The following is a 55,526-nucleotide window of genomic DNA, read 5'->3' as shown; positions in this document are numbered from 1 at the left end:
GCCCCCGCCCACAGCGCCGGACCTGCGGCTCCGTCAACCGCGGGGGTCCGTAGCCCGGTTGGCCGACTCCGATTTGACACCGCCGACGGCCTCCCATCAACCTGTGCTCATGAAATCCATTTTCAACAACGGGGGTGGCTGATCATGCGCGTGGCCTTCGTCGGCAAGGGCGGCAGCGGCAAGACGACCCTGTCGGCCCTCTTCGCCCGTCATCTGGCGCGGTCCGGCGCGCCCGTCGTCGCGATCGACGGTGACATCAACCAGCATCTGGCCCAGGCCCTCGGCCTCGGCGAGGACGAGCCGTTCGCGGCGCCACCGCTGAGCGCGCGCACCGGTGAGATCAAGGACTACCTGCGCGGCGCCAACCCCCGGATCGCGTCCCGGGAGGCCATGGTCAAGACGACCCCGCCGGGGCAGGGCTCGCGGCTGCTGCGGCTGCTCGGCGACGACGAGGTGCACTCCCGTCACGTCCAGGAGGTCGGCGGGGTGCCGCTGATGGTCACCGGGGCGTTCGCCGGGAGCGACCTCGGGGTGGCCTGCTACCACTCCAAGCTCGGCGCGGTGGAGCTGTACCTCAACCATCTGGTGGACGGTCGCGGCGAGTACGTGGTCGTCGACATGACGGCGGGCGCCGACGCGTTCGCCTCCGGCCTGTTCACCCGTTTCGACATGACCTTCCTGGTGGTCGAACCGACCCGCAAGAGCCTGTCCGTGTACCACCAGTACCGGGACCACGCGGCCGAGTTCGGGATCCCGGTCGCCGTGGTCGGCAACAAGGTGACCGGTGCGGACGACCTCGCCTTCCTGCGCGAGCGGGTGGGCGAGGACCTGTTGGCCCACTGCGAGCTCTCGCGGTACGTCCGCGCCCAGGAGCAGGGGCGCGGCAGCGGTGCGCTGGAGCGGTCCAACTCCCGGGCGCTGGACCGGCTGCGGGCCGCCGTGGACGGCAGAGGCAAGGACTGGGACGCGTTCCAGCGGCACGCCGTGGAGTTCCACCTGCGCAACGCCGCCGCCTGGGCCGACGCGGCGACCGGCCGGGATCTGGCCGCCCAGATCGATCCGGACTTCCGGCACGGCCCGGCGGCACTGCCCGCCTTCGCCTGAGCTCCCGATTCCCCCACCCATCCGAAAGAACAGGACACTCAGACATGTCGCTCGACGTCTCCCCGCAGCTGCTCGCCGAAGCCGAGAACGGCGCGGTGCGGGAGGAGGACTTCATGGAGACCGTCCGTACCTCACTGCCCTACGCGTACGATCTCGTCGGCCGCCTGGCCGCCGAACTGCGCGGGGGCACCGCCGAGTTCGCCGACAACCAGACCCCGCCGCCCTCGGAGCGGGAGCGCGGCCAGCTGCTGCGGGCACTGTCCTCCGACGCGATCCGGGGCGGCCTGGAGCGGCACTTCGGGGTCGCCCTCGCCTTCCAGAACTGCCACCGGGTCGCGGTGTTCCCGCCCGGGGCGCGGGGCGGTGAGACGCACACCCGGTTCACCTCGGCGCGCGCGCAGATCCTCAACCAGTCGCCGGAGTTCCGCGACTGCTGAGCGCCGGCCGTCGGTCCGCGGGCTCCGGGAGACCGCGCCGGCCGCCGCCCGTCCGGGTTCAGCCGGCGACGAGCTCGGCGAACCGCTCCGCCCCCACGTTGCCGCCGGACAGGACGACCCCGATCCGGCGCGGCAGCGGTGCCACCCGGTGGGCGAGCAGCGCGGCCAGACCGCTGGCACCGCTCGGCTCCAGGACGGTCTTCAGCCGCTCGAAGGCGAACCGCATCGCATCCGCGATCTGTTCGTCGGTGACCAGCGAAACGCCGTCCACCAGCCGCTGGTTGAGGGAGAAGGTCAGCTCGCCCGGGATGTTCGCGGCCTGGCCGTCGGCGATGGTCCGGGGTACCGGGATCGACACCCGGTGCCCCGCCTCCAGGGACCTCATGGTGTCGTCACCGGCCGCCGGCTCGACCCCGACGACCCGGATCCCGGGCAGCAGCCCCTTGGCGGCGGTGGCGCTGCCCGCGATCAGCCCGCCGCCCCCGACGGGCACCACCAGGGCGTCCAGTTCGCCGACCTCCTCGACGAGTTCGAGGGCGGCCGTACCCTGCCCGGCGATGACGTGCGGGTGCTCGTACGGCGGGATGAGCGCGAGCCCGCGTTCGGCGGCGAGGGCCTCGCCGATCGCTTCCCGGTCACCGGTGTAGCGGTCGTACGTCACGATCTCCGCGCCGTAGCCCGCGGTGGCCGCCAGCTTGGCGCGCGGGGTGTCCTCGGGCATCACGATGACGGCGGTGGTGCCGAGTTCACGGGCGGCGAGGGCGACGGCCTGGGCGTGGTTGCCGGAGGAGTAGGCGGCGACGCCCTTGGCGAGCTGCGCGGCGGACAGCCGGGACACGGCGTTGTAGGCGCCCCGGAACTTGAACGCGCCGATCCGCTGGAGGTTCTCGCACTTCAGGAAGACCTCGGCACCGACCAGCTCGTCCAGGGTGCGCGAGCGCAGCACGGGGGTGCGGTGGGCGACCCCCTTGATCCGCGCCGCCGCGTCGTGCACGTCCTGGAGAGTCACGGGCGGGGTGTCGGGCATGTTCGTCCTCCGTTCAGGGCGCCGCCGGGCGCCGGATGGGCGTCTACCGCATGGACTTATTGTCTATCACTTGGACAGGAAGTCCAGACCCGGTCCCGGCCGGCCGGGCTAGCCGATCTCGACGACCCGAGCCCAGGCGGGCGGTGCGGCCGGTACGTAGTCGGGGTCGTCCTCGTCCCCTGACGTGTCGCCGTACTGCCGGGGGAACAGGCCCACCACCGTGCGGCAGGCCGGCCGTGTCCGCGGCCAGGGGGTCTGTCCGTCGGTGAGGGCCACCACGACGTCCGGGGCCGGCCGCGTCCGCAGCGCCCTGGTGAAGCCCGCGCGCAGGTCCGTACCGCCGCCGCCGACGAGCGCGATGCCCTCCGCGCGGCACAGCGGCTGCACGGTCCGGGCGGCCGCGTCGCAGGACAGTACGGAGACCAGGTCACGGCGGCCGCCGACGGCGCGGGCGATCGCGGCCACCTCCAGCAGGGCGCTGCCCAGTTCGGCGTCGCTGACCGAGGCGGAGGTGTCGATGACGACCGAGACCCGGGGCGGACGGCGGCGCAGGCTCGGAAGGACCACGCCGGGCAGACCGGCCGAGCGGCGCGACGGACGGCCGTAGCTGTAGTCCTCGCCGGCGCCCGCGGCCGAGGCGGCCGAGCGGACCGCGGCGCCCAGCAACTCCCGCCAGGGCTGCGGCCGGTGGAAGGCCTCCTCGGCCCAGCGCCGCCAGCCCTGCGGGGCGTCGCCCGGCCGGCCGGTGATGGCCTGCGCCACCCGGAACCGGACCCCGTCCCGTTCCTGGTCGCTGAGACCGTGCGCGCCGTCCGGCCCCAGGTCCCACTCCCGGTCCGCGCCGTCGGCGCCGCTGCCGCAGTCCAGCCAGCTGAGGTCCTCGGTCAGCGGCCCGAGCCGGAACCGGCGCAGGTAGTCCTCCATCAGCCCGCCCTCGTCCAGCCGCAGCATGAACGGCAGGACGGCACCCCGGGGCTGCACCAGCCCGTCGCCGTACGCGTCGTCGTTGATCTCCAGGTCCGCCGCGATGTTCATCCGCAGCCGCTCGCCGGCCCCGCTGAGCCCGCGTTCCCTGGCGACCCGGTCGCTGCGCGCGTGGTGCTCGCGCAGCAGGTGCGACACCTCGTGCACCCACACCGCGGCCAGGTCCTCCTCGGGCATCCGGTCCACGAAGGCGGGCGAGACATAGCACCGCCAGTGCTTGTCGACGGCCATGGTCGGCACCTGCCGGGACTCCACCACGTGCAGGGCGAACAGGGCCGTCGCGAGGTAGGGCCGGGCCCGGACGGCCTGCAACCGGGCGGCGTAGAGCTTGTCCAGGTCCAGTGCCCCGGCGGGTTCCGCCGTCATCGGCCCGCCTTCGCGGCGACGCGTTCGGCCGCCCGGTCGGCGCGCCGGGACACGGACACCGCCCCGGCGAGCCGTTCGATCGCCGCCGGGACGTCCCAGTCGTCCCGGCGCAGCGTGGCCAGGGTGGTGGCGGGGACGACCACCAGGTCGGGAGCTCCGGTGTCCAGTGCCCGCACCAACAGCGCCCAGGCCGCGTCCCAGCGGGCCCGGTCCGGCCGTTCGCGGACCGCCGCGACCACTCCGTCCAGCACGGCCTGGCGCAGGTCACCGCGCTCGGGCAGATCGGCCGCCGCCGGGTCGGCGAGCAGCGTCTCGGGGTCCGGGAGCTCCATCCGGTCGACGCTCGCCAGCAGTTCGAGCCCGGCGCCGTCCCCGACCGTTCCCCTGACCAGCAGGGAGAGCACGTCCCGGGAGGAGTCGGCGGCGTACGCGAAGGCGACCAGGCGCAGCGTCATGTCCCAGCTGCGGGGTGACGGCCAGGCACCGCCCCGGCGCGCCTCTCCGCTCGGCAGCCGGTGGACGAGCGTGGGGCGGGTGGCGAGCAGGCCGCACACCGCGCGGCGCGCGAAGTCCACGGCGGCGGGCAGCCGTTCCGGGTCGAGCCGGGGCAGGGTCGCCCGGGGCCAGGTGCCGCCGAGGCCGCGGACGACCACCTCGTGGTCGTGGGTCCACTGCAGATGCACGAACCGGTTGGCCAGCGGCGGGCTCAGCTCCCAGCCGTCGGCCGCCGAGGACCGCGGGTTGGCGGCGGCCACGATCCGTACGCCGGGCGGGAGCCGGAGCGCGCCCACGCGGCGTTCGAGCACCAGCCGGAGCAGGGCGGCCTGCACGGCGGGCGGAGCGGTGGACAGTTCGTCGAGGAACAGCAGGCCCCGGCCGGCCCGCACCAGCCGGACCGCCCAGTCCGGCGGGGCCATCGGGACGCCCTGGACGGCCGGGTCGTCGCCGACGACGGGCAGGCCGGAGAAGTCGGACGGCTCGTGGACGCTGGCGATCACCGTGGTCAGCGGCAGGTCGAGCGACTCGGCCAGCCGGTTCAGGGCGGCGGTCTTGCCGATGCCGGGCTCGCCCCACAGGAGGACGGGCAGGTCGGCGGCGACGGCCAGGGTGAGCGCCGCCAGCTGGCTGTCGGACCGGGGTTCGGTGGTGGAGTCGCCGAGCAGCCCCAGAAGGGTGTCCGAGACAGTGAGTCGGTCAAGGGCATGCGTGGTCATGAGTGATCACCTCGGGGTGTGAGAAGGCAGGTGGGTGGGGTCAGCGCCGGTCCGCGGGGCGTGGGCCCAGGCGCGGGTCGTGGACGGACCGGCGCCGCCGGGTGCGGACGGGTCCACGGCGGGATCCGGCGAGGCCCGCCCGGTAGAGGCCGTACGTGATCCGGCGCCGCGCGGCCGACTCCAGCTCGTCCCGCAACGGGCCGTCACGCAGGACGGCTTCGGGACCCAGCAGTTCCTCGACGACGGCGAGCGCTCCGGCGATGTCGCCGTGGTCCAGGCGTTCGCGGACGCCGGTGAGGCAGTCGGGGCGGCGGTGTGCCTCGTCGATGACCCGCAGGCAGGGCAGCGGCGGCCCGCCGAGCGCCACCAGCAGTTCCTCGCGCCGCAGTTCGTCCGGGGAGTGGTCCAGCGGTGACAGCACCCCGTCGACCATGCCGATCCGGTGCCGGGCACCCCGGCAGTCCACCGGACGTCCCTGCCGGGCCGGGTCCGGGTGCGGTGACCGGGGCACCGCCTCGCATCCGGGCACGAGCGCCGCGGCGACCAGCGGATGCAGCCGGCCCGCGTCGACCAACCCGGCGCGCAGCAGCGCCAGATCGGGGAGCGTCCAGGTCGCCGCGTCGGGCAGGACGAGCGGCCCGCCGGTGCCAGGCGCCCGGCCGCCGGTGTCCCGGCCAGCGGTGTCCCGGCCGGCGGTCACGGCCCCGTCGGCCGCGAGGTGCAGCGCGAGCCGCTGCCGGCCGTCCAGGCGTACGACGACGACCCCGCTGTCCAGCCCCTCCGCCCCCAGCACGATCCGCGCCTCGTCCGCCCAACGCTCCGTGGCACACGACGACCGCTCACCGAACCATGGCCGGTCGGCGAACGAGAGTGGTTCAGCGCCCGGGGTCCGGTCGCCGCGCTCGGACCGACCGGCGTGCAGGCGCCAGTCGGCACACGCGAACCGGTCGCCGCACGCGCACCGTTCACCACACGCCAACTCCACGCCACACGTGGATCGTTCACCACACGCCAACCGGTCGCCGCACGCAGACCGTTCACCACACGCCAACTCGTCGCCGCACCCGAGCCGTTCACCACACGCCAACTCATCCCAGCAGCCGAGCCGTTCACCACACGCCAGCTGGTCACCACCCGTGGGCCGTTCACCGCCCACGAACCGCTCCCCGCCCACGGCGCGTTCACCGTCCACGGGCCTGTCGGCGCCCGAGCGGGTGCGGAGTTCGTCGGCGGCGTCCGCGTCCCACAGGTGGCGGTGCAGGTCGAAGCGGAAACGCCGGCTGGGGTGCGGATGCGGGTGCCCGCGGGCGACGGGCTCGCTCAGGGTGCCGTCCCACACGGCGAGGCTGACCCGCTGCCCGGCGTCCGCCCAGGCCGGCGGGGTCCGGGCCACCAGGCACAGGAGGCCGTCCCCGGCGTCGTAGCGGGCCAGCGGCATGGTCAGCCCCGGCCGCAGCAACCCGTCGGGCGCGATCCTGGGCAGATGCCAGCGCAGCAGGTCGGGCGCCAGCCTGCGCAGGTCGGCACGGATCCGGTCCCGGACGTCCCGACCCCGTGAACGGGCCAGTGCGCGCAGGTCGAGGTCGACGTCGAAACCGGCGGCGGCACAGGCCCCCGCCCAGTCCCCGGAGTTCCGGCGGGCGGTCGCGGTCTCGATCATGGCGGGCGGCACGGCGAACTCGCGCACGCGCCGCCACAGGGCGAGGCGGGTGTCCCCGATCGCGGGGTGAGTGGCCATCAGCACTCACCTGACGCGGACGGGACCCCCAATCTGACAGCAGAGTGAGTGGTCATCGCGGGGAGCATACGGCGGTCTCGTCCCGGTCGGCCACGCAATTACGCGGCGGGCCCGCACGTGACGCGGATCACCCCGGCCGAGTGCAGCGTTCCGCCGCCCCCAGGGCCTTTTCCCAGGTGTAGGCAGCCGGGGAGAGCGGGGACCGTGGGAATGGAGCAGGCTCGGGCCGGTGAGTACGACGAGTTCGTGGCGGCCCGCTGGTCGGGGTTGTGCCATCTGGCCCGTCTGCTCACCGGTGGCGACCGGCATCGGGCCGAGGATCTGTTGCAGGAGTCCTTGGTCCGGTTGTGGTTCGTCTGGCCGAAGATCGCCGACGAGGCGCCGGAGGCGTACGTCCGCAAGGTCCTGGCGCGCGCGGCGGCCCGCTCGGCGCGGCGCCGCTGGTGGGGCGAGCGCCCGGTCGAGGAGCTGCCGGAGGTGGCGGCGGCCGGTGACATGTCGGCGATCGTCGCCGAGCGTTCCCGGCTGGAGGCGGCGCTGGCGCTGCTGACCCCGCGCCAGCGGGCCGCGGTCGTCCTGCGCTACTACCAGGACCTGCCCGACCGGCAGGTCGCCGAGGTGCTGGGGTGCCCGGTGGGCACCGCCCGGTCGCACGCGGCACGCGGGGTGGCCCGGCTGCGGGAGCTGCTGGCGGACGTCATCGAGCCGGTGGGGTGAGGAAGAGGCCATGGATCACTTCGAGCGGCAGTTGACGCAGTTGATGCACGGCGACCGGGAACCGGCGGCGTTCGAGCCCCGGCACCGGGAGCGGCTGCGGGCCGGTGTCCGGGCTCGGCGGCGGGTCCGGGCCGCGCGGCGGGCGGCCGGCAGTGTCCTCGCGGCCGCGGGACTCGGCCTCGGCCTGTTCCTGTGGCCGCACTCCGGCGTCCGTGACGAACCCAGCGCGCCGCACCCGTGGCCCGCGACCAGCCCCACCGGCCCCGCGGCACCGACGCCGGGCGTCTCCCCGAGCGTACCGGCCGCCGGCGTCACGACCTCGGCACCGCCGCCCACGGACACCACCGCGCCCACGGACACCCCGTCGGCCACCGACGGAAGCACCGCCCCGAGCTCACCGACCCCGACCGGCACGGCGACCGCCACCCCGGACGCGGGCACGACCCGGAGCGCGACCCACGGCTCGTCCGGGGATTCGACCGCCACCACGTCGCCTCCGTCCACGCCCGCGACCGGGGGTACCGACCCGTCTGACGGCTCCTCGGCCGGCTCGTCGGCCGCGGCCGGTTCGGCCGGATAGCGGACGACGCCACCCCCTCGCCCACCCCACCACCACCGGGTGTGTCTTCGGCACGCCCCGAGAACGAGTACGGATGACTGAAAACGCCATGAATCACCCTCGGGTCGCCCTGCCCGTCCCGGCGCCGCCGCCTCCCCCGCACCACGACGAGCCGGTCCTCGACCTGGCCGTACCGGTGTTCAACGAGGAGAAGGACCTGGAGCCGAGCGTGCGACGGCTCCACGCCCATCTGCGGGAGACGTTCCCGTACCCCTTCCGGATCGTCGTGGCCGACAACGCCAGCACCGACGCCACCCCGCTCATCGCCGCCCGGCTCGCCGCCGAGCTGCCCGAGGTGGAGTGGACACGGCTGGCGGAGAAGGGCCGCGGCCGCGCGCTGCGGGCCGTCTGGTCGGCGTCGTCGGCGCCCGTCGTGGGCTATCTGGACGTGGACCTGTCGACCGGGCTGGCGGCGCTGCTGCCGCTCGTCGCCCCGCTGCTGTCGGGCCACTCCGACCTGGCCATCGGCACCCGGCTGGCGCCCGGCGCACGGGTGGTGCGCGGCCCGAAACGGGAGGCCGTCTCCCGCTGCTACAACGTCCTGCTGCGCTGCACGCTGTCGGTGGGGTTCTCGGACGCGCAGTGCGGGTTCAAGGCCGTACGACGGGACGCCGCCGCGCAGTTGCTGCCGCTGGTGCGGGACTCCGCGTGGTTCTTCGACACCGAGCTGCTGGTGGTCGCGGAGCGGGCCGGGCTGCGGATCCACGAGGTGCCGGTCGACTGGGTGGACGACCCCGACAGCCGGGTCGCGCTGCTGTCCACGGCGCTGGCGGATCTGCGCGGCATCGCGAGGGTCGGCCTGGCCACGGCCCGCGGCGCGCTGCCGTCCGGGCGGCCACCACGGCCGTTCGCCGTCCCCGTGGCCGTCGTCGCGCTCGCGCACCTGCTCCTGTACGCGGCACTGCGCCCGGCCGCCACCGGGCAGATGGCCAACGCGCTGTCCCTGCTGGCCTGTTGGACGGTCGCCCAGCCCGTCCTGCGGCCCCTTGAGCGGTCCGCCCGGCCGACTCTGGCCGCCCGGCTGGCGCTCACCGCCGGTTCGCTCGCCGTGCTGCGGCACACGGCCCCCGCGGCCGGGCTCCGCACGGAACTGGCCGTACTCGCCGCCGCCCATCTGTCCCTCCTCCTCGCGCGGTCGGCCTTCGGTGGGCGGCGCGGTCGCCGGACGGGGTCGGCGGTCTCATGACCACGCCCCTGAAGCGCACGGCGCCGGCCGTGCCCGCCGTCCCCGGGGCCGCCGCGCCCGTACCCGGACGGCGCCTGCGCGACACGGCCCGACGCCACGGCCCGGTCCTCGCGCTGTACGGCGTCCTGAAGCTCGCCGGCTTCGGCTCCTTCATGTACCTCCTGGACTCGGCCGGGGACTTCCGCAAGAAGCATCCGCGGTTCGGCGGCGGGGCGCACACCTGGGACGTGCTGGGCACCTGGGACGGCTGGTGGTACCAGCAGATCGCCCTGCACGGCTACCACCCCGCGCTGGTGCCGGTCCCCGGTGCCACCGGCCTGATCACCCTCCAGGGCAACTCGGCCGCGTTCTTCCCGCTCTACCCGGCGCTGATGCGGGTGGCGATGGAGGTCACCGGTCTCGGTCCGTTCGGGGCCGGGCTGCTGGTGTCGGTCCTGGCGTCGTTCGCGGCGGCGCTCGGGATCTCCGCCGTCGCCGCGTGGTTCGGTGGCCGGCGGGCGGGCCTGGCCGCGGCCGGGCTGTGGGCCGTGTGGCCGGGCTCCGGCGTGGAGTGGGCGGTCTACTCCGACTCGCTGTACGTGGCCCTGGCCGCCTGGGCCCTGTACGCCGTGCTGACCCGGCGCTGGCTGACGGCGGGGGTGCTGACCTTCGCGGCCGGCCTCAACCGGCCCACCGCCGCCGCCCTGGTCGCCGCGCTCGCCGTGGCCGGGCTCCTCGCGCTGCGCCGCCGCACGGACGGCGTGGCCCGTCCGCTGACCGCGATGCTCGTGGCCCCGCTGGGGCTGCTCGGCTACCTGGGCTGGGTGGGCCACCGCATGGGTGACTACGGCGGCTACTTCGAGCTCCAGTCAGGGGCGTGGGGGCACGAGTTCGACTACGGCCGGCAGACCCTGGACGTCCTGACCTCCGTCCCCGTGGGCCACTTCGGGTATCTCTTCGCGCTCCCCTTCGCGGACGTCATCGGGGTCGGGGTGGTCCTGCTGGACCTGGCGCTGCTGCCGCTGCTGTTCCGGCTGCGGCCGCCCGCCGTGCTCGTCGTGCACACGGTACTGACCCTTGCCCTGGTGCTCGGCAGTCAGCAGTACTTCGCGAACGTGTCGCGCTACCTGCTGCCCGCCTTCCCGCTGTTCGTCCCCCCGGCGGTCGCGCTGCGCCGGGTCGGCCTGCCCTGCCTCTGCGTGCTGCTGGGCATCGCGGCGCTGGCCTCCGGCTCGTACGCGGGCTACGCCCTGTTCGAGCTCGGAGTGCCCTGACGGCCGCGCGGTGCCCGACGGCGCCTCAGTCCTTCCTGACCGCCACCGCGCCGTAGAAGCCGATCTCCTCGGAGCCGGCCGGCGGGGTGGCGTCCGGGCGCCAGAACGGGACCTGTGTCACGCCGGGTTCGACCAGCTCGAACCCGTCGAAGAACGCCTCGACCCGGGCCCGCGGGCGCAGGTTCATGGAGGCGGTCGCGTTGTTGTAGACGGCCTGGGCCTCGCTGCGGTCGTCGGCGAAGTCGTCGGTGGCGTGCGAGAGCACCAGGATGCTGCCGGCCGGGAGCGCGTCGCGCAGGGTGGCCACGATCCGCTCCGGCTCCTCCTCGTCGCGGATGAAGTGCAGGATGGCGACGAGGAACAGCGCCACCGGCTCGCCGAAGTCGATGACCCGGCGCACCTCGGGGTGGTCGATCACGGACAGCGGGTCGCGCAGGTCGGCGAGGACGATGCTGGTGGAGCCGGCCCGGCTGAGCAGCGCGTCGCCGTGGGCCTTCACGATCGGGTCGTTGTCGACGTAGGCGACACGGACGTCCGGCGCCAGTTCCTGGGCTATCTCGTGCACGTTCGGCGACGTGGGCAGCCCGGTGCCGATGTCGAGGATCTGGCGGACCCCGCTCTCGATGACGTACCGGACCGCGCGCTGGAGGAAGCCGCGGTTGGCCCGTACCGAGATCCACACCTCGGGCGCGACGGAGGCGAGCTGGTCACCGGCCTTCCGGTCCACCTCGTAGTTGTCCTTGCCACCCAGCAGGTAGTCGTAGATCCGGGCCGGATGCGGCTTGCTGGTGTCGATCTCCATGGCCCCGATGCCGTCCTGCGTCACGTGCACTCCTCTCAACGACCGTCCCGGCTCCCCATGGCCCACCGACGGCTGGCGACAGCTTTCCACATCAACTTCTGTGTCAGCGCACCGAGTTCCCTCGCCGTCGCAACGTCCCGCGGTGGGCCCGGTCGACCGACCGGGCCGGTCTTGACTACCATCGGACCCAGGTGTCCGGGCAGGTGGCCCGGTTTGGTTGGGGGTTTCTCATGGTTTCTGGTCGTGTGGTGCGGTTCGACAGCTCGCGCGGGTACGGGTTCATCGCTCCGGACGGTGGCGGAGAGGACGTCTTCCTGCATGTGAACGACATGCAGATGGCCGAGTCCTACGTCCGTCCCGGCGTGGCCGTGGAGTTCGACATCGAGGCCGGCGAGCGTGGTCCGAAGGCGTCCGGCGTCCGGCTCGCCCGCGGCGCCGACGTCAGGACGCTCGGGCCGGACGACGACTCGCTGTGCGATCTGCTCAGCGCGGAGGAGTTCACCCGCGAGGTCACCGAGACGCTGCTGGCGTCGGCGCCCACGCTCACCGCCGAGGAGATCGTGCGGGTCCGGGGCGCGCTGGCCCAGTTCGCGAAGAACCACGGCTGGATCGAGGGCTGACCTGCCCACGGTGGGCGGCCGGCTCACGCGTCGCACGAGCGAAGCAGCCGACCGCCCACCGCCGGGGACCGACGGGCAGCCCTCCGCTGTCGCCGACCGGCGACAGGGCCGCGCAGCCGTGTCCCCGGGTGCGGCCCCGGCCGGGCTCGACCGGACGTCCGACCGGCAGCGGGCCGAGCCCCGACACGGTCGTCGGCCGCCCGGGTCACGCCGACGACCACCACGGCGACGGCCCCGCCCATCCCAAGCGCCTCGACCGGTCGGCATGACCGAGGCGCGCCGGTCCTCCGCGCATCGTCATGACGAGGGTCACGCTCTTGCTGTCCGACTGTGACGCTCGCCCCGCGTCCGGTTCATCGCCGTCGTCCTGGCCGTCGGCAACGCGGTGGACGCGCCCCGTCCTGGGTGGGCATCACCGCCCAGGTCATCGGTCCGGCCGCCCCGATCGTCTGCACGAAGGTCCCTCCCGAGCGGGCCCAGCGGCGCGTGCTGGAGTCGCGGGGGCTGACTGCACCCCGGTGACCCGTCACGTCGGCTCCGAACGAGGTTCGGGAGCCCGACCGCCGTCCGGCACGCCCTTCCTCCTCGGTGACGCACGGGTGCGACCGCATGACCGGCCCGTGCCATCGCTCCTGACGCGGCGTCGGGCGCGCCCCGGGTGGCCGGTGCTCCGAGCGGGTTCGAGACGACAGGTCATGCCCGGTGCGGTCCCTGCGCGGTCGTCCGCAGTCGCGGGCCCCTGACGGACAGCCGGCCGCCGAACTGGGTGATCTGGGAGGCGGTCGCCGCGGCGAACGTGATGGTGCGGGTGGTGGCGGGACCGGCCGGGTGCGAGAGCCAGCGGGGTACGGCGTCGGGGGTGACGGCGACGGAGCGGTGTGCCGGGAGCGGGCCGCCGCCGAGGCCGGTGACCCTGCCGGTCAGTCTGCGGACGTAGAGGGTCGCCACCCCGCCCGCCCCCTGCCCCTTGAGCGTCGAGGTGCTCGCCGGCCTCGCCCACAGACGCATCGCCGCGCGGCCCCGGCCCGCGGTCAGGTCGAGGCTGACGGCGTCCAGCGACCGTACGGTGAACTTCAGGGCCCGGACGGTCCCGGCTCCGGTGCGCACCGAGACCACCCCGCGGAACCGCGCGCCGCGCAGTACGAGCCGGTCCGCACGGAGCACGCAGAAGCCCTTCGCGACGCGCACCGGGGGCGACGCGTCGAGCCGGGCGCCGGAAGCGCTGCCCACGCCGCCCGGACCGCCGACCGCCCGCTCCACGTGGACGTGCAGGAGCACGGCCACGCCGACCACGGCCAGCGCCGCCGCGAGCGGCCGGACCGCGCCCCCGAACCGGTCAGGTGCCACCGCACCCCGCTTCCGCCGCCGACGGCTCGTCGGCCGGGGGCGGCAGCCAGGCACAGGCCAGCGAGCCGCCGGTCAGACCGCAGGCCACGCCGAGGAAGAGGCCGCCGAAGTTGGCGACGGGGAAGGAGACCAGGGCGAGCAGCAGGGTGGCGATCCCGGCGAACACCCGCAGGTGGGGGCGGCAGCAGAGCGCGATACCCAGGGCCAGGAGCAGGGTTCCGATCAGCAGCGACCCGGCGCCCGACGTGGTCGACAGGGCGAGCGGAATCCCGCCCAGGGTCAGGTTCGCGTAGGGCCAGTAGAGGATGGGCAGGCCGGCGGCGAAGGTGAACAGCCCTGCCCAGAAGGGCCGTTCGCCCCGCCAGCTGCGAAACCTGCTTCGGAACTCCGGCGCCCTCGCGAGCAGTTCACGTCTCCTGTCGGCGGCGGTCCGCCGGATCAGAAGCATGCGTGGTCGCCCTGCTGGAGCCGGACCCGCAGGCCCGGGATGTTGAACGTGCCGGCCGAGACCGCGACCGCGCTCACCCGCACGTCGGTCAGGGTGGTCGACAGCGCCTGCTGGGCGACGCCGTCGGGGTCGAAGAACCGCGAGTTCCGGTCTGCGGACCTGACCGGGCCCTTGGTGAGGGCTCCCTGCGCGACGCCGATGTCGAGGCCGTCGAAGTTCGCCTGACCGACCGACTCGGTCGTCGCGTCGATGAAGAGGTTCGAGGCCTCGACCGGCCGGCCGTCGCCACCGGTGAGCCGCAGCGTCTGGGTGCCCAGCACCGGGACGTCGACGACGACGGACTGGCACAGTCCGCTGACGGTCGCGTGCCGGAATCCGGAGACGGCGACGGGGACGAGTTCGTGTTTCCTGGTCACGTCGATCATGCCGTAGAGGCTGAAGCCGCGGGCGGTCAGGGAGTCGGCGGCGACCTGGAACTTCTGGCCGGAGATGAAGAACGAGGCGGCGAGCACACCCTGCGCCATGGCGACACCGACGGCGGCGCAGGCGGCGACACCGGGCACCAGGATCACCGCGAACCGTCTCCAACGGGTTCTTCCCGCACGGCGCGACATCCCGTCTCCTTCGGTCGTGAGGTAGACCCACCCAAGCCGACAAGGCAGCGGATGCCCCTTTTGTCCGGTGATGGATCCTAGGCTCCCGGCCGCGCGAACCGACTGCACGCCAGGCCCGCCGGACGAGTGACGCAACTTCTGCTGCTCCCTTCGGGCGAACGGGCCCAAGGCCTCAGGACGCGCACGGCACCTGCGCCGTCGGCGCTTCGCCCTTGCCTCCGGGATGCCGCCACACGCCCTGGGCGGCCAGCCGGGGCAGCACCCCTTCCCCGAACCAGTACGCCTCCTCCAGATGCGGGTACCCGGAAAGCACGAACTCCTCGATACCGAGGGCCGCGTACTCCTTGATCCGCTCGGCGACCTCGTCGTGGGAGCCGACCAGGGCGGTCCCTGCGCCGCCGCGTACCAGCCCGATGCCCGCCCACAGGTTGGGGTGGATCTCCAGGGCGTCCCGCCGTCCGCCGTGCAGCGCCAGCATCCGCCGCTGCCCCTCCGACTCGCTGCGGGCGAGCCCCGACTGCACCGACCGCACGGTGTCCGGGTCGAACCCGTCCAGCAGCCGCCCCGCCTCGGCCCACGCCTGCTCGGAGGTGTCCCGGGTGATGACATGCAGCCGGATCCCGAACCGCGGGGTGCGTCCCCGGGCCGCCGCGAGCCCCCGGATCCAGGCGATCTTCTCGGCGACCTGGGCCGGCGGCTCCCCCCAGGTCAGGTACACGTCCACGGAGCGGGCCGCGATCTCGCCCGCGACCGGCGAGGACCCCCCGAAGTACACCTCGGGAACCGGCTCCGGCACCCGGGCCAGTCTGGCGTCCTCGACCCGGAGGTGCTCCCCGTCCAGGTCGACCGCCTTGCCCTCCCAGAGAGCCCGTACGACCTCCAGGAACTCACCGGTGCGGCGATAACGGGCGTCCTTGTCGAGGAAGTCACCGTAGGCCCGCTGTTCGTTGCTCTCGCCGCCGGTCACCACGTTGAGCAGCAGCCGTCCGCCGGTCTGCCGCTGGAAGGTGGAGGCCATCTGCGCGGCGAGCGTCGGCGAGACGAATCCCGGCCGGAAGGCGACCAGGAACTTCAGCCGCTCGGTGTGCTGGCTGACCATCGCCGTGGTCAGCCACGCGTCCTCGCACCAGGCGCCGGTCGGGGTGAGCGCCCCCACGAAGCCGAGGTCCTCGGCGGCCCTGGCGATCTGGCTCAGATAGGCCACCGTCGGCGGCCGGTCCCGTCCGGAGGCCGTCGCGGGCGTGCCGTGGCCGCCGCCGACGACGTGCCGGCTGTCCCCGTTGGTGGGCAGGAACCAGTGGAAGGCGAGCGACACGGGGGTCTCCGATCGAAGGGCAGGGCGGGAGGTCGCAGCAGGCCGTGGCGGGGCGGCCGGGTGTCGTTGAGGACGTACCGGCCGCCGCGCTGGATCTTCCAGCGGGTCGGGTCGTGCAGGGTGTGGGGCCGGGCGTCCCGCCAGTGCCGGTGCGGACATGTCCTGGACGTGTTTCGTTCCGGCCTCGGACTGGGCGTTGCCGAAGCGGCGGCCGACGAGCAGTGCGGCGAAGAAGAACTTGCGCTGCTTCTCGGTGCCCTGACGGCTGGTCACATTGACGTACGCGAAGTGGCTCTGCGGGATCCGGGCGAGGCTGCCGTCGGCGGACCCCAGGCGCCGGAAGATCTCCGCGAGGATCTGGGCGCCGACGTCGGCGCCGCCGTGCTCGGCAGGCGCGGTGACGCCCTGCGGGCCGGAGGCCGACAGACGGTCCAACTCGGCTCGGGGCAGCCTGCGTTCGGAGTCCCGGCCGGCTGCCCCGGAGCGGAACTCGTCGGCCAGGACTCTCGCCACGGCGAGTGCCTCGGTGTCGTCGGCGATGACGTGGGCGGTCATCGGGTCAGCTCGCCGCGGCCAGGGCGGGCAGCCGGCCGAGGAGCGCGACCGAGAACTGGTCCACGGCCGGGGTGAGAGCCTCGGCGGCGGCCGGCGCGAGGACCAGGGTGCAGTCCTCGCTCACGGTGATGTCCTTGTCGAGGAGCGCCTTGAGGACTCCTGAGTACGACGCCTTGTAGGCCGGGGTGCCGATCACGACCCCGTCCGCGCGGGCGAACAGCTCGGTCGCCTCGACGATCGCCGGGTGCCGGACGTCGGCGCCGAGCAGGGCCTCGGCGGGGATGGTGCGGACGTCGAGCGGGACGACCTCGTGGCCCTGGGCGGCCAGTCGCCGGTCGAGGTGGCGCAGCAGGCGGCCGGTGCGGGAGGCGGCGGAGGGGCTGCCGGAGACGGAGAGGACGGTGGCCATGGAGCTGCCTCCTTCGTGGCGTCGCGGCGTCGCGGCGGAGCGAGGGTCAGGCGCGGGCCTGGGCGGGTTCGGGCTCGCTGTCGGGGAGCCGGGCCTCCAGTTGCGCTCAGCCAGGTCCGCTACATGGCCGGCCACGGCACCGAGTACCAGCACGAGTCGACCAGCTTCAGCCTCGCCCTGCTGCTCGCCACCGAGCGCCTCAAGATGATCGCCGCGGTCCACCCCGCCCTCCGGCACCCCGGTGTCCGGGCCAGCTCGGCGCCACCGCCGACGGCGAATTTCACGGGCGCGGCGGGCACGCGGAACTCCTGTCACGAGTTTTCAGGCACGCCGGAATTCGGCGGCGCCCGGTGCGGTGCACACGCGGGCCCGCTGAATTCGGGCGGGGAAGGGGGAGGTGAAGAGGGCGGAGAAGAGCGCGGCGGATCTTGGTGGGTGCCGATCAGGCCGCGGCGCAACAGGAGGCGCTGGAGACGCGCGCGAGGTCGACGTGGCGTCGCCGCGTGAGGTCCAGTCGCATCTTCATGCCGTCGATGCTCGCAGTCGGCGCCGACGGACGTCAAGGAAAACCCGACCGTTCTCGTATCGCGGACCATTGAATTTCACGAACGCGTGACAGGGAAACCCTTGAACCCGCTCCGAATGGCGGCGCATTCCGCCGGGTGCGGACCGAACAGCTGGAATACACAGCGGCCGTGACCCGGCTCGGCTCCCTGCGCCGGCGGCCGATGAACTGCGCCTGTCCCAGCCCGCGTTGAGCGAGACCGTGCGGAGCCTGGGCGGGAGCTGGGCATCGATCTGCCGGAGCGCGGGCGCACCGGCGCATGCCACGAGGACGGCGTGCGCACCTCACCCCGATCGTGTGGTGCGGCGTGATTCGTCCGCTTCGCCACGGATCGTTCGGTACGGTGGGGGCCGCTCCGCGGGCGGGACTCCCGGTCCTGTTCCCCGGGCGCCGACACGGCATTCAGGCCCGGGCAAGGAGACGGCATGCTCTCGGACTCGATCGTCTTCGGCGCCGGGGGCTTCATCGGCCGCTCCCTGGTGGCCGAACTCCTGCGCGGCGGCCGGGGGGTGGTGGCAGCCGTGCGCGGTTCCGGGGACGGGCTGACGGCGTGGCTCGACGGGCAGGGGGTGGACCGTACCGCTCTGGCGGTGGTCCGGGCCGACATCACCGCTCCCGGTCTCGGTCTTCCCGACGAGGGGCTGTCCGGGATCCGCGACGTCTACAACACCGCGGCCCGTTTCGCGTTCGGCATCGCGGCGGCCGAGGCGCGGGCGGTCAACGTGACGGGCGCCGTGCATGTGGTCGAGTGGGCGGCGGGCCTGCCGAGGCTGCGCCGGGTGGTCCACATCAGCGGCTACCGCATGGCCGCCGCACACCGGCGGCCGCCGGACTACCGCCGGCAGGGTGCCTACGAGGCCTCGAAGCAGGAGGGCGACGCGGCGGTGCGGGCCGCCGCCCGCGCACTGGGGGTGCCGCTGAGCATCGCCAATCCCAGCACGGTGATCGGGCCGGGACAGTACCTCGGGCTGGCCGAGGTGGTCGCCGGTCTGTGGCGGGGCCGGCTGCCGGCCCTGCCCGGCGGTCCCGGCATCTTCCTTCCGGTGGTGACCCTGGACCACTTCGTCGGGTTCCTGGCCGCGCTTCCGCAGGACCCCGGGAGCGCGGGCCGCGCCTACTGGGTGCTGGACGACGCGACCCCCGAACTGCCGGCGCTGGTCGGCCTGCTCGCGGAGCACATGGGGGTACGCGCACCGCGCCGCTCGGTCCCGGTGGGGGTGCTGCGCAGACTGCCCCGTGCGATCACCCGGGCGGATCCCGAGACCCTGTCGTTCCTGTCGGCCGACCGCTACGACACGGCCCCCGCCCGTGCCCTGTCCGCGGCGCACGGACTGTCCATGGCGCCGGTGCGGGAGGCGCTGCGCGCCTGGGCGGACGACCTGGTCGCCACCCGCTTCGGCCGCTCCGGCCGGTGCCCCCGTCCGTACGGCTTCCACGGCGTGGCGGGCACCCGGACCTGGGTGACGGGAGAGCGACGGCGCCCCGGATACGTGCTGTTGCACGGGCTCCTGCTGAGCGCCGACGCCTGGGCGGGGACGGCGGACCGCCTGGACGCGCCCGTGCTCGCTCCCGACCTTCCCGGCTTCGGCAGGTCGGGAGCGAGCACCGGAACTCTCGACGACTGGCTCGCCGACCTGCTGCGCCCGGTGGAGACCCGGCCGGTGCTCGTGGCGCACTCGCTCGCGTGCGGCCCCGCCCTGCGCTACGCCGCGGCCCACCCCGACCGTCTCGCCGCACTCGTGCTGATCGCACCGGCCTTCCTGCAGCGGCCGTCCGCCGCGTTGCTGCGCTCGCCGCTGGCCGTACCGCTGTTGCGCGCGGCCCCCGCCGCCCGGCTGGCCCGTTCGCTCGGCCTGCCCGAGGGCCCCGGTCCGGACGCTCTCACGCTGGACCTGCGGCGTGCGGGGGCCGCCCGCCGGGTGGTCGCCGCCGTGCGCGACGCCCACCGCCGGCGTGCGGAACTGCGCCGGGTGCTGCGGGAGTTGCGGCTGCCCGTGGAGATCGTCGTCGGGTCGGCGGACGCGCCGGCCGAGCCCGTGGACAGGCCGGTCACGGTGATCGAGGCCGCGGGGCACTGCCCCCAGGTCACCCACCCGGCGGCCGTCGCACGCCTTCTGACGGCCTGTCGGGACCGGGCCGCACCGCGTGCTGCCTCGTGAAGGCGAGCACCACGTTGTGGCCCCCGAACCCGAAGGACGTGGACAGCGCCGCCCGGGCGGGGACCCGCCGCGGCTCGCCGGACACCAGGTCGAGCTCGATCCCGTCCGACGCCTGGTCCAGGTTGCGGACCGGGGGGATCAGCCCGTGTTCCAGGCTGAGGACGGTGAAGACGGCCTCGACCGCGCCGGAGGCACCCAGCAGGTGGCCGGTGGCGGACTTGCAGGCGGTGACCGCCGGATGCGGGCCCACGGCCTCCCGTACCGCCCCTGCCTCGGTGACGTCGCCCACCGGGGTGCCGGTGGCATGCGCGTTCACATGGTCGATGTCGGCCCCGGTCAGGCCGGCGTCCCGTAACGCCGCCCTGATGGCCCGGGTCTGGCCCTCCGCGGCCGGGAGTGTCACGTCGTACGCGTCGGACGTGACCCCCGCGCCCGACAGGGCCGCGTGCACGCGCGCGCCGCGCGCCCGGGCGAAGTCGCCGCGCTCCAGGACGACCATGCCCGCGCCCTCGGACATGACGAACCCGTCGCGCTCCCGGTCGAACGGCCGGGACGCCCGGTCCGGGGCGTCGTTGCGCAGGGAGAGGGCCCGCATCCGGGCGAACGCGCCGAGTGCCAGCGGGTGCAGGCAGGCGTCCGTGCCGCCCGCGACGACCACGTCGGCGCGGCCCGAACGGATCAGCAGCGTGCCGACCGCCAGCGCCTCGGCGCCGGACGCACAGGCGCTGGTCGGCGCGTGCGTGCCCGCCCGGGCGCCCAGCAGCAGCCCGACCGCCGCGGCACTGCCGTTGGGCATCAGCATGGGCACCGTGTACGGGGAGATGGCGCGTGGGCCCCGTTCCTCCAGCCGGTCGTCCTGTTCGAGGAGGGTGAGCCCGCCGCCGATGCCGGTCCCCACGACCACCGCGAGCCGTTCGGCCTCGACCGGCGGCGCGCCGGCGTCCGTCCACGCCTCCCGGGCCGCCACCACCGCGGCAGCCTGACTGCGGTCCAGCCGCCGCCGCTGGATCCGGTCCAGCCGGTCGGCCGGGTCCTCGTACATGGCGCCCGCGATGCGGACGGGCAGCTGCTCGGCCCAGGGGGCGTCCAGCCGGGAGACGCCGGACCGTCCGGACAGCAGCGCCGCCCAGCTGGACGGAACGTCACCGCCGAGCGGGGTGGTCGCGCCGAGGCCCGTCACCAGCACCTCGGTGCTCGGGGGTGTACGCCGGCCGGCGCGGGGCCGGTTCGCTTCAGTGGTCGCGGGCAGCATGACGGGTTCCTTCCGCGTGGTGTTCCTGTCTCTTGCCTTGCGTCGCCGGCGGGAGGTTCCCCGGAGTCTCCCCCGAGGTCCGTGGGAGTCCGGCCCGCACGAGCGCCATAATGGCGATCAGTAATTCCCCGGTGGTGAGAATTTCTTCGGCCCTTTTCATGTGTTTCCCGGCGCCTTCGAATATCGACCGCTTCCTTCGATACATCCGCCCGGAGAAATCTACTCTCCCCGCACGGCCCGGCGCTTCACTCTTTTTCACGAGATACGGGCAGGTCCGGTGGGCCACACAAAGGACCATTAGAACTATTAGCAGTCCACCACCTGTCCTATTTTATGGAGATAACCGGACGGGGCCTCAATAATTCAGTTGTTGCAGCGACGCTTGGACACGCTGCATAGTGAGGTAGTAATGCAGCAGGGGGAGCACGACGAACGGCGCATCGCATATTTCTATCCATCCGAAAGGGGAAGCCAATTCGTGCCTCAATACAGTGAGGGGCAGTTATTCTCAGCCATCCAGGACGTGCGGGTCCTGCGCTGGCCGGTCGAGGTGCAGGAGCTGGAGCAGTTGCGGCGTCGGGGAATCCTCCGGCTCCTCGTGGTGGAGCACGGCGCGGTTCCGCCGGTTCCCAGCGACTCACGGGAGGACTGGATCCGGGCGCCGGTCAGCAGGGCCGACTTCGCCGCCCGGGTGGCGGCGCTCCGGGCCAGAGCCGGCACGCACCGGATCCCCGTCCTCGATCAGGACGGACTGCTGCGGTACGGCACCCGGATGGTGCCCGTGTCACCGACCCAGATGAACCTGCTGCAGCCGTTGGTCGAGCGCTACGGCACCCTCGTGGCCCGGCACGAGCTGATCGCCCTGCTCCGCGCGCGGCGCGGAACGGACAGCCAGAACGCCCTGGACCTGCACATCATGAGAATCCGGCGCAAGGTGGTCGCGCTCGGGCTGCGCATCAGGACCGCGAGCGGACGTGGATATCTCCTCGAATCCAGCGACTGATCTTCACAACAGGCAACGAAACGAGCCCTGTTGAGCGCCGTGCGCTCAACAGGGCTCGCGCGGAGTGTCACAGGCTCACTGAAGCGCCCCCGGAGCGTGGTCGCCGGTCCGCTGCCTGCCGGGCTCCGGGCAGAGCGGTGCCATCAGGCCCATCCGGTAGGCGTGGATGACCGCGTGCACCCGGTTGCGCAGGTGCAGTTTCTCCAGCAGCCGTTGCACATGGGATTTCACGGTGTTTTCGCTCAGCACCAGCACCGCGGAGATCTCCGTATTGCTCAGCCCCTGGGCCAGCAGCCGGAACACCTCCCGCTCGCGCCGGGTCAGCATCTCGAATCCCGCCGCCCCCGCAGCCGGGACGCCGGGGAATTCCGTAGCCCCGGGAAACCGGCCGCCGCCCGGCCGTGGGCCCTCCTCGTCGAAGAAGATCCGATAGCCGGCCGCCACGACGTGGATCGCGGACAGCAACTGCTCGGGAGTGACACGGTGGAGTACGACCCCGTGCACCCCGGCCCGCAGGGCGCGCCGCGCACCCGGACCCCCCTCGTGCGTGATCAGCAGGACACCGGGCCCGGCTCCGCCGCAGTACGCGGCCAGTTGGTCGACCAGTTCCACGGCGTCGCCGGGGTCCGGGAGGGCACCGGCGAGCAGCAGGTGCGGTCGGAGTTCACGGGCCTTGCCCACCGCGCTCGCACGGTCGGACACCTCGCCGACCACCTCGATTCCGCCGTCCTCGTCGAGGACGGACCGGATTCCGGTGCGGGCGATGGACCTGTCGTCCACCAGCAAAATCCTGATCGGTGAGCTCATCGCTGTCTCCTCCGCACCACGTCACACCACGTCACACCACGTCGCCCACGCACCCCGGCACCGCCGGTTCGGCGTCGGCGGAGCGGTTGTCCCGGGGGCGCCGCGGTACCAGCAGGACCGTCAGCGCTCCGCACGCGATCAGGGCGACGCCGGTCCACACCGCCGGAACCATGCCGTCCGTGAACCGGTCCGGGGTGGTGAGGTCGCCGTGCGCGGAGAACACCGAGGCGAGCACCGCGATACCGAGCACGCCGCCGAGTTCGCGCAACGCGCTGATCGCCCCGGAGGCCATGCCGCGGTCCCCGGCGCCGACCGCGCTCATCACCATGTTCGCGGTGGGCGTGAAGTAGAGGGTCATGCCCAGGCCGCACAGCACCAGCGCGGGCACCAGCGAGGGATAGGGCACCGTCGGCGAGACACGGGCGGCGATCCACCCCAGTCCGAGGGCCTGGAGGGCCAGGCCGAGCGCGACGACGGTCCGGCCGCCGACGCGGTCGGAGACCAGGCCCACCAGGGGCGCCACGACCACCGGCACGGCGGTCCACGGGAGGATCCGCAGGCCCGCCTCCAGCGGCGAGTAGCCGCGTGGCCCCTGGAGGAACTGGGTGAGCAGGAAGACCGACCCGAACATGCCGGCGAACATCAGCAGCCCGGCGACGTTCATCGCACTGAACGTCCGGTGGCGGAACAACTTCATCGGGAACATGGGGTGTTCGACCCGCAGCTCCCGGAGCACGAAAGCCGTCAGGACGGCCGCGCCGCCGGCCAGCGCCGGCAGGACCCGTGCGCCGGTCCAGTGGTCCGCGTGCCCGTTGATGATGCCGAAGACGATCCCGAAGAGTCCGGCGCTGGCCAGGACCGTGCCCACCAGGTCCAGACGGGGGCTGGGACCGTGGCTCTCGGTGAGCTTCCACCGGGCGGCCGGCAGCACCACCGCACCGATCGGCACGTTGATCCAGAAGATCCACTGCCAGCTCAGGTGCTCCACCACCGCGCCGCCCAGCAGCGGGCCCATGGCGATCGCGACGCCCTCCACGGCACTCATCGCGCCCAGCAGGGCACCGCGGCGCCGCTCGGGCGCCGCGTCCGTGAGGATGGTCAGGTTCAGCGGCATCAACAGCGCGGCGCCCAGGCCCTGTACGGCGCGTGCGGCGATCAGGGCGCCGATACCGGGGGCCAGCGCGGCCGCGGCCGACGCGACGACGAAGACGCCCATCCCGATGCCGAACATCCGGCGTCGGCCGAACCGGTCCCCGAGCGCCGCGCCGGTCAGCATGAGCACCGAGTAGGTGAGGGTGTACGCGTTGACGGTCCACTCCAGTTGCTGGATGCTCCCGCCGAGGTCCTCGCGGATCGACGGCAGGGCCGTGATGACGACGAGGTTGTCGAGCGACACCATGGCCACGCCCAGGCCACAGCAGAAGAACGTCCACAGCACGTTCCGTTGCCGAACACTCATGTCCACCTCCGTGGTCGCAATGGCTGCGCAGGCGCCGGCGCCGGACCCCGTCCGGGCCTGCGTCAGGGGGCCGCGCGTTCTCACCCGGTGCGTCGCCGGTGAACGCGCGGCCGGGGGGCCGGAGCCGCGGTGCCGGGGCTCAGGTCGCGTCGCGGTCCGCCGGGGCCAGCGGTGCCCGGCCCGCGCCGGACCGGCGGGCCAGCCGCAGGAGTTCCGGCAGCAGCGCCGCCAGTTCCACCGGCCACCGCGCCCGGCTGCGCCACCGCTCCCCCAGCGGCCTGGCCTTCTGGTGCACGTCGAGCCGGACCTCGGCCCGCACCCGCTGTCCGGCCAGCAGCCGCACCACCATGTGGGAGCTGAGCACACCGAACGCCATGGCCGTGTACGCGACCTGGGGGAAGCTGTAGTCGGTCCGGGCGTGGTTGGCCCGGATCTCGGCCAGCATGTCGGTCGGCACGTGCCGCAACGGCACGGCCCGGCGCAGCAGTTCCCACATGTCGTGCCGGTCCGCGTCGTACGGGCCGATGGCCCCCGCGAACGGTTCGCGGACGTGCCGGTAGTCGTAGCAGCGGACGTACTGGGTGCCCGCCATGTCCCAGCCCGTGATCAGGGGCAGCCGCCGCCGTACGGCGTGGCGGTGCAGCAGGAGTTTGGCCCGCCACCCCTCGGGGGTGGTGACGTCGACCCCGTCGATGATCACCTGGCAGGAGCCCGTCAGCCGCTGGACGGTCCGTGGGGTGACCCCCTCGGTGCAGACCTCGACCGAGGCGTGCGGGTTGATCGCCCGCACCCGGTCCCCGGCCAGCGAGGCCTTGTTCCGGCCGAGGTCGGCGGCGGTCGCCGACTGCCGGTTGAGATTGTTGAGTTCGTACGTCCCCGGGTCGGCGAGGACGAACTTCTGCAGGCCGAGCCGGGCCAGCGGTTCGACCGCGGCGCCCCCGATCGACCCGCAGCCGGCCACCAGGACGGTGGCCGTGCGCAGCGCCCACTGGTCGGCCTCCGGCACCACTCCGGCGTTACGGGTGGTCAGCTCGGCGTAGAACCCGGCCTTCGCCGTGGGGCCCGCGGCCGTCTCGGACATCGGTTCCCGCTCGCCGTCCGTCACCTGAGAGCCCCTCCTCGTGCGGGACCGGAACGGTGTCCCGGCTGCCTCCTGCGTGCGGCCAGCGTGGTGATCACGGCCTGCCACGAGGCCAGCTCGCTGGTCCCGTCGAGGTAGGAGCGGACCACGTCGCGGTACCAGCCGATGTCCGCGGGCACCGGGGCGGCGAACGGTTTGGCCACGACCGTCTGCCGGTAGATCGGCGCCATGGGATCCGATGCGGACAGGCGCGGCGACGTGCCGTCCACGACGTGCAGGTCGAAGCCGACCAGGCGCAGATGGCGCAGGGCGACATGCTCCTTGGCGTCGCCCAGTACGACCCGCACGCCGTCGCCCAGGCCGAGCAGCGCCTCGCCGACCCCGAGCATGAGGTGCCAGGGGACGCGGGTGTACTGCTCGTCCCGCGGCATCGTCTGGTCCCGCAGGAACCGCTTGAACTCGAAGGCCTGGTGGGTGCCCAGGCCGGGCCGTGCGTACCGGCCCAGCAGGTCGATGCCGTGGGCCGCCTCCGTCGGGAACGGGGTACGGCGGGCGGAGTCCAGGGGCAGGCTCTCGGTGTCCGCGGAGCAGGCCAGCCCGACGTAGCCGCGGATCTTCCCGGAGCGCGCGCACAGCGTCACGGTGTGGATGTTCTCCACGGGCGAGTGCGGCAGTGGTTCGTGGAAGGCGGCGGTGCGGTGGACCGCGTCGGCGGAGATCCAGTTCAGCCGGAGGTACTGGGCCAGGCGGAACCCCAGCAGCCCCTTGAGGTAGCGGGAGGGGAACTGGCTGTCGCGGCCGGTGACGGTGACCAGTGCGCTGTGCGGGTCCTCGACGAGGGAGAGCGGGTCGCCCCTGAACTCCGTGGGCAGCCGCCGGTAGCTGAGCCGGTCGTGGAGCCCGATGATGTCCCGGGCGTAGCGCCGGGCGCGGGAGTCCCGGACACCGACGGGCTCGGGTGCCGAAGTACCGGCGGGCTCCGGAGCCGGGGCTGCGGACGTGGCAGGGGCGGCGGGGACGGCGGGTAAGGCGGGACCGGCGGCTCGGCCGGGGGCGCTCACCACTCGTCCCGCTCGGCGTACAGGCTGTCGGTGATGGCGAGTGCCAGGACTTCCGGGGTGCCCTCGTAGATCCGGGTGCCCAGGGCGTCCCGCATCATCTTCTCGACGCCGTAGGAGCGCAGGTAGCCGCGGGCGCCCAGCAGCGAAAGGGCCGTCTCCGCGACGTCGATCGCGGTCCGGTCCGCGAACAGCTTGGCCGCGGCCGGTTCGTAGACCGGCGGCGGCAGTTCGTTGTCGACCTTGTCCGCCGCCCGCAGGTACAGCATGCGTGCGGCGTCGACCCTGGCCGCCATGCCGGCCAGCTTCGCCGCCGTGAACTGCTGGTCCTTGAGGTGGCGTCCGCCCTGGACGCGTTCACCGCACCAGATGATCGCCTGTTCCAGGGCGCTGCGTGCGACCCCCGTGGAGATGCCGGCCACCGCGGCGCGCGCCATGTTGCTCTGCGCCATGTTGATGGCCATGCCCTCGCCCTCCGCGCCGACCAGGTACTCGGCGGGCACCCGGACGTCGTGGAACTCCAGCTCGCTGCCCAGGCACGCGCGGTATCCCATCTTGTCCGCCACCGGTCCGCGGACCACGCCGGGAAGGTCCAGGGGAACGATGAAGGAGGTGAGCCCGGTCGCCCCCGGGCTGCCCTCCATGTTGGCGAACACGGAGGCGAACGCGGCGACCTTCGCGTTGGTGATGAACCGCTTGCGGCCGGTCAGCACGTAGTCGTCGCCGTCCCTGCGGGCGGTCGTGACGTTGCGCGCGTGCTCGGCCTGGGCGGGGACGATGAGGTCACAGCCCGCGTCCTCCTCGGTGACCGCGTTGCAGGCGAGGACCGGTTCGTCACCGGAGAACAGGGGCAGGAAGCGGGCCTGCAGGCGTGGATCGCCGGACAGCAGGACCGGCGCCTGGCCGAGCAGGGTGGCCCCGAAGACCAGTGCCGTGCCCGGACAGACCGCGGCGACTTCCTCCAGTGCGGTGGCGACGCCCAGCATCCCCACGCCCAGGCCGCCGTATTCCTTCGGAATCGCCGCGCGGGTGAGACCGATACGGTGGCCGCGACCGACGAGGTCCCAGTCGAAATGCGCCGCCGGTTTCTGGTCGAGATCCTGGACGCGGGGTTTGACGACGTTCCGGGCGAATTCCCGAGCGGCCTCCCTGAACTGCTCGACACCGTTCGGCAGTACGTCGAAGTTCAGCGCCGCCTCGGACACGGATTCGGAGAGAGCTGTGTTCACGTGCGGTGTCACTCCTTGTGCGTTGGTTCGGTGTTCGGAACGGGTGGCCGCGCGGCGGTTCACGCGCCGATGCCGGCGGCGGCCGCGATCTCTGGGTACCGGTCGAACGCGGGGCGCAGCATCGGCACCAGTTCCAGCACCCTGGCGACCTTGCCGCGGATCCGGAGCCGGCCCGTGGCGATGGCGACGGGCACCATGAGCTGCCCCATCCACAGCGCGTGGGCCGTGTCGCAGGACATCCGGAGCGTGATCGCCGCCGGCCCCGCCTGTTCCCCGCCGGCCCGGACGCCCTCCGGCGTCACGAGGAGCTCGCAGTCGGGCTTCGTGTGCAGGAGCCGGACGGACATCCCCTCCTGCCGGGCTTTCGCCGCGAAATCGTCGTCCTCCAGCAATACGGTGAAAAGCCTGCCGAAGACCTTCACGGCCATTTCACCGGACGGAAATACGGACATGCTTCCCCTTCGTTTGTTCCTCCTGCGCGAAAGCGCTCACGAAAGAACGTTAAGGGCCGTGACGACCGGCTTCCACCATGCCAACACAAGGCCGAAGGGAAGCGGACAGGACACGGAAAGGAGGCACGATGAACAGGCGACGGAAAACAGATACCGGAAAGGAAATACTCAGGACGACCCGGAGGTCCGCGTCCAGCCCAGCGACCGTTCGACGGCCCGCTGCCAGTTGTCGTACTCCGAGTCCCGGTGGCCGGGGTCCATGGCCGGCAGCCAGCGGGCGGCCGGGTGCCAGTTGCGGCGCAGGACCTCCAGGTCCGGCCAGTAGCCGGCGGCGAGACCGGCGGCGTAGCCGGCGCCCAGGGAGACCGTCTCGGAGACCATGGGCCGTACGACGGGCACGTCGAGCACGTCGGCGACGAACTGCATGAGCAGGTTGTCCGCGGTCATGCCGCCGTCCACCTTGAGCTCCTTCAGCGGTATCGAGGAGTCGGCGTTCATGGCGTCGACGACCTCACGCGTCTGCCAGCCCGTGGCCTCCAGGACGGCCCGGGCCAGGTGCCCGCTGGTGATGTACGAGGTGAGGCCGACGATGACGCCGCGTGCGTCGCTGCGCCAGCGGGGTGCGAACAGGCCGGAGAACGCGGGGACGATGTAACAGCCGCCGTTGTCCTCGACGGTCCGCGCGAGCGTCTCGATCTCCGGCGCGCTGCTGATCAGCCCCAGTCGGTCGCGGAACCACTGGACCAGCGCGCCGGTCACGGCTATCGACCCTTCCAGGGCGTAGACGGGCTCCCGGTCCCCGATCTTGTAGGCGACCGTGGTGAGCAGGCCGTGCCGGGACCGTATGACCTCGGTACCGGTGTTGAGCAGCAGAAAGCTGCCCGTTCCGTAGGTGCACTTGGCCTCTCCCGGGGAGAAGCAGGTCTGGCCGAAGAGGGCCGCCTGCTGGTCGCCGAGGGCGGCTGCGATGGGAACGCCGGGAAGCAGCGCGTGGGCCTCGTCGTAGGTCTCCGCGTTGGACCTGATCTCGGGCAGCATCGGGCGGGGCACACCGAAGAACGTCAGGAGTTCCTCGTCCCAGTCGAGGGTGCGGATGTTCATCAGCATGGTGCGGCTGGCGTTGGTGGCGTCGGTCATGTGCAGTCCGCCGTCGGCACCGCCGGTGAGGTTCCAGATCAGCCAGCTCTCCATCGTGCCGAACAGCACCTCACCGTCCTTGGCTCGCTGCTCCAGGCCTTTGACGTGGTCGAACAGCCAGCGGATCCGCAGCGCCGAGAAGTAGGTGGAGGGCGGCAGACCGCACCGGTCGAGGAAGAACTCCTCTCCGGGCCGCTGTCTGAGCTCCTCGACCAGCGGCGCCGTGCGCGTGTCCTGCCAGACGATCGCCCGGCCCAGCGGCACCCCCGTGCGCCGGTCCCAGAGCACCGTGGTCTCGCGCTGGTTGGCCAGGCCGATGGCGGCGATCTGTCCCGCGTCGACGGCGGTACCGGCTCCGGCCATGGCGTCGGACACCACCCGGCGCAGGTTGTGCCAGATCTCGACGGCGTCGTGCTCGACCCAGCCGGGTCTGGGGAAGTGCTGCTGGTGCTCCCGCTGCGCGACGGAGACCAGCCGACCGCCCTGGTCGAACAGGATGCATCGCGTGGAATTGGTGCCCTGATCGATGGACATCACGTAACGCTCCACCATGATCGGGTCCGCCTTCCGATGGGTCGCGGAGGGAGCCGGGGCTTACCAGCGAGCGGCGCCCAGGTCTCTGGAGATCGCTCGTGCCGCCTCCCGGAGCAGCGTGATCAGACCGGGCCGGGGGTGCCCCTGGCCGTCGCAGACCCGTTCGACCGGACCGGACAGCCCGACGGCGCCGACGACGAGGCCGCCATGTCCCCGGATCGGCGCGGCGAGCCCGGCCTCACCCATGCTCATCTCCTGTATCTCGGCGGCCCAGCCCAGCTCGCGGACCTCGGCGAGGGCCCGGGTGAGCTGTTCCTGGGTGACCAGGGTGTGCCGGGTGTACGCCTCGAGACCCGATTCCACGGCGGAGTCGAGGGGCGCGGTGCCGTAGGCCAGCAGCACCTTGCCCAGGGAGGAGGCGTGCAGCGGCAGCAGCGAGCCCACGTCCAGGGTCTGGAGCGTGTCGTCCGGCCGGAACACATGGTGGACGACCAGGACCATGCCTTCCAGGGGCGTGCCCAGGCGCACCGCTTCGCCGCTGCGGGCGGCCAGGGCGTCGGCCCAGTTGATGGACCGGGACCGCAACTCGTTGACGTCGAGGTAGCTCGTGCCCAGGTGCAGCAGGGCGGCTCCGAGCTGGTACTTCCCGGTCGTGGCGTCCTGCTCCACGAAGTCCACGTGCTGGAGCGTGCGCAGGATGCCGTGGGCGGTCCCCTTGGCCAGCCCCAGGGAGGCCGCCACCTCCCCGAGCCCGAGTCGGCGAGGCCCACCGGCGAGCAGGCGCAGGATCGCGGCCGCCCGTTCGATCGACTGGACCGGACCGGTCATGAATCGAGCCTATTACCGTCTCGGAAGGTCTGCCGTACGTGCGCAGGGCGCTGTGGCGTCTGGTGCGGGAGGCCGCGTTCGGTAATGCCGACCCCCGTTCATTGACCGACCCGGCCGGGCTGCCTAGCGTGCAATCAGGCCCGGCAACGTGCCGAGGCGCGCAATGCGAGGGCGCTGTGGCCCTCACCCCTGGAGACACGAGATGGCGGTACAGCTGAACACACGGGTGCGGGAGGCGAGTGAATACGTCTTCCCGGTGCCGCCCGTCGCCGGTGCCGTCCCGGACACACGACGGCGGGCGGGCGCGATCCTGGCCGCCTGGAGGGTGTCCCCGGACGTCATCGAGGACGCGCTGCTGGTGGTGTCGGAACTGCTCACCAACGCGATCGTGCATGCGCTGCCCCCGGCGGTGCTGAGGCTTTCGTGGCTGCGGGACGCCGGACTCGGCACCCTGCACATCGAGGTCACCGACGCGGGTCCCGCGCGTACGGCGGGAGAGCCGCCCGCGGGGATCGACCCGGACGAGCACGGCCGCGGCGAGGGGATCGTCCACGCGCTGGCGACCCGGTACGGCATCCATGTCCGTCCGGGCGCGGTCACCCGCTGGGCCGATCTGGTCGCGGTGTGAAGTCCGCGGTAGTTGGCGAGCGGCGCTCGTCAGCGTCCGAGTCCCGCTGAGAACGCGGCGTCCGTACGCCTGCCGCCCTCGGTGCCGACGGCGGCGGACCTGCTGCGCGACACCACGGGGACGGCCTCGCGGCCCTCAGGTTCTTCCGGCCCTTCCGGTCCTTCCGGCTTTTCCGGCCCTTCCGACTCCGGGAGGGCCGTTTCCCGTGCCCGCTGGGCGGACGCGACCGGTTCGCCTTCGCCCACGGCCTGCATACGGAGCAGGAGCAGGGCGGCGTCGTCGTGCAGCCGGCCGCCCACATGCGTCAGCAGTTCGTCGTGGATCGCGGAGAGGACGTCCTCCGGCTCGTCCGACAGATGGCGGGCCACCCTTTCGGCCAGCGGGTAGAACTCGTGGGCGCGGTCGCGCGCCTCGATGACCCCGTCGGTGTAGAGCAGCAGCTGATCGCCGTCGGAGAAGGGCAGGATCTCCAGGCAGGGGGGCTCGTCGACGAGGCCGCGCAGACCTAGGGGCGGAGCCGGACGGGTGGCCTCGACCGCGCTGACGCCTCCTGACGCGGGTATCAGCAGGGGAGGCGCGTGTCCGCAGTTGACCACCTCAAGCTGCCCGGGGCGCGGATGTCCCACGACCACCGCGGTGACGAAGTCGTCGGGCCCGAGGTTGCGCGCCAGGCTCCGCTCGATCCTGCCGACGACGGCGAGCAGATCGGGCTCGTCGTAGGCGGCCTCACGGAAGACACCGAGGACGAGCGCGGCGATCTCCACGGCCGGCAGCCCCTTGCCGCGTACGTCGCCGACGATCAGCCTGATCCCGTGCGGGGTGGGCACCAGGGCGTAGAGATCACCGCCGATCCGGGCCTCGGCCGCCGCCGCGCTGTAGCGGACCGCCACCCGGAACGGGCCGACGGTCTCCGGGATGGGCTTGAGTACGGCGTGCTGGGCGGCCTCCGCGACCGAGCGGACGGCGGCGAGCACCCGTTCCCGGCGCCCGCGCAGTGCGCTGGCCAGAGCGCTCGCCAGGGTGACGGCCAGCAGCGCCGAGAGCACCGCCGCCGTCTCGCGCCCCAGTCCCGCCTCCTCGACGCCCCGGCTTGCGCCCAGCACCGCGGCGAGGAATCCCACGCACAGGACGCCTCGGGGGCCGTTGGTGCTGGCCGCCAGCGCGGGCCCGGCCGCGAGCAACGGCAGCCAGAACATCCCTGACCCGGCGATCACGTCGACGAGTGCGATGCCGGAGACGATCAGAACCGGTACCACGGGCATTCCCGCGGCCAGCTGTGAGGCGGCCCGCCTGGGAACCGGCACCCCGAGACCGGGCACCGGTCTCCGGAGCGGCCGCAACGGCCAGTGGTCGCCACCATGGTCTCGCGCCTGCCTCATGTCCTGTCCGCAATCCTCATCCGTACGAGCCTTAAGCCCGACTTATCCGTTTCATCCAGGAAAGAGGTTCGGCCGACAAGCCACAAGGAGACGGATTTCAGATAGTGAGAGAGAGGCCTCTGGTGACGCGGTCCCCGGTATGGATCAGCCGGGCCCGGACCTCCGGGAGGCGGGCGAGCCGTTCCGCCGGGAGGGAGACGCCGAGGGAGCCGAGGACGTCGCCGCGGTAGATGGGCACGGCGACACACACGGTGCCGAGCGCGTACTCCTCGAGGTCCGTGACGGCCGGCGCCAGGGGTGAGGCCTCGATGTTCCGGAGCAGCTCCGGCAGGCTGGTGATGGTCCGCGGCGTCAGGTCGGCGAGATCGTGCCGGGAGAGGTAGTCACGGCGGGCGTCCTCGTCCAGTTCGCGCAGGACGGACTTGCCCAGCGCGGTGGCGTGCCCCGCCTCCTCGAACCCCACCCAGAGGTCGACCCGGGGCGCACGGGGGCCGTCGACGATGTCGGCGACACTGATCTCGCCCTCCTCGTAGAACGTGAGGTAGGTGGCGGCGGCCAGCTCGTCGCGGAGCGCGGCGAGCGCCGGCCGGACCCGGCTGAGCAGCGCCTGGGTGTGACCCGCGGTGTGCAGCGACTCGACCTTGTCACCGAGGATGAAGCCGCCGTCGCGCAGCTTCCGCAGGTAGCCGTCGTGGACCATGGTCCGCAGCAGGTGGTAGGTGGTGGCCAGGGGCAGCCCCGCCTCACGCGCCAGCTGCTTCGCGGGCGCACCGTTCTCGTGCGCGCTCACCGCCTCCAGCAGCCGGAAGGCACGCTGCACGGACATGATGAGCGTGGGGCTCTCATGAACGCTCATGCCACAAGCGTGCCTCCGACATCCCACACGGGCAAGGCGCGGGGCGAACGACTCGTGTCGTTTCTTTCCGCCTCGCCCCGCGGCCGGTGAAGCGGCACGGACACCGGGGAAGATCTCTACTCTGTACGAGTGCTCTCATACGACGAGTTGACTTCGCCGGAGCGTGAGTTGTGGGACGCGTTCCCCGAGGGACGCCGTGTGGACCTGCGCACGGGTGTCCCCGAGGACGACCGTGTGGCGGAGGGCGGGCAGTGGGGCCCCGGGCGGACCGTTCGGGCTGCCCTGATCATGGCGCTCCTGCTGGGCGCGAACACCACGCAACCGGGCGCCGTGGCGTGTCTGAGGCTCGCCGGGGCGCGGATCTCCGGGCGTCTGAACCTGGCCGGCGCGCGGATCTCCCACGCCCTGTGGCTAGCGGACTGCTGGTTCGAGGAGTCGGTGGATCTCCTCGGAGCGTCGACGCAGACACTCGTGATCACCGGCAGCCGGGTACCGGGCATCGAAGCCAATTCGGCCCGTGTCGAGGGAAACCTCGACCTGCGGCGTTCGTTCGTCGAGAGCCTCGATTCCTCGCCCTTCAACCACAGGAGCACCGCCCTGGCACTGAGCGACGCCCGGGTGACCGGCGGCGTCCTGCTCAGCGGGGCCGAGATCAGCGCGCCGGGAGGATGGGCCGTGGCAGCCGGCGGCCTGGTCATGGAAGGGGGCTTCTTCTGCAACGGCGGATTCGTCGCACGGGGCGAAGTACGGCTGCTGGGCGCGCAGTTGCCGGGCGGACTGTTCATGCGAGGGGCGCGCCTGGAGGGCCCCGACGCACGCGGAGTGGCGCTCGCCCTGGACAACGCCGTGGCCTCGACGATCAACCTCTCCGACGGATTCACCGCGAACGGGACCGTGCGGCTGCGGGGTGCTCGGATCTCGGACGACCTGACCTTTGCAGGTGCCGTCCTGAACGGGCCGCCCGACGGCCACGGCCCGACCCTGGCCGCCGTGCGCATGCAGGCCGTCGACTTCGACCTCACCCTCGCCCGGCCGCCCTCCGGCCCGGTGGACCTGCGCGGCGCGCAGGTGTCCTACCTCCACGACAACGAGCACAGCTGGCCGGACGTGGTCGAGCTGGACGGCTTCGGCTACGGCTCGATCAAGATGGCCGAGGCCGGCGAGCGGCCAGGGACGGTGGTGCAGCGGGACTCCGTGGCGCGTCGGGTGGCGTGGATACGGCGCAGCCCTGGCTACAACCCGCAGCCCTACGAGCAGTTGGCGAGCTGTTACCGGAAGGCCGGGCACGACGACGACGCCCGCCGCGTGCTGCTGGCCAAACAACGCCATCGGCGCCGGACCCTGCCCGCCGCCGCGCGGGCGTGGGGCCACCTGCTCGACGCGACCGTCGGCTACGGCTACCGTCCCTGGCTGGCCGGCGTCTGGCTCCTCGCGCTGACCCTGCTGGGCACCCTGTCCTTCGGCGCTCGTACCCCGCACCCGGTCGGCCAGGGCGCGGGCGCACCGTTCCAGCCCCTCGTCTACACGCTCGACCTCTTGATCCCCATCGGTGGTCTGGGGCAGCGCACGGCCTGGTACTGGCCGGACGCCGGCCTCCAGTGGCTGGCCTACCTGCTCATCACCTTCGGCTGGGTGCTGACGACCGCCGTCATCGCAGGTGTGACCCGCACCCTGCAGAAGAACTAGCGGACGCCGGTACCGGGCAGTGCCGGATTATGCGTGGCTCGGGATTTCCGGCGACCGGCGATCCCCGCACGGGCGAAGGAGCGGTCACCGGTATCGACCTGATACAACCGCATAACTTGAGGGCAGGACCTTTCAGGCCGGAGAAGGGCATAACGCTTTCCGCCGGGAGACTCCTACGCCGTATACGCAACATCGCCCTGAGAGCTGTATAGTTCAGCCGTCAACTGCCGTTTCTTGCACGCCGGTTCGTGGATGCGACTCGGGTCACCACGGACTGTCCTGAACAACCATCACGAGAACCTGCCGCGGCCTGGTCCTTTTCCGGACACATATTTCCCACGCAGGTGACCGGGAACTCTCCTCACCCCCCTCCGATACATCTCATCGAAAGCCTTCCTCTTTCGTGTCCATCATCGTGCACGAGGACCGGCCTGTCGGTCGGCATGCCGCCGTTCCGTCCGGCAGTCTCTTTCGGCGAATCTATGCTCCGCGCGCGAGTGACGCCCTGGCATTCTCCATGGCGACGTACGCCATGCCACTCCTGGTCCTGACAATTACCGGCTCTTCGTCTTTGACAGGTCTGGCGTTCGCACTGGAGTGGACTCCGCGGATCGCGGCGTTCGTCCCGGCCGGCCACGCGGTGGACCGCAGGGGCGCGGCGATCGTCTGCTTCATCGCCTCTCTCGCCCGGGCCACGGTGGTGGCGGTGTCGGCGGTCGCCCTGATCATGCTTCCACGGGGCACTGCCGAGACCGCGGTGGTGCTGATCCTGGCAGCCGTCACCGGCACCCTGTCCCAGTTCGGTTTCGTTGCCAACGAGGCCGTCGGAGCGATCGTCACCCGGCGGGACCAGGCCCGGCCCCAGGGGATACAGGCGGTCCTCGTCGGCATCGACCAGACCGCCACGGTCATCGGTCCGCTGCTCGCCGGCCTGCTGCTGCTGGCCGGACCGGAGTGGATGCTCGGATGCCTGAGCACGGTGTCCCTGATCGCCGCCGTGCTCGGCCTGCAGACCCCGCCGACTCCGCTGCGCGCCGCACGCGCCGACGCGACCGGAAAGGACAGCGCACTCCGCCTGGGCCTGCGCACTCTGCTGACGCTGCCCGCGCTGGGCTGGCTGGTGGCCGGGCTGGCCTGTTCCAACCTCGCCCTCGGGCTGCTCCAGTCCGCCAGCCCCGTGATCGTGGTGGAGACTCTCGGGCGCTCTTCCGCCGATGTCGGCGCCATGTGGTCCGCCGCCGCCGTGGCGACCCTGCTGGCCATCACGTGCTGCCGGCTCGTGCTGAGCCGACTCGACCTCTGGGGAGTGGGCATCGTGTCCGCGACGCTCGCCTCCGCCGCATGCCTCGCCATCACCCAGGTTCCGTCCTACGCCTCCTACACCGTCCTGATAGCGATCTTCATGGCGGGCGACGGCGGTCTCACGGTCGTGCTGCGTACGGTGCGCTCGCTGATCATTCCCACCACGGCGCTCGGTGCCACGCTCTCGCTGACGATGCTCCTCCTGCTGCTGCCCTTCCCCGCGGCGGGCATCCTCGTGGCGCTCACCCCGCCGCCGCACCTCGGCAACGTCATACTGGCCTGCGCTCTCGTTCAGGCTGCCGCTCTGGCCACCATCTTCACAAAGCTCCGCAACGAACCCACCCTGCGCATGGTCGCCACCCGACGGTGAAGGACAACGCTCTCACTCCCGCGTGTCCGCGCGGGGAGGACGGCCGCCTCGGCGAAGGGGGCCCGGGCACGTCCCCGGCGTGACCCGAGCCCGCCCTGCGTCACGCCGGATGGTCCACCGCGTCGTTGCGCAACCGCACCGCCGCCAGCAGGCTCAGCCCCGGCTCGGCCTGCCGCAGCGCCTTCACCGCCGCGGCAGAGGTGAGGTCGCCGGAGAAGCCGACCTCGGCCAGCCGGGCGCGGACCCAGTCACCACGCAGCCGGCCCGCGGTGTCCTCGGCGGTCGCTTCGGCTATGGCGACCGCGCGTTCCAGGCCCGCGCGGGTCTCGGCCGAGGCACTGGCGAGTGCCTCGCGCAGGGCCGCCGCCACCACCTGCGCGTCCCGGATCACCACGATGTTGTCGCTCTTGCCCATCTATCGGATTCCCTTCGCAGAAATCAGCAGGTCTTTCGGGACGCACGCCACGTCCGCACGCCCGTACGGCACACTAGGCCCCCGGTCCACCCGAGCGGCTGCCCGGGTTGAGTACCGGGCGCCGGCGAAGCTGAGTACGAGCGCTCACACCCCGGGCCCCGCGGCCCTCGAGGATGAAGGTCATCATCTTCGGGACCGGGAGATCTCATGCTCAGCCGCCTCACCGACGTCCTGCTGCCGGCCGTCGGCCGACTCACCGTCACGACCGACACCGATGCCGTCCTGGCGCCGGGCAGCATCATCGTCGCCAACCACACCTCCCTCGCCGACCCGGCCGTCGTTCTCGCCGCGCTCCGCCGCCTCGGCACCGAGCCGGCCGTCATGGCGGCTGCGGGCCTGTGGCGCATCCCCCTGCTGGGACGCGTGCTCGTCCGTAAGGGCCACATCCCCGTGCACCGCAAGGACCGCCGTGCCGCCCGGTGTCTCGACCTCGCCGCAGCGGCCCTGGGCGCGGGGCGCTCGGTCCTCGTCTACGGGGAAGGCGGACTCCCCCTCCGTACCGACGCCACCGAAGCCGCGCCCGGCGCCTTCCGCAGCGGCCTGGCGCGGCTGGCCGAACGCACCGGCGCCCCTGTCGTCCCCGTCGGCCAGGCGGGAGCCCGGCGGATCTCCTGCGGCAGGACGGTCAAGCAGATCGCCGGGCTGGTCACCGCACCGCTGCGCCGTAGGCGCGCCGATCACGCTCACCGGCGACCGGGCCACGTGCACCGTGACGGCCCACGGCGCGGTGACGGCCGCGTGGAGGACGGCGGCCGGACACCTCGGCGAGCCCGCCGCGCTGCCGACCCCTCAGATCTGACCCCACGGCGCCACCGCACTGCACACGACAGCTCCACCGAGCGAACGGCCGCGATCGGCCCGGTCCCGGCCCGGTCGGCGCCCTCGACTGCTGCACCCCGGAGGCCGACGCCGCCGGCACCTGCCCCGGCCGACACTCCCGGCCAACCGGCCGCGTCGCCGTGACGAGACCAAGAACGGTGACCGCGCTGCTCGACTCGCTCGCCGTCGTCCCCGCGGTCAACCTGCTGGAGATCCACCCCTACTTCCAGCAGCGCGCCGTACCCGACCTCGACGACAGGCACGGCATCCTCAACCAGACCTGGTCCCCCGTCGGAGGGATCACCTCACCTTCTACCCGGACTACGGCGAGAACCGCAGGAGCGTCCTCCAGGATCCCGCCGTCACCCGCAGCACCGAGGCCCACGGCAAGAGCCCGGCCCAGGTGCTGCTCCGCTGGGGGCTTCAGCACGGACGCTCGGTCATCCCGAAGTCCACCAGGCGTGCGCGGATCGCGGAGAACATCGACGTGTTCGACTTCGAGCTCACCGCCGACGAACTCACCGCCCTCGACGCGCTCGACACCGGCCGCCGTGGCGGCCCCGAACCCGAGAACGTCACCCTCGCCGCCTCGCCGCCTACGGCCGCGCCATCCCCGAGGCCTGGGACGGTCCGCCCGGTGCCCGACCAGGTGCCGGGGAGTCCCGTTCCGGCGTGTGACAGGGCCCCTCACAAGGCTCACTCGCTGCTCGGGGGGAGCCACCCCGCATTCATGAGACGTGCGCAGGCCGCCACGGGCGGGAGCACGAAGCCGGGTCGCCTCCTTCGTGCTCACCGCGCTCGGCGCAGTCCCGCCGACACGCGGCTCCCGGCGCGAACCTCAGGGCGTCAGCACGATCCTGCCGAACACCTTCCCCGCGTCCATCTCGCGGTGGGCCAGCGCCGCTTGCTCCAGTGGCAGCACTTCGTGCACGACCGTGCGCAGGGCCCCGTGCGCGGCATCGGCGAACTGGGCCGACCGCACGGCCTGCCGGTCGGGGCCGGGCACGGTGTCGGAGCTGAACGTGGCGAACGACAACGACCTGCGGAATGCGTCCATCAGCCGCATCCCGAAGTCCGCCGGTGGCTGCCCACCGACCACGCCTACAGCGAGGTACCGCCCGTTGGGGTTCAGCCTGTCCAGGAAATGGGGAAGCCCCGGACCCCCCACGACATCGATCACCACGTCGAAGCCCGGCGGTGCCTCCCGGGCGGCCGCGCCGGAGCGGTCAAGGACCCGGGTCGCGCCCAGATCCCGCAGGCGGGAGCCGCGCCCCACCGACGAGGCGGTGACAGCCACCTCGCTCGCACCGTCCCTGGCTGCGAGCTGGACCGCCGTGATCCCGATGCTGCCTGCCGCACCGCGCACGAGGACCGACTCGCCGCGCGTGAAACGAGCCCGCTCCAGGGCGAAGTGCGCGACCACGCCGGAGCCGCCGAGGGTCACCGCGTCGGCGCCGGTCAGGCTGTCGGGCAGCGCCAGGACGTCCTCGACCGCGGCGACGGCCCGCTCGGCATACCCACCGGACAGGCCGGTGAACGCCCACACCCGTCGCCCGATCCACGAGGCGTCCACGCCCTCCCCCACCGCGTCGACCCTTCCCGCGACCTCGCTGCCGAGGAGATGCCCCTCCCGGAAGCCGTAGGCGGCAAGCGTTCCCCGGCGGATCACGGCGTCCACGCCTCCCACCCCGACCGCCTCCGTGGCGATCCGCACCTGCCCCGGGGCCGGAACGGGCACGGGCACCTCGACCACCTCCAGACCTTCGGGGTCCCCGAACGTCCTGATCACGACGGCTTTCATCACTGCTCCTCGGGCAAGCGGAGGGACGGAACGGCGGCACCGCCCTCGGACCGTAACGGACGCCCCCGTCCGTTTGGCTAAAGTGAGAGTCGATGACGGATCATTTGCCTCACGCCATGCGTTCCGACGCCCTCGACAACCGGGCCCGTATCCTGGACGCCGCCCGCGCGGTCTTCGGCGAAGTGGGCCTGAGTGCGCCGATGCGCGAGGTCGCCCGGCAGGCCGGTGTCGGCCCGGCCACTCTGTACCGGCACTTCCCGACCAAACAGACGCTGATCGCCGAGACCTTCGCCGAGCAGCGGCGCGACTGCCATGCCGCCGTCCGCGACGCCCTCGCGGACCCGGACCCCTGGCACGGATTCCGGACCCTGATCGAGCGGATCTGCGAACTCCACGCGCACAGCCGGGGATTCGCCGACGCCTTCATGACGGCCTTCCCCGAGGCCATGGACTTCGCCGCCGACCGGGAGCGGACTCTGCACGCGGTCGGCGAACTGGCCCGCCGCGCCCAGGAGACCGGCCGGCTGCGCGCCGGCTTCGTCGTCGACGACCTGGTCCTCATGCTCATGGCCCATCGGGGCCTCCAGGACACACCGCGTGCCACCCGGGTGGCTGCCTCCCGCCGCTTCGCCGCCTACGTGATCGAAGCGTTCCGCGCCGCACCGGAGACGGGAGCGCCTGGTGGGCCCGAGGCATCGCCCTGGCCCGCTTCGACGAGCCGCTGATCCCGGACCCCACCCCCCACACCGACTCGCCGCCCGTCAACCACAGACACGAGAGAGGGCAACCGAGCCGCCCGCAATTCGCTGAAACCGCTCGTTTCGCGGACTTCACCCGGGAAAACACGATTGAGTAACCGGCACCGGGCGGAGTTCCGTGTGCTCCTCCCCGTACCTCGATCGTGCCCGACGACCTTCCCGGACTCTCGAAGGAGCATGAATTGCGTGTGAATGTGCGTGTGAGACGGCACCCACGACCGACGGGGTTTCGCGCGGTAGCAACAGTTGCGGTGTCCGCGGCCCTCGTCGTACCCCTCGCTGCGGCCCCGTCGAGTGCGGCCCCCGGCCCTCGGACGCTCTCTGCGGTCCGCCGGGACGGCACCGCGCAGACACGCGCTCATCTGCGCGAGTTAGCGCGGAAGTTGGTGGAGGAAGGAGTGCCCGGGGTGATCGTGCGGGTGGACGACGGTCACGGCAGGCCCATCGAGATCTCCGAGCAGGCCGCCTGGACGAAGAAGGACCATCGGCTCCGGGCGGACGACGAGGTGCGAGAAGCGTCCAACACCAAGACGGTGATGGCCACCCTCGCCCTTCAACTGGTCGCCGAGCACAGGCTCGCCCTCACCGACCCGGTCGACAAGTGGCTGCCCGGCCAGGTGCGCAACGGCGGAGCGATCACCCTGCGCATGCTGCTCAACCACACCAGTGGGTTGTTCGACTACACCGACGATCCCGCCCTCGCACCGGCCCTCACCGGCCAGGACTCCCACGTATGGACGTCGACGGAAATCCTGCGGCTGGTGAGCAGACACCCGGCGCTGTTCGAGCCCGGCACCGAGTGGTCGTACAGCAACACCAACTACATCGCGATCGGTGCCGTCCTGGAGAAGGTCACCGGCAAGAGCCTTGCGGCGCTGGTGCGGGACCGGATCGCCGGACCCCTGGGGCTCCGGCACACCTTCTACGCCACCGGCTCCGCCTGGCGCGACCGGCACGCGCACGGCTACGAACCGGACGCCGCCCACATGCCACCGGACGTCCCCGACGAGTTCAGGAACTACGCCGGACCGCAGCACGACGACCACGTGGACGTCACCGGCGACTACGTCACGGCCGACGGGGCCGATGCCGCGATCGTGTCCACCGCCGGTGACTGGTCCCGTTTCTACGGGGCGCTGATGTCGGGCCGCCTGCTGCCCGCCGCCCAACTGGCCGAGATGCGCACCACCGTGCCGGAGGGCGGGCCGGAGGACCCGGACGAGCTCGGCTACGGGTTGGGCATCGAGACGGCGAAGACCTCCTGCGGCACGGTCTGGGACCACGTCGGCGTCGTCCCGGGCTATGCGACCTACAACGTCACCGACTCCACCGGCCGGCGCACGGCCGCCTTCTTCTTCGCCACGTCCACTCTCACCAGGCAGGCGCACCAGACCGGCGCGGCCCTGATGGACGCGGTCAACTGCGCCCTGTTCGACTGACCTGCGCGTCTCCGCGGGCTGTCGGACCGGGTCGGGCGGCGTTCGCGACCCGGATGCGCTACTCCGGCGCCTTCGCCGGTGCCCAGTTCGCCTCCGTCGCGGCCGGCGCGCCCGCCCCGCTCATCGCCACCGCCCTGCGGGCCGACCACCGCAGCTCCACCCCGATCGCCCTGTACGTGATCGCGGCCTCCCTGCTCACCCTGGTCGCGGTGGGTGTCGCGAAGGAGACCCGGCGGCGCGAGCTGGCCGGCGTCGGCGTCGCGGCGTCTCGGCGCGCGCCGAGGACGTACCCGCCCGCTGAGCACGCGCCGCCGGTCCCCCGGTCCCCGGCGGGATCAGCGGCGCTCCGGCGGCGCCCCCAACCGGTGCAGGCGCAGCGCGAGTTGGATCTCCAGCGCGCGTGCCGGGCTCTGCCAGTCGTCGCCGAGGAGGCGGGCCACCCGGTCCAGCCGCTGGGCCACCGTGTTCACATGGACATGGAGTTCGTCCTTCGTGCGGGCCGGGCTCATCCCGCAGGCGTAGTACGCGTCGAGGGTGCGCAGCAGTTCGGTGCCGCGCCGGGTGTCGTACGCGGCCACCGGGCCGATGGTGCGGGTGACGAATGCGGCGATGTCCCGTTCACCTGCGAGGAGCAGGCCGAGGAAGCCGAAGTCCTCGGCGGCGGCGCCGTCTCCGCCCCGGCCGAGGAGGTTCAGCGCGTCGAGGCAGCGGCGGCCCTCGGCGTAGGCGGCGGCCACGGTGTCGGGACGGGTGGCGAGGCCGGTGACGGGCGCGGAGGCGCCGACGGTCACCGGCTGGTGGACGGCGGTGCCGAGGTGCCGGGCGGTTCGCCGCGCCAGGTCGGTGGCGGTGTCGCCGGCGGCGAGGGGCAGCAGCAGGACGGTGCCGCCCTCGCGGGCGGCGGCCAGGCCGTGCCGGGTGCCGGCCAGGTGGGAAGCCGCCGACCACAGTCGGCGGCGCGCTGCGGCCGCCTCCTCTGTGTCCGCCGCCGGGCCCTCCAGGCGGGCGGCGAGCACGACGTGGGTGGCGTCGAGGTCGGCGTGCAACCGGGCGGCCCGGTCGCGCAGTTGACGTGGTTCGCGGTCACGGGCGTCGAGGAGGTCGTCCAGCAGCTCACCGCGCACCCGCTGTTCGGCCTCGGCGGCGGAGCGGCGGGCCAGCAGAAGCAGCGAGGTGACCATCGCGGCGCGCTCCAGGGTGCGCTGGTCGACGGGGTCGAGGCCGGGACGGCCGCGCAGCACCAGGGCGCCGAGGAGTTCGCCGCCCGCGGCGACCGCGGCGATCCAGTCGTCGCCGTGCCGTACCGCGTGCCCCTCCGTACGCGACGTCTCCAGTGCCCCCGTGTCGGCGGTGTCCGCGGTGTCGGTGAACTCGACTGTGCCGCCCAGGACCTGGGAGACGGCGGCGGCCACGTCATGGACCTGGCCGCCGCGCAGCACGAGTTCGGCGAGCCGGTCGTGGATGTCCGAGGCCCGTTCGATGACCGAGCTGCGGTCCTTGATGATCTCGTTGGCCCGTTCCAGGCCGGCCATGGCCGAACGGGTCTCGGTGAGCAGGTTCGCGGTGTCGATGGCGGCCGCGGCGAGCGCGGCGAAGGAACCGAGCAGCGCGATCTGTTCCCGTTCGAAGACCCGTGCCCGTCGGTCCGCCGCGAACAGCACCCCGATGACGTGCGGGCCCAGCATGAGCGGGACGCCGAGTATGGCGACCAGACCCTCGTCGCGCACCCCGGCGTCGATGGTGAGCGTGTGCTGGAAGCGGTCGTCCTTGAAGTAGTCGTCGGTGACGTACGGCCGCGCGGTCTGTGCGACGAGTCCGCCGAGCCCCTCCCCCATGCCGAGCCGCAGCTGCTGGAAGCGGGCCGCGACCGACCCCTCGGTGACCCTCATGTAGGTGTCGCCGCGCGCCGGGTCGTTCAGGCTGAGATAGGCGACGTCCGTGCCGAGCAGGGAGCGGGCACGCTGGACGATCGCCTGGAGCACCGCGTCGACATCCCGCAGTCCTGCAAGGTCGTGCGCGGTCTCGAACAGGGCGGACAGCTCGGCCTCGCGTCGGCGTCTGCCCTCCAGCTCGGTGCGCACCCGCAGCGCGAGGAGCTTGGCCCGCTCCAGGGCGGCGATCCGCTCCGGTGGCCGGTTCTCCGCGCGGGCGAGCAGCACCGGCTGCTCGTACGCCTCCGCCGAGGCGCCCCTGGCCAGCAGTTCGAGGTACACCGGCTCGGCGCCCCCGGGCGCTTCGGCACCCGGGTCGAGGACACCGGCCGCCGGGGCCGGGGCAGGCCGCCTGGCGGACTGCACGTGATTGCGAGACATGGTCACAGGATTCCGCATCGTCACTCCGGCCCGTCGGGCCTGTGGAAAACTCGCAAACCGACGAACCGACGAACCGATAGGCCGACGGGCCCGTGGGCCCACGGGCCCACGGACTGACAGGTGCCGAGCCCGGCCCGTTCCGTCCCGCCCCGTCCCGTCCCGTCAGTGGGCCGTCCAGCCGCCGTCGAGCACCAGCGAAGTTCCCGTGACGAAGGATGCCTGCGGGGCGCAGAGATAGGCCACGGCTTCGGCGACCTCCTCCGGTTCGACGAGCCGTTTGACGGCGCTGTCGGTCAGGAGCACCTCGGACAGCACCCGCTCCTCGGGAATGCCGTGCGCCCGAGCCTGGTCGGCGAGCTGCTTCTCGACCAGTGGGGTGCGCACATAGCCCGGGTTCACACAGTTCGAGGTCACCCCATGGGGCGCGCCCTCCAGGGCAGCCGTCTTCGACAGCCCCTCCAGACCGTGTTTGGCGGCCACATAGGCGGACTTGAAGGCGGAGGCGCGCAGACCGTGGACGGAGGACACGTTCACGATGCGCCCCCAGCCCTGCCCGTACATGTGCGGCAGCGCGCCCCGGATGAGCCGGAACGGCGCCTCCAGCATCACGGTCAGCACGGTGTGGAAGACGTCGGGCGGGAACTCCTCGATGGGGCGTACCAGTTGGAGGCCCGCGTTGTTGACGAGGACGTCGGTGGCGGTGGCGGCGCGTTCGGCCGCGTCCAGGTCGGTGAGGTCGAGGACGTACGGTTCCACGGCGCCGCCGCCCGCCGGGCCCAGGGCCCGCCCGACGGAGTCCACGAGCTCGGCCAGTCCCGCCTCGTCCCGGTCGACGGCCCTGACCCGGGCGCCGGCCGCCGCCAGACGCAGGGTGCAGGCCCGGCCGATGCCCCCGGCCGCGCCCGTGACGAGGGCGGTGCGGCCGTGCAGGTCGAGGGCGGAAGCCGCGGTGGTACCGGTGCTGGGCGAGCTCATGGGTCGACCCTAGGCGGCACCCGATCGCTCCCACATAGCGTCAGCACACATACTTCAGCTGAAAGCCGTAGCGTCGAACCATGTGGGTGCATCCGACAGAGCTTGCTTGATCCGGAACACCCCGAACTCGTTCAGCTCAGGCAGGGCGTCCACGTCGAACCAGGCCACCTCCAGCGACTCGTCGTCGTTCACGCGGGCCTCGCCGCCGACCGCCCGGCAGCGGAACGTGATGTCCATGTACTGGCAGACATCCCCGTTCGGGTAGGTGACGGGCTCCTGCCCCTGGACGAGGACGACCCGCTCGGCGACACAGCGCACCGCCGTCTCCTCGAAGACCTCGCGCACGGCGCAGGCCGCGGGCTGCTCCCCCGGCTCCGGGATGCCGCCGATGACCGACCACTTGCGGGTGTCGGTCCGGCGGCCCAGCAGCACTCTGCCCTCGTCGTCGAAGACGATGGCGGTGATCCCGGGCAGCCAGAGCAGCTGGTGGCCCGCGGAAGCCCGGATCGTGCGGATGAAGTCAGGAGTAGCCATGACCCGACCCTAACCGCCCGGTTCCGCGCACCCGGCTCGAACCACGGGGCGTACGGCGGGCGTACGGCTACGCGTCACCGGCGCGCCGCCCGCGCAGACCGGCCCCGATCGCCCAGCCGACGCCACCCGCCGCGATCAGCACCAGGGCGATCTCGGGCAGGATGCCCAACTTGGTCGCGGGCGTCTCGGAGGTGCGCAGCGGCACCTTCTGGACCAGGTAGGCGGGCACGAACATGCCGGTCTTCTGGGTGATCTTCCCGTCCGGCATGATGATCGCGCTGACGCCGCTGGTCACCGGCACGGTGACGGTCCGGCTGTGCTCGACCGCGCGGATCCGGGACATGGCGAGCTGCTGGTAGGTCATCTCGCTGCGGTCGAAGGTGGCGTTGTTGCTCGGTACGGAGATCATCTCGGCGCCGTGCGTGACGGTGTCCCGGACGTCCCAGTCGAAGGCTGCCTCGTAGCAAGTGGCCAGGCCGACCTTGGTGCCGTCGATGTCGAAGACACCGGGCTTCGTGCCCCGGCTGAAGTCCTGGCGGACCATGCTGGTCCAGTTCTTGTTGATGGCGCCGACCAGGCCGCGCAGCGGGAGGTACTCGCCGAAGGGCTGGATCTGCCGCTTGTCGTACGTCGAGGTCGGGCCCTTGACCGGGTCCCACAGGATCTGCTCGTTGAGCAGCTTGCCGTCGCGCTCGACGACCCCGCCTACCGAGATGGGCACGCCCATCGCCTTGGCGGCCCCGTCGATCACGGCGGCCGCGTCGGCGTCGGAGTACGGGTCGACGTCGGAGGAGTTCTCCGGCCACAGCACGAAGTCCGGCTTGGCGGCCTTGCCCGCCTTGACGTCGGCGGCCAGCTTGAGCGTCTCCTTGACGTGGTAGTCGAGCACGGCCTGCCGCTGCGACGCGAAGTCCAGGCCGGCCCGCGGCACGTTGCCCTGGATGACCGCGACGGTGACCGAGCCGTCCTCGGCCTTGTCGCTCACGAGCGTCCGCGCGGCGACCGCGCCCACCACGGGCACAGCCACGCTCAGCAGGGCCGCGGCCGCCGCCCCGCGCCGGAACTCACGGGTACGCCGGCCCTCGACGGCCAGCCGCCCCGCCTCGTACAGACCGAACCCGCACAGGACGACGGCGAAACCGAGCACCGGGGTGCCGCCCAGCGCGGCGAGTGGCAGGAAGACGCCGTCCGCCTGCCCGAAGGCGATCTTGCCCCAGGGGAAGCCGCGGAACGGCACGCGCGCGCGTGCCGCCTCGCCCGCGATCCATAGGGCGGCCGCCCACACCGGCCAGGCGGGAAGCTTGGAGACGGCGGCCACACCCACGCCGACCAGCGCGATGTAGATCGCCTCGATGGCCACCAGCGCGAGCCACGGGCCGGGGCCGACCTCGACACCGGTCCACACCAGGAGGGGCAGCAGGAAGCCGAGGCCGAAGACGTAACCGAGACCGAGGGCGGCCTTCCAGGTGCGGCCGCGCAGTACCCACCCGAATCCGGCGAAGGCGAGCAGGGCCAGCCACCACAGGGGGCGCGGCGGGAAGCTGACGTACAGCAGCACTCCGCTGAGTGCGGAGGCGGCGGCCGGGACCAGGCGGCGGAGCAGCCGAAGGGCGCGTGCGCGGGGCGCGGGGCGCGGTGTGAGCTGGTCCGACTGGCCCACGGAAGTTGCGGTGACGGTCACTCGGGGAGTGTACGGCGGTTGACCTTGTGGCCGACAGCACGGTCTCGGCATGCAGGAATCACACGGTTCCCGCGCAAGTCGTCCACAAAGCGGGCATCACCGGTTACGGTGTGCCGAGGCGGGCGGCGGGGCCTGCCACAGGTCGGGGGACCGGGGTACGGGGGGCGACGGTGGGGTCGACCGGGATGACGTCCGCTGCCGACAGGGATGCGGACAAAGAAAGACGAAACGTTTCTGATGTGCTGGGCGTCGTGGTGCTCGGGGCCTGTGCCGGGTGGCCGCTGATCTCGGCGGCCGGACACGACGCACGGCCCGAGGGCGTGCTGCTGGCGGTGCTCGCGGTGGCCGCGGGCTATGCCGCGGGCCGGATGTCCGGGTCGCTGTTGCCGGTGGTCGCGCCCTGTGCGGGCGCGCTGGCCGGGCTGGCACTCGCGGTGGCGATGCCCCGGGTGCCCCCGGGCCCCCAGTTCACGACCCCGCTCGGCCATACGGGTGCCGTCGCGGCGCTGCTGGTTCTCGCGACGGGCGGCGCCTGCTGCGCCGCGTGGGCGACGCCGGTTCCGGCGCTGCGGTTCGGACTGCGGACGCTGGCCGCCGGCATCGCGGTGGCGGGGGCGGCCATCGGCTCGGCGGCCGGCTGCGTGGCCAGTGCCGTGGTCCTGCTCTGCTCCCTCGCCGCCGGGCGCATGCGGCGACGGGGTCCGGGCATCGCCGGACTGGCCCTGGCGGCCGTGCTGGTGACCGGCACGGTCTGGGCGGTCGCCGCGAACGTCCTGCCCGCCGGACTCGCCTCCGCCCTGGAGGGCCCCCTCGGCGAGCATCGCGTCCGGCTGTGGCGGGACGCCCTGCGTCTCGCGCACCGGAACTCCGCCCTGGGCGTCGGCCCGGGGCGGTTCGGCGAGCTGAGCGGCACCGCGTCCGAGTCCCTGCTGCCCGACGGCAAACCGCACTCCGCGCCGCTCCAGCAGGCCGCCGAACAGGGCCTGGTCGGCATCCTGCTGCTGGCCACCGCGTTCTGCTGGATCCTCTACGCCCTGTGGCGCTCACCCCGCTCCACACCGGTCGTCCTCACCGCGGGCGCGGCGCTCACCGCCCTGGCCGCGATCGCGGCCATCGGCAACGCACTGAGCTTCACGACGGTGTCGGCGGGCGCGGGCCTGCTGGCGGGACTGGCGACGGCACACCCATGGGTGGCGGGAGTGCCGGCAAGTTGAGCCGTACGGGTGTATGGCCCGCGCACATGGGGTGCGGCCCTGTGTGGGCGCGGGGGTCAGTGGGCCGTGCCCGGTGTGATCGTCCGCAGGCGTTCTCTGATGACACGCACCGCGGACTCGGCGTTGTCCACGGTGATCGTGAAGGTGTGGCCGTCCCACAGCCGCAGGACGATGCCCTCGCCACGGCGGACGACGACGGCCGTGCCCTTCTCTGGGCGCCAGCGGTAGCCCCAGCCGCCCCAGTGACGCGGGGTGATCTGCGGGGAGAAGTCGGCGCCGACCACATGGGAGAGCGGAATACGCCGACGCGGTACTCCTATATGACCGCAACGGACTTCGAGGCACTCCTTGTCGAGCTTGAGATCGACGTGCACGAAGGCCAGCGTCCCGAAGATGACCAGCAGTCCGGCCGCGATGCAGCCCACGACCGACATCACCAGCGGGGCGACCCCCGAGGTCCAGGCGGAGTCCACGGCCAGTTCGATACCGAGCGCCAGGCAGGCTGCGCCGACCAGCGCCAGCAGCCACTGGACCCGGTTGGTGGCGCGCCCGGTCCAGACATCCGGGTGCGAGGTGTCCTCGTCCGGAGAGCGGTCGCGGGGGTGGTCCCTCATGTCTACGAGACTACTCAGGTTTCGCTGCGCGGGTACCGCGTTGCGGAGGGTGACCGCTCACATCTGCGTATTCCCGGCCCCGCGGGGGCTCACTGGGACGCGGCCGGACTCACCGTCCGGAGCAGGCGGGCCTCGGCGTAGCCGAGGGCGGCCTCGGGAAGCTCGCCCTCCCGGCCGTTGAGCAACACCGTCACCGTGCCGGTGGCCGGTGCGCCGGGGGCCGGCTGCGCGCCGATCCGGCGCAGCGCCTGGGCGGCCACCGCACCGGCGGAGCCGTGCAGGACGAGAGGAGCGGCGCCGGGACGCTGGACGGCGGCGCGAATGCGTTCCGCCAGGAGCTCGTAATGGGTGCAGCCCAGGACGACGGTCGTCACGTCGTCGGGGGTGAGCTCGGCCGCCGCGGTCACGGCGGCGTCGACGGCGGCCTGGTCGGCGTGCTCCACGGCCTCGGCCAGTCCCCAGCAGGGCACCTCGGTGACCGGCACACCACCGGCGAAGTCCTCGATGAGACCCCGCTGGTAGGCGCTGCCCGTGGTCGCGGGGGTCGCCCAGATCGCGACGGGGCCGCCGCCGGCGGCGGCCGGCTTGATCGCCGGGACCGTGCCGATGACCGGGATGCCGGGTTCCAGGCGCGCGCGCAGCGCCGACAGGGAGTTCACGGTCGCCGTGTTGCAGCCGATGATCAGCGCGTCGGGCCGGTGCGCGGCGGCGGCCTCGGCGACGGCCATGGCACGCTCGGTGATGCCCTCGGGGGTACGCGGCCCCCAGGGCATGCCCTCGGGGTCGAAGGAGAGGACGAGATCGGCGTCGGGGCGCAGCCGCCGTACCGCTGCGGTGGCCGCCAGCAGGCCGATTCCGGAGTCGATGAGCGCGATCTTCACCCGGCCACGATAGACGATGGGCCGTTGCGGACAGGTCCGATGGGGCAGACTGCGCGAGTGAGCGCCTTCACGTGGACCGCCGCAGTGTCCCTCGCCGCCTGGCTGTGGCTGCTGCTCTGCCAGGGCTTCTTCTGGCGCACCGACGTCCGGCTGCCGCCCTGGCGCGAGCCCGCCGGGTGGCCGGACGTGTGCGTGGTGGTGCCGGCCCGGGACGAGGCCGCCGTGCTGCCGCTGAGTCTGCCGTCGTTGCTGGCGCAGGACTATCCGGGGCGGGCGGAGGTCTTCCTGGTCGACGACGGCAGTACGGACGGCACCGGCGATCTGGCCCGGGAGCTGGCCGCGCGCCACGGCGGGCTGCCGCTGACCGTGACCTCGCCCGGTGAGCCGCCGCCGGGCTGGACGGGCAAACTGTGGGCGGTACGGCACGGCATCGGTCTGGCACACGCGCGTGGCCCCGAGTACCTGCTGCTGACGGACGCCGACATCGCGCATGAGCCGGACAGTCTTCGGCTGCTGGTGGCGGCCGCCCGCACCGGAGGCTTCGACGTCGTCTCGCAGATGGCCCGGCTGCGGGTGGCGAGCCGGTGGGAGCGGCTCGTGGTGCCCGCCTTCGTCTACTTCTTCGCCCAGCTGTACCCGTTCCGCCGGATCGGCCGGAAGGGGTCGCGCACGGCGGCAGCGGCGGGCGGCTGTGTCCTGCTGCGCACGGAGACGGCGGAGAAGGCCCGCATCCCGGACGCGATCCGGCACGCCGTGATCGACGACGTGGCGCTCGCCCGCGCGGTGAAGGGCGCCGAAGGACACATCTGGCTGGGGCTCGCCGACCGGGTGGACAGCGTGCGCCCCTATCCCCGCCTGCACGACCTGTGGCGGATGGTCTCTCGCAGCGCGTACGCGCAGCTGCGGCACAGTCCGCTGCTGCTCCTCGGTACGGTCGCCGGTCTCGCGGTGGTGTACCTGGTACCGCCGGCGGCGGTGCTGGCGGGGGTGGTCACCGCCGGCACGCCGACGCTGCTCCTGGGCGCCGCGGCCTGGCTGGTGATGACCGGGACGTACACGCCGATGCTCCGCTACTACCGGCAGCCGTTGTGGCTCGCCCCGCTGCTGCCGTTCACCGCGTTCCTCTATCTCCTCATGACGGTCGACTCGGCGGTGCAGCACTACCGCGGGCGCGGTGCCGCCTGGAAGGGCCGTACGTACGCGCGCCCCGACGCGGTCACCGACGAAGGCTGACCGCCCGGTGTGTCACTTGCGGCCAGGCGTCCAGTTCATGCCCCAGCCGTAGGCGCGGTCGACGGTCCGCTGCGGGCTGACCCCACGATCCGGGACCAGGTAGCGCGCCTCGCGCTGTACGACCAGGTCGCCGCCGGTGTTGGTGATCAGGGCGAGCGCGCACACGGTCGAGGGCACCGTGCACTCGTCCAGCGAGAAGTCGACCGGGGCGCCGTGCTGGGGCTGGAGGGTGACCGTGGCGTGCAGGTCGGCGAACGACGTGGCGCCCTGGTAGATCGTCACGAAGATCAGGATGCGCCGGAAGTCCTGTTTGCGATCGAGGTTGACGGTGAGGTTCTCCCCGCTCGACAGGGCACCGGTGCGGTCGTCGCCGTCGAGGTGGATGTACGGCGGCCGGTTCAGGGAGCCGAACGCGTTGCCCAGCGCCTGCACGACGCCCTTGCGGCCGTCCGCCAGCTCGTACAGGGCGCACAGGTCGAGGTCGAGGTCGCCCGCCGCGCCGCGCCGGCCGCCCCAGCCGGGGAACTGCTTGCGGACCTGCCAGTTGAGGTTGACCCGTAGCGCGCCCGAGGTACCGCCCTGTTTGGCCAGCGAGACCGAGGGCGCCGCCTTGGTGAGCGTCACCTTGGACAGCCGTACGGGGGCGGTCGGCGGGGGCGGCGGGACGGGCGGACCGGCGGAGGTCGGCGCCGGATGCTGCGGGAAGGTCGGTCCACCCGGCTGCGGCGGCGAGAGCGGACCGGGGACCGGCGGGGGCACCGGACCGGGGAACGGCGGGACGACCGGAGCCGGGGTCGCAGGGGCGAGCGGCGCCGGGGCCGAAGCGGTGGTCTGCGGCATGGGCGGCCGCGCCGGGTGCTGGGGCTCGTCCACCGTGATCCCGAAGTCGGTGGCGAGCCCTTCCAGCCCGCTGCTGTACCCCTGCCCCACCGCACGGAACTTCCAGCCGCCCTGGCGGCGGTACAACTCCCCCAGCACGAAGGCGGTTTCCACCGTGGCGCCCGTGCTGTCGAACCGGGCCACCACGCCTCCGTCCGCCGCGTCGCGGACCTCGACGTGGAGGCCGGGGACCTGCCCGAACGTACCGCCGTCGGCCGAGGCCGCGAGGACGATCCGGTCGACCGGGGCCTCCACGCGCGCGAGGTCGACGAAAAGGGTGTCGGTGACCAGGTCACCGGAGCGCCGCTTGCCCTCGTGCCGGACCGCGCCCGAGGCGTGCACCGGCTGGTTGTAGAAGACGAAGTCGCCGTCGGAGCGTACTTTCCCGGCGACCAGCAGGAGCGCCGAGGCGTCCGCGTCGGGGGCACCCGGACCGGAGCGCCAACCCAATTCGACACGCAGCGCCGTGGTCGGCACCGGTGTATTCGAACCTTTCGGCATTGACATGTCCGCCCCCATCACGTGTCGGCGTGCCGGGCCCGCCCGGCGGTCCCAGGTCATCCCTACCCCGACAACCTATTCCCGGGGACAGGGATCTCCCATGAGCGGCACAGGAAGATCCCTGGCCAACTGGCGGTAACCGGCTCGGAACTCGGCCTTTACACGATCAGAACGCTGATTGCCGTCCTTTTTTGCCGAGTTCGCTCGGATTGGGGATCCAGGGTCACTGCCGACACGGAAAACAACCCTCTTATCGGTCTCCCCAACCAGCACATCGTGGGCTTAACTTATGTGCCATGACCTCCCCCCGCTCCACCTATGGCGGCGGCTACTACTCCGCCTCCTTCCCGGACACTCCGATCTACGACTCGCTCGTGGCCGAGCGGGGCACCCCGCAGATCGCCCCGATCCGGGTGCCGCCGGCCTACGACACGGGCAGCAGCTTCGGCAGCAACCTGCCCGCGCTGCCGTCGGCGCTGCCGGCCCTCCCCGCGGGCCCCTCCCAGCCGGCCCCGGGCTACGCCTACCCGCAGCAGATGCAGCAGCCCGCGCCGCTCCAGCAGGCGCCCACGGCGTACATCCCGCAGCAGGCGACGGCACCGCGCGGCTACCCCGGGCAGCAGCCGCAGCAGCCCCGTCCGGCGATGGGCGGCACGGGTTACGAGGCGATGCGCCCGGCGGCTCCGCGGCCCGCGCAGACGGCCCCGTACCAGGACCCGTACAACAACCAGCAACAGCAGCAGTACCGCGGCTACTGATCGGCACCCCCCGATGTCCGTGCGACCTGGCACGATGGCGTCATGGGGATGGCCGAACTGCAGTCGATTCACGTTCACCCGGTCAAGTCGCTCCGGGGCTTCTCGCCCCGGGAGGCCGTCGTGGAGCCCTGGGGGCTGGCCGGTGACCGACGCTGGGTTCTGATCGACGACGGGGGAAAGGTCGTCACCCAGCGCGTGCAGCCGCGCCTCGCGCTCACCGCCGCCGAGCCGCTGCCCGGCGGCGTACGCCTGTCCGCGCCCGGGCGCTCACCCCTGACGGTGCCGGTCCCGGAGCCGGGGGTCACGGTGCCGGTGGACATCTTCGGTACGAAGGTGGAGGCGGTCCTGGCGACGGACGCGGCTCATGCGTGGTGCGGCGCGTATCTGGAGGCCGATGTCCGCCTCGCCCACATGGACGCCCCCGCGACCCGCCGCCCCATCGACCCGGACCACGCGCTGCCGGGCGAGACCGTGAGCTTCGCCGACGGCTTTCCCCTGCTGGTCACCACGCAGGGCTCGCTGGACGCGCTCAACGCACTGGTCGCGCAGGGCGAGGACGCCGGCGAGGGCCCGCTGCCCATGAACCGGTTCCGGCCGAACGTGGTCGTGCGGGGCACCCGGGCCTGGGCCGAGGACTCCTGGAGACGGATCGCCATCGGCGAGGTCGAGTTCCGCGTCGCGAAGATGTGCGGGCGGTGCGTGGTGACCACGACCGACCAGCTCACCGCCGAGCGCGGCAGGGAGCCGCTGCGGACGCTGGCCAGGCACCGCAGGTTCGGCAACCAGCTGGTCTTCGGCCAGAACCTGGTGCCGCGCTCCACCGGCACGATCCGGGTGGGTGACCCGGTGCGGGTCCTCGCCTGAACTCGGCGCATCCGAGCCGGCGCCCGGACCGAGCCACCCCGCATCCGGTCAGCCCTCGCCCGTCCCCGGGCCGGAGCCACCCGCGACCCGGTCTCCGACGATCTCCGCCCCGTCGGGAACCCAAGCCCGCGGCCCGGTCGTTGGGGTCGTGAGAAGTTCATGAGGCTACGGGCCTGGGGTGATTTCGCTCTCTCTTCGGCCGGGGTCTCGGGTGAACGGACCGGGCGGGGGTTATCACGGAGCGGGAAGGGGGTGGTGGTCGGTGCGAGCGATCCGCGGCCTGTGGCGCTGGCGGCGCAATCCGCTGCGCCGCGCGACCGACCTGGCCGAGGCCTGGGTGGCCCTGGCGGCGCTGGTGCTGATCGTGGTGGCCGCGCCGGTGCTCGGCTCGTTCGTCGGCGCCGCCGCCCAGAGCGCCCTGCAGCGGTCGGTCCGGCAGCAGCGCCACGACCGGCACATCGTCGTGGCCACGGTGGTGCGCAAGCTGGGCGGCCCCCTGGTGGAGCCCGACCCCGACGCCACCAGCACCCACGACAACCGCAGCCGCGTCGTCGCCGACTGGACCGCACCCGACGGCACCCGGCAGCACGGCCCGGTCCTGACGACCCTCGAATCCCCGCACAAGGGCGATCACTTCGACGTCTGGACGGACCGGCACGGCCTGATAACGGCCCGCCCGCTGGACGCCGCGACCGCGACGACCCACGCCGTGCTGGCCGGATTCGGCGCGGCCCTGCTCACCGTGGGGCTGGTCGAGAGCGGCAGACGGATGATCGTCTGGCGTATGGTCCGTCGCAGGTACGCGCGTTGGGACCAGGCCTGGGACCGGGCGGGCCCGGACTGGGGCAAGGCCGGCACGGGCAGCTGACAGCCTTTCCGTCTCTGGTCAACCCACCACCTCGGCGCACGCTACGGTGGACCGGCCGAAGCGTATTCGGCATCGACCCGCGCGCGAGCGAACCACAGGGGCCCGGCACCGTCCGCGGTGGCGTCCCGAAGGCCGGCGAGCGATCTGTACGACGAGGTGGGGGCACGGCAACGCCATGGCACAGGGCACGGTCCAGGTGACGCACACCGGCACATCGAGGTGGCGCCGCCGCACGGGTGAGTACGCTTCGCTCGCCGCCGCTCTGGAGGCCGCCGCCGACGGCGACGTCCTCACGGTCGCGCCCGGCACCTACCGGGAGAACCTCGTCGTCCAGCGCGCGGTGACGCTGCGCGGCCCGGAGGGCTCGCCCGGCTCGGTGC

51 protein-coding genes and 6 pseudogenes (1 of these 57 running past the window's edge) are annotated in these 55,526 nt (G+C 72.8%); 25 read left to right on the top strand and 32 right to left on the bottom strand.

The features are described from left to right. Nucleotides 1–144: 144 nt before the first annotated feature. Together IEZ11_RS17205 and IEZ11_RS17200 are read left to right on the top strand one after the other, a co-directional pair. On the top strand, nt 145–1,104 hold the full coding sequence (locus IEZ11_RS17205; RefSeq protein ID WP_189263637.1) for an ATP-binding protein: 960 nt from the start codon (nt 145–147) through the stop codon (nt 1,102–1,104). 44 nt (nt 1,105–1,148) lie between these two features. Continuing rightward, nucleotides 1,149–1,541, top strand: coding sequence for an SCO5389 family protein (locus IEZ11_RS17200; protein ID WP_189263636.1), 393 nt, complete (start codon nt 1,149–1,151; stop codon nt 1,539–1,541). Nucleotides 1,542–1,599: 58 nt separating this feature from the next. Here IEZ11_RS17200 and IEZ11_RS17195 read toward each other — a convergent pair whose 3' ends face one another. The 4 genes from IEZ11_RS17195 to IEZ11_RS17180 all read right to left on the bottom strand — a co-directional run bounded on the left by IEZ11_RS17195 (nt 1,600) and on the right by IEZ11_RS17180 (nt 6,870). Beyond that, the gene (locus IEZ11_RS17195) at nt 1,600–2,568 is read right to left on the bottom strand and encodes a threo-3-hydroxy-L-aspartate ammonia-lyase (RefSeq protein ID WP_189263635.1); all 969 of its coding nucleotides are present in this window, start codon (nt 2,566–2,568) and stop codon (nt 1,600–1,602) included. A gap of 108 nt (nt 2,569–2,676) precedes the next feature. Then, nucleotides 2,677–3,918, bottom strand: a complete 1,242-nt coding sequence (locus IEZ11_RS17190; RefSeq protein ID WP_189263634.1) for a vWA domain-containing protein — start codon at nt 3,916–3,918, stop codon at nt 2,677–2,679. Beyond that, nucleotides 3,915–5,132, bottom strand: a complete 1,218-nt coding sequence (locus IEZ11_RS17185) for an AAA family ATPase (RefSeq protein ID WP_189263633.1) — start codon at nt 5,130–5,132, stop codon at nt 3,915–3,917. Before IEZ11_RS17185 ends, IEZ11_RS17190 begins: the two co-directional genes overlap by 4 nt. A 40-nt stretch (nt 5,133–5,172) precedes the next feature. After that, on the bottom strand, nt 5,173–6,870 hold the full coding sequence (locus IEZ11_RS17180; protein WP_189263632.1) for a hypothetical protein: 1,698 nt from the start codon (nt 6,868–6,870) through the stop codon (nt 5,173–5,175). Between the two features lie 210 nt (nt 6,871–7,080). On the opposite strand from IEZ11_RS17180, the gene IEZ11_RS17175 reads away from it, so the two are divergent. The 4 genes from IEZ11_RS17175 (at nt 7,081) to IEZ11_RS17160 (ending at nt 10,645) form a co-directional block, all read left to right on the top strand. Next, nucleotides 7,081–7,587 carry a SigE family RNA polymerase sigma factor gene (locus IEZ11_RS17175; RefSeq protein WP_189263631.1) on the top strand — a complete coding sequence of 169 codons (507 nt, stop codon included), beginning with the start codon at nt 7,081–7,083 and terminating at the stop codon, nt 7,585–7,587. 10 nt (nt 7,588–7,597) lie between these two features. Further along, nucleotides 7,598–8,167, top strand: a complete 570-nt coding sequence (locus tag IEZ11_RS17170) for a hypothetical protein (protein ID WP_189263630.1) — start codon at nt 7,598–7,600, stop codon at nt 8,165–8,167. An 88-nt stretch (nt 8,168–8,255) separates the two neighbouring features. After that, nucleotides 8,256–9,392: a dolichyl-phosphate beta-glucosyltransferase gene (locus tag IEZ11_RS17165; RefSeq protein WP_189263629.1), complete on the top strand. Its 1,137-nt coding sequence runs from the start codon at nt 8,256–8,258 to the stop codon at nt 9,390–9,392. Beyond that, nucleotides 9,389–10,645 (top strand): putative hexosyltransferase, encoded by a 1,257-nt coding sequence (locus IEZ11_RS17160; protein ID WP_229713088.1) that lies wholly within the window; start codon nt 9,389–9,391, stop codon nt 10,643–10,645. Before IEZ11_RS17165 ends, IEZ11_RS17160 begins: the two co-directional genes overlap by 4 nt. A gap of 25 nt (nt 10,646–10,670) precedes the next feature. Here IEZ11_RS17160 and IEZ11_RS17155 read toward each other — a convergent pair whose 3' ends face one another. Beyond that, entirely contained in the window at nt 10,671–11,471 is an 801-nt protein-coding gene (locus IEZ11_RS17155) for an SAM-dependent methyltransferase (protein WP_229713086.1), read from the bottom strand. 206 nt (nt 11,472–11,677) lie between these two features. On the opposite strand from IEZ11_RS17155, the gene IEZ11_RS17150 reads away from it, so the two are divergent. Beyond that, complete coding sequence (locus IEZ11_RS17150) at nt 11,678–12,067, top strand: cold-shock protein (protein ID WP_189263628.1); 390 nt, start codon at nt 11,678–11,680, stop codon at nt 12,065–12,067. Between the two features lie 693 nt (nt 12,068–12,760). Here the strand turns inward: IEZ11_RS17150 and IEZ11_RS17145 are convergent. The 6 genes and pseudogenes from IEZ11_RS17145 to IEZ11_RS17120 all read right to left on the bottom strand — a co-directional run bounded on the left by IEZ11_RS17145 (nt 12,761) and on the right by IEZ11_RS17120 (nt 16,755). Continuing rightward, nucleotides 12,761–13,414 carry a hypothetical protein gene (locus tag IEZ11_RS17145; RefSeq protein WP_189263937.1) on the bottom strand — a complete coding sequence of 218 codons (654 nt, stop codon included), beginning with the start codon at nt 13,412–13,414 and terminating at the stop codon, nt 12,761–12,763. Then, nucleotides 13,404–13,862, bottom strand: coding sequence for a DUF6114 domain-containing protein (locus IEZ11_RS17140; RefSeq protein ID WP_229713084.1), 459 nt, complete (start codon nt 13,860–13,862; stop codon nt 13,404–13,406). The genes IEZ11_RS17145 and IEZ11_RS17140 overlap by 11 nt, the downstream gene beginning before the upstream one ends. Next, on the bottom strand, nt 13,853–14,476 hold the full coding sequence (locus IEZ11_RS17135) for a DUF6230 family protein (protein ID WP_189263627.1): 624 nt from the start codon (nt 14,474–14,476) through the stop codon (nt 13,853–13,855). Before IEZ11_RS17135 ends, IEZ11_RS17140 begins: the two co-directional genes overlap by 10 nt. 172 nt (nt 14,477–14,648) lie before the next feature. Continuing rightward, nucleotides 14,649–15,791, bottom strand: a complete 1,143-nt coding sequence (locus tag IEZ11_RS17130) for an LLM class flavin-dependent oxidoreductase (protein ID WP_189263918.1) — start codon at nt 15,789–15,791, stop codon at nt 14,649–14,651. A 156-nt stretch (nt 15,792–15,947) separates the two neighbouring features. Beyond that, nucleotides 15,948–16,346: pseudogene (locus IEZ11_RS17125) on the bottom strand (acyl-CoA dehydrogenase family protein); the annotation flags it as partial. A gap of 4 nt (nt 16,347–16,350) precedes the next feature. After that, the gene (locus IEZ11_RS17120; protein WP_189263626.1) at nt 16,351–16,755 is read right to left on the bottom strand and encodes an NAD(P)H-dependent oxidoreductase; all 405 of its coding nucleotides are present in this window, start codon (nt 16,753–16,755) and stop codon (nt 16,351–16,353) included. Between the two features lie 102 nt (nt 16,756–16,857). Here IEZ11_RS17120 and IEZ11_RS50875 point away from each other — a divergent pair. Further along, a pseudogene (locus IEZ11_RS50875) lies at nt 16,858–17,045 on the top strand (LLM class flavin-dependent oxidoreductase); the annotation flags it as partial. 152 nt (nt 17,046–17,197) lie between these two features. Here IEZ11_RS50875 and IEZ11_RS52440 read toward each other — a convergent pair. After that, nucleotides 17,198–17,275: a putative leader peptide gene (locus IEZ11_RS52440; RefSeq protein ID WP_350786652.1), complete on the bottom strand. Its 78-nt coding sequence runs from the start codon at nt 17,273–17,275 to the stop codon at nt 17,198–17,200. A 142-nt stretch (nt 17,276–17,417) separates the two neighbouring features. On the opposite strand from IEZ11_RS52440, the pseudogene IEZ11_RS50870 reads away from it, so the two are divergent. Then, nucleotides 17,418–17,580, top strand: a pseudogene (locus IEZ11_RS50870) (LysR family transcriptional regulator); the annotation flags it as partial. Between the two features lie 165 nt (nt 17,581–17,745). Next, nucleotides 17,746–19,479: an alpha/beta fold hydrolase gene (locus tag IEZ11_RS17110; protein ID WP_189263624.1), complete on the top strand. Its 1,734-nt coding sequence runs from the start codon at nt 17,746–17,748 to the stop codon at nt 19,477–19,479. Here the strand turns inward: IEZ11_RS17110 and IEZ11_RS17105 are convergent. After that, complete coding sequence (locus IEZ11_RS17105; RefSeq protein ID WP_189263623.1) at nt 19,406–20,731, bottom strand: beta-ketoacyl-[acyl-carrier-protein] synthase family protein; 1,326 nt, start codon at nt 20,729–20,731, stop codon at nt 19,406–19,408. The genes IEZ11_RS17110 and IEZ11_RS17105 overlap by 74 nt on opposite strands. A 478-nt stretch (nt 20,732–21,209) precedes the next feature. Between IEZ11_RS17105 and IEZ11_RS17100 the strand changes: the two genes are divergently transcribed. After that, nucleotides 21,210–21,734: a helix-turn-helix domain-containing protein gene (locus tag IEZ11_RS17100; protein ID WP_229713082.1), complete on the top strand. Its 525-nt coding sequence runs from the start codon at nt 21,210–21,212 to the stop codon at nt 21,732–21,734. A gap of 75 nt (nt 21,735–21,809) precedes the next feature. On the opposite strand, the gene IEZ11_RS17095 is transcribed toward IEZ11_RS17100, so the two are convergent. The 8 genes from IEZ11_RS17095 to IEZ11_RS17060 all read right to left on the bottom strand — a co-directional run bounded on the left by IEZ11_RS17095 (nt 21,810) and on the right by IEZ11_RS17060 (nt 30,319). Further along, the gene (locus IEZ11_RS17095; protein ID WP_189263621.1) at nt 21,810–22,541 is read right to left on the bottom strand and encodes a LuxR C-terminal-related transcriptional regulator; all 732 of its coding nucleotides are present in this window, start codon (nt 22,539–22,541) and stop codon (nt 21,810–21,812) included. Between the two features lie 31 nt (nt 22,542–22,572). Beyond that, a complete protein-coding gene (locus IEZ11_RS17090) occupies nt 22,573–24,000 on the bottom strand; it encodes an MFS transporter (RefSeq protein WP_189263620.1) in 1,428 nt (475 codons plus the stop codon). A gap of 139 nt (nt 24,001–24,139) precedes the next feature. Continuing rightward, nucleotides 24,140–25,105, bottom strand: a complete 966-nt coding sequence (locus tag IEZ11_RS17085; RefSeq protein ID WP_229713080.1) for a ThiF family adenylyltransferase — start codon at nt 25,103–25,105, stop codon at nt 24,140–24,142. Continuing rightward, nucleotides 25,102–26,142 (bottom strand): hypothetical protein, encoded by a 1,041-nt coding sequence (locus IEZ11_RS17080; protein WP_189263619.1) that lies wholly within the window; start codon nt 26,140–26,142, stop codon nt 25,102–25,104. Before IEZ11_RS17080 ends, IEZ11_RS17085 begins: the two co-directional genes overlap by 4 nt. Continuing rightward, nucleotides 26,139–27,368 carry an acyl-CoA dehydrogenase family protein gene (locus IEZ11_RS17075; protein ID WP_189263618.1) on the bottom strand — a complete coding sequence of 410 codons (1,230 nt, stop codon included), beginning with the start codon at nt 27,366–27,368 and terminating at the stop codon, nt 26,139–26,141. Before IEZ11_RS17075 ends, IEZ11_RS17080 begins: the two co-directional genes overlap by 4 nt. A gap of 59 nt (nt 27,369–27,427) precedes the next feature. Further along, entirely contained in the window at nt 27,428–27,820 is a 393-nt protein-coding gene (locus tag IEZ11_RS17070; RefSeq protein WP_189263617.1) for an SCP2 sterol-binding domain-containing protein, read from the bottom strand. A gap of 168 nt (nt 27,821–27,988) precedes the next feature. Further along, complete coding sequence (gene glpK, locus IEZ11_RS17065) at nt 27,989–29,509, bottom strand: glycerol kinase GlpK (RefSeq protein ID WP_189263616.1); 1,521 nt, start codon at nt 29,507–29,509, stop codon at nt 27,989–27,991. Nucleotides 29,510–29,551: 42 nt separating this feature from the next. Next, complete coding sequence (locus IEZ11_RS17060; protein WP_189263615.1) at nt 29,552–30,319, bottom strand: IclR family transcriptional regulator; 768 nt, start codon at nt 30,317–30,319, stop codon at nt 29,552–29,554. A 202-nt stretch (nt 30,320–30,521) separates the two neighbouring features. Here IEZ11_RS17060 and IEZ11_RS17055 point away from each other — a divergent pair, with 202 nt between their 5' ends. Next, on the top strand, nt 30,522–30,947 hold the full coding sequence (locus tag IEZ11_RS17055) for an ATP-binding protein (protein ID WP_189263614.1): 426 nt from the start codon (nt 30,522–30,524) through the stop codon (nt 30,945–30,947). 29 nt (nt 30,948–30,976) lie between these two features. On the opposite strand, the gene IEZ11_RS17050 is transcribed toward IEZ11_RS17055, so the two are convergent. Beyond that, nucleotides 30,977–32,326: a PP2C family protein-serine/threonine phosphatase gene (locus IEZ11_RS17050; protein WP_189263613.1), complete on the bottom strand. Its 1,350-nt coding sequence runs from the start codon at nt 32,324–32,326 to the stop codon at nt 30,977–30,979. A 97-nt stretch (nt 32,327–32,423) separates the two neighbouring features. Next, nucleotides 32,424–33,182: an IclR family transcriptional regulator gene (locus IEZ11_RS17045; protein WP_189263612.1), complete on the bottom strand. Its 759-nt coding sequence runs from the start codon at nt 33,180–33,182 to the stop codon at nt 32,424–32,426. A 129-nt stretch (nt 33,183–33,311) separates the two neighbouring features. On the opposite strand from IEZ11_RS17045, the gene IEZ11_RS17040 reads away from it, so the two are divergent. After that, nucleotides 33,312–34,868 carry an oxidoreductase gene (locus tag IEZ11_RS17040; RefSeq protein ID WP_189263611.1) on the top strand — a complete coding sequence of 519 codons (1,557 nt, stop codon included), beginning with the start codon at nt 33,312–33,314 and terminating at the stop codon, nt 34,866–34,868. A 403-nt stretch (nt 34,869–35,271) separates the two neighbouring features. Further along, the gene (locus IEZ11_RS17035) at nt 35,272–36,540 is read left to right on the top strand and encodes an MFS transporter (RefSeq protein ID WP_189263610.1); all 1,269 of its coding nucleotides are present in this window, start codon (nt 35,272–35,274) and stop codon (nt 36,538–36,540) included. Nucleotides 36,541–36,640: 100 nt separating this feature from the next. Here the strand turns inward: IEZ11_RS17035 and IEZ11_RS17030 are convergent, their stop codons facing one another. Next, nucleotides 36,641–36,955, bottom strand: a complete 315-nt coding sequence (locus IEZ11_RS17030; protein WP_189263609.1) for a hypothetical protein — start codon at nt 36,953–36,955, stop codon at nt 36,641–36,643. A gap of 207 nt (nt 36,956–37,162) precedes the next feature. On the opposite strand from IEZ11_RS17030, the pseudogene IEZ11_RS17025 reads away from it, so the two are divergent. Next, nucleotides 37,163–37,814, top strand: a pseudogene (locus IEZ11_RS17025) (lysophospholipid acyltransferase family protein). An 18-nt stretch (nt 37,815–37,832) separates the two neighbouring features. Continuing rightward, nucleotides 37,833–38,315: pseudogene (locus tag IEZ11_RS52435) on the top strand (hypothetical protein); the annotation flags it as partial. Between the two features lie 357 nt (nt 38,316–38,672). Here IEZ11_RS52435 and IEZ11_RS17015 read toward each other — a convergent pair. Further along, on the bottom strand, nt 38,673–39,635 hold the full coding sequence (locus IEZ11_RS17015; RefSeq protein ID WP_189263608.1) for a zinc-binding dehydrogenase: 963 nt from the start codon (nt 39,633–39,635) through the stop codon (nt 38,673–38,675). Nucleotides 39,636–39,727: 92 nt separating this feature from the next. Between IEZ11_RS17015 and IEZ11_RS17010 the strand changes: the two genes are divergently transcribed. The 3 genes and pseudogenes from IEZ11_RS17010 to IEZ11_RS50860 form a co-directional block, all read left to right on the top strand. After that, nucleotides 39,728–40,360, top strand: coding sequence for a TetR/AcrR family transcriptional regulator (locus tag IEZ11_RS17010; protein WP_189263607.1), 633 nt, complete (start codon nt 39,728–39,730; stop codon nt 40,358–40,360). Nucleotides 40,361–40,800: 440 nt separating this feature from the next. Beyond that, on the top strand, nt 40,801–41,832 hold the full coding sequence (locus IEZ11_RS17005) for a serine hydrolase domain-containing protein (RefSeq protein ID WP_229713079.1): 1,032 nt from the start codon (nt 40,801–40,803) through the stop codon (nt 41,830–41,832). A 41-nt stretch (nt 41,833–41,873) separates the two neighbouring features. Beyond that, nucleotides 41,874–42,081: pseudogene (locus IEZ11_RS50860) on the top strand (MFS transporter); the annotation flags it as partial. An 86-nt stretch (nt 42,082–42,167) separates the two neighbouring features. On the opposite strand, the gene IEZ11_RS16995 reads toward IEZ11_RS50860, so the two are convergent. The 4 genes from IEZ11_RS16995 to lnt all read right to left on the bottom strand — a co-directional run bounded on the left by IEZ11_RS16995 (nt 42,168) and on the right by lnt (nt 47,334). Next, nucleotides 42,168–44,144: a helix-turn-helix domain-containing protein gene (locus IEZ11_RS16995; protein WP_189263604.1), complete on the bottom strand. Its 1,977-nt coding sequence runs from the start codon at nt 44,142–44,144 to the stop codon at nt 42,168–42,170. A 162-nt stretch (nt 44,145–44,306) separates the two neighbouring features. Then, on the bottom strand, nt 44,307–45,119 hold the full coding sequence (locus tag IEZ11_RS16990; RefSeq protein ID WP_189263603.1) for a 3-hydroxybutyrate dehydrogenase: 813 nt from the start codon (nt 45,117–45,119) through the stop codon (nt 44,307–44,309). Between the two features lie 54 nt (nt 45,120–45,173). Then, nucleotides 45,174–45,653, bottom strand: a complete 480-nt coding sequence (locus tag IEZ11_RS16985) for an NUDIX hydrolase (protein ID WP_189263602.1) — start codon at nt 45,651–45,653, stop codon at nt 45,174–45,176. A 67-nt stretch (nt 45,654–45,720) separates the two neighbouring features. After that, complete coding sequence (lnt, locus tag IEZ11_RS16980; protein WP_189263601.1) at nt 45,721–47,334, bottom strand: apolipoprotein N-acyltransferase; 1,614 nt, start codon at nt 47,332–47,334, stop codon at nt 45,721–45,723. Nucleotides 47,335–47,519: 185 nt separating this feature from the next. Between lnt and IEZ11_RS16975 the strand changes: the two genes are divergently transcribed. After that, entirely contained in the window at nt 47,520–48,548 is a 1,029-nt protein-coding gene (locus IEZ11_RS16975; RefSeq protein WP_189263600.1) for an O-antigen ligase family protein, read from the top strand. 56 nt (nt 48,549–48,604) lie between these two features. Here the strand turns inward: IEZ11_RS16975 and IEZ11_RS16970 are convergent, their stop codons facing one another. Both IEZ11_RS16970 and IEZ11_RS16965 read right to left on the bottom strand, forming a co-directional pair. Next, complete coding sequence (locus IEZ11_RS16970) at nt 48,605–49,162, bottom strand: hypothetical protein (protein ID WP_189263599.1); 558 nt, start codon at nt 49,160–49,162, stop codon at nt 48,605–48,607. A gap of 89 nt (nt 49,163–49,251) precedes the next feature. Continuing rightward, entirely contained in the window at nt 49,252–50,043 is a 792-nt protein-coding gene (locus IEZ11_RS16965) for a glutamate racemase (protein ID WP_189263598.1), read from the bottom strand. Nucleotides 50,044–50,082: 39 nt separating this feature from the next. Between IEZ11_RS16965 and IEZ11_RS16960 the strand changes: the two genes are divergently transcribed. Beyond that, nucleotides 50,083–51,276, top strand: coding sequence for a glycosyltransferase (locus tag IEZ11_RS16960; protein WP_189263597.1), 1,194 nt, complete (start codon nt 50,083–50,085; stop codon nt 51,274–51,276). Between the two features lie 12 nt (nt 51,277–51,288). Here the strand turns inward: IEZ11_RS16960 and IEZ11_RS16955 are convergent, their stop codons facing one another. Further along, nucleotides 51,289–52,674 carry a TerD family protein gene (locus IEZ11_RS16955; protein ID WP_189263916.1) on the bottom strand — a complete coding sequence of 462 codons (1,386 nt, stop codon included), beginning with the start codon at nt 52,672–52,674 and terminating at the stop codon, nt 51,289–51,291. Nucleotides 52,675–52,952: 278 nt separating this feature from the next. Between IEZ11_RS16955 and IEZ11_RS16950 the strand changes: the two genes are divergently transcribed. From IEZ11_RS16950 to IEZ11_RS16935, 4 genes are all read left to right on the top strand, one after another. Beyond that, nucleotides 52,953–53,414: a DUF6643 family protein gene (locus tag IEZ11_RS16950; protein ID WP_189263596.1), complete on the top strand. Its 462-nt coding sequence runs from the start codon at nt 52,953–52,955 to the stop codon at nt 53,412–53,414. Nucleotides 53,415–53,456: 42 nt separating this feature from the next. Beyond that, nucleotides 53,457–54,278, top strand: coding sequence for an MOSC domain-containing protein (locus IEZ11_RS16945; protein ID WP_189263595.1), 822 nt, complete (start codon nt 53,457–53,459; stop codon nt 54,276–54,278). Nucleotides 54,279–54,540: 262 nt separating this feature from the next. After that, a complete protein-coding gene (locus IEZ11_RS16940) occupies nt 54,541–55,146 on the top strand; it encodes an Rv1733c family protein (protein ID WP_189263594.1) in 606 nt (201 codons plus the stop codon). A 175-nt stretch (nt 55,147–55,321) separates the two neighbouring features. Beyond that, nucleotides 55,322–55,526: the 5' end (the start) of a right-handed parallel beta-helix repeat-containing protein gene (locus IEZ11_RS16935; RefSeq protein WP_189263593.1), read on the top strand. 2,234 nt of this gene lie beyond the right edge of the window; only the first 205 of its 2,439 coding nucleotides appear in the window; its start codon is at nt 55,322–55,324; its stop codon lies off the right edge, out of view.

The sequence above is a fragment of the Streptomyces fuscichromogenes genome, from assembly GCF_014645815.1.
Taxonomy (GTDB): Bacteria; Actinomycetota; Actinomycetes; order Streptomycetales; family Streptomycetaceae; genus Streptomyces; species Streptomyces fuscichromogenes.
Note: the sequence above shows the minus strand (reverse complement) of the source record. Positions and strands in the feature narration are given on the sequence as shown.

Excerpts from the sequence above, each read along its gene's own strand:
- IEZ11_RS17205 (WP_189263637.1), top strand. The coding sequence starts at position 145 with ATGCGCGTGGCCTTCGTCGGCAAGGGCGGCAGCGGCAAGACGACCCTG.
- IEZ11_RS17200 (WP_189263636.1), top strand. The coding sequence starts at position 1,149 with ATGTCGCTCGACGTCTCCCCGCAGCTGCTCGCCGAAGCCGAGAACGGC.
- IEZ11_RS17195 (WP_189263635.1), bottom strand. The coding sequence starts at position 2,568 with ATGCCCGACACCCCGCCCGTGACTCTCCAGGACGTGCACGACGCGGCG.
- IEZ11_RS17190 (WP_189263634.1), bottom strand. The coding sequence starts at position 3,918 with ATGACGGCGGAACCCGCCGGGGCACTGGACCTGGACAAGCTCTACGCC.
- IEZ11_RS17185 (WP_189263633.1), bottom strand. The coding sequence starts at position 5,132 with ATGACCACGCATGCCCTTGACCGACTCACTGTCTCGGACACCCTTCTG.
- IEZ11_RS17180 (WP_189263632.1), bottom strand. The coding sequence starts at position 6,870 with ATGGCCACTCACCCCGCGATCGGGGACACCCGCCTCGCCCTGTGGCGG.
- IEZ11_RS17175 (WP_189263631.1), top strand. The coding sequence starts at position 7,081 with ATGGAGCAGGCTCGGGCCGGTGAGTACGACGAGTTCGTGGCGGCCCGC.
- IEZ11_RS17170 (WP_189263630.1), top strand. The coding sequence starts at position 7,598 with ATGGATCACTTCGAGCGGCAGTTGACGCAGTTGATGCACGGCGACCGG.
- IEZ11_RS17165 (WP_189263629.1), top strand. The coding sequence starts at position 8,256 with ATGAATCACCCTCGGGTCGCCCTGCCCGTCCCGGCGCCGCCGCCTCCC.
- IEZ11_RS17160 (WP_229713088.1), top strand. The coding sequence starts at position 9,389 with ATGACCACGCCCCTGAAGCGCACGGCGCCGGCCGTGCCCGCCGTCCCC.
- IEZ11_RS17150 (WP_189263628.1), top strand. The coding sequence starts at position 11,678 with ATGGTTTCTGGTCGTGTGGTGCGGTTCGACAGCTCGCGCGGGTACGGG.
- IEZ11_RS17140 (WP_229713084.1), bottom strand. The coding sequence starts at position 13,862 with ATGCTTCTGATCCGGCGGACCGCCGCCGACAGGAGACGTGAACTGCTC.
- IEZ11_RS17135 (WP_189263627.1), bottom strand. The coding sequence starts at position 14,476 with ATGTCGCGCCGTGCGGGAAGAACCCGTTGGAGACGGTTCGCGGTGATC.
- IEZ11_RS17120 (WP_189263626.1), bottom strand. The coding sequence starts at position 16,755 with ATGGCCACCGTCCTCTCCGTCTCCGGCAGCCCCTCCGCCGCCTCCCGC.
- IEZ11_RS52440 (WP_350786652.1), bottom strand. The coding sequence starts at position 17,275 with ATGCGACTGGACCTCACGCGGCGACGCCACGTCGACCTCGCGCGCGTC.
- IEZ11_RS17110 (WP_189263624.1), top strand. The coding sequence starts at position 17,746 with ATGCTCTCGGACTCGATCGTCTTCGGCGCCGGGGGCTTCATCGGCCGC.
- IEZ11_RS17105 (WP_189263623.1), bottom strand. The coding sequence starts at position 20,731 with ATGCTGCCCGCGACCACTGAAGCGAACCGGCCCCGCGCCGGCCGGCGT.
- IEZ11_RS17095 (WP_189263621.1), bottom strand. The coding sequence starts at position 22,541 with ATGAGCTCACCGATCAGGATTTTGCTGGTGGACGACAGGTCCATCGCC.
- IEZ11_RS17090 (WP_189263620.1), bottom strand. The coding sequence starts at position 24,000 with ATGAGTGTTCGGCAACGGAACGTGCTGTGGACGTTCTTCTGCTGTGGC.
- IEZ11_RS17070 (WP_189263617.1), bottom strand. The coding sequence starts at position 27,820 with ATGTCCGTATTTCCGTCCGGTGAAATGGCCGTGAAGGTCTTCGGCAGG.
- glpK (WP_189263616.1), bottom strand. The coding sequence starts at position 29,509 with ATGGTGGAGCGTTACGTGATGTCCATCGATCAGGGCACCAATTCCACG.
- IEZ11_RS17060 (WP_189263615.1), bottom strand. The coding sequence starts at position 30,319 with ATGACCGGTCCGGTCCAGTCGATCGAACGGGCGGCCGCGATCCTGCGC.
- IEZ11_RS17055 (WP_189263614.1), top strand. The coding sequence starts at position 30,522 with ATGGCGGTACAGCTGAACACACGGGTGCGGGAGGCGAGTGAATACGTC.
- IEZ11_RS17050 (WP_189263613.1), bottom strand. The coding sequence starts at position 32,326 with ATGAGGCAGGCGCGAGACCATGGTGGCGACCACTGGCCGTTGCGGCCG.
- IEZ11_RS17045 (WP_189263612.1), bottom strand. The coding sequence starts at position 33,182 with ATGAGCGTTCATGAGAGCCCCACGCTCATCATGTCCGTGCAGCGTGCC.
- IEZ11_RS17030 (WP_189263609.1), bottom strand. The coding sequence starts at position 36,955 with ATGGGCAAGAGCGACAACATCGTGGTGATCCGGGACGCGCAGGTGGTG.
- IEZ11_RS17015 (WP_189263608.1), bottom strand. The coding sequence starts at position 39,635 with ATGAAAGCCGTCGTGATCAGGACGTTCGGGGACCCCGAAGGTCTGGAG.
- IEZ11_RS17010 (WP_189263607.1), top strand. The coding sequence starts at position 39,728 with ATGACGGATCATTTGCCTCACGCCATGCGTTCCGACGCCCTCGACAAC.
- IEZ11_RS16995 (WP_189263604.1), bottom strand. The coding sequence starts at position 44,144 with ATGTCTCGCAATCACGTGCAGTCCGCCAGGCGGCCTGCCCCGGCCCCG.
- IEZ11_RS16990 (WP_189263603.1), bottom strand. The coding sequence starts at position 45,119 with ATGAGCTCGCCCAGCACCGGTACCACCGCGGCTTCCGCCCTCGACCTG.
- IEZ11_RS16985 (WP_189263602.1), bottom strand. The coding sequence starts at position 45,653 with ATGGCTACTCCTGACTTCATCCGCACGATCCGGGCTTCCGCGGGCCAC.
- IEZ11_RS16975 (WP_189263600.1), top strand. The coding sequence starts at position 47,520 with ATGACGTCCGCTGCCGACAGGGATGCGGACAAAGAAAGACGAAACGTT.
- IEZ11_RS16970 (WP_189263599.1), bottom strand. The coding sequence starts at position 49,162 with ATGAGGGACCACCCCCGCGACCGCTCTCCGGACGAGGACACCTCGCAC.
- IEZ11_RS16960 (WP_189263597.1), top strand. The coding sequence starts at position 50,083 with ATGGGGCAGACTGCGCGAGTGAGCGCCTTCACGTGGACCGCCGCAGTG.
- IEZ11_RS16955 (WP_189263916.1), bottom strand. The coding sequence starts at position 52,674 with ATGGGGGCGGACATGTCAATGCCGAAAGGTTCGAATACACCGGTGCCG.
- IEZ11_RS16950 (WP_189263596.1), top strand. The coding sequence starts at position 52,953 with ATGACCTCCCCCCGCTCCACCTATGGCGGCGGCTACTACTCCGCCTCC.
- IEZ11_RS16945 (WP_189263595.1), top strand. The coding sequence starts at position 53,457 with ATGGGGATGGCCGAACTGCAGTCGATTCACGTTCACCCGGTCAAGTCG.